This is a genomic window from Variovorax guangxiensis, assembly GCF_003952165.1.
GTDB lineage: Bacteria > Pseudomonadota > Gammaproteobacteria > Burkholderiales > Burkholderiaceae_C > Variovorax > Variovorax guangxiensis.
The window spans coordinates 773147-828684 of record NZ_RXFT01000001.1; the positions used below are offsets into that span (position 1 = coordinate 773147).

Annotated in this window: 54 protein-coding genes (2 of these 54 running past the window's edge); 32 read left to right on the forward strand and 22 right to left on the reverse strand. The window is 68.3% G+C overall.

The features are described 5' to 3' along the window. The 6 genes in view from EJP67_RS03790 to EJP67_RS03815 are tightly spaced (at most 53 nt apart) and all read left to right on the forward strand, a layout consistent with a single transcriptional unit that may run on beyond the window. Positions 1–353: the 3' portion of a GlcG/HbpS family heme-binding protein gene (locus EJP67_RS03790; protein WP_126019571.1), read on the forward strand. Its footprint begins 160 nt before the window's first position; 353 of the gene's 513 nt are visible here — the last part of the coding sequence; its start codon lies off the left edge, out of view; it ends in the stop codon at positions 351–353. After that, positions 353–1051, forward strand: coding sequence for an ankyrin repeat domain-containing protein (locus EJP67_RS03795; RefSeq protein WP_126019573.1), 699 nt, complete (start codon positions 353–355; stop codon positions 1049–1051). Before EJP67_RS03790 ends, EJP67_RS03795 begins: the two co-directional genes overlap by 1 nt. A gap of 53 nt (positions 1052–1104) precedes the next feature. Then, positions 1105–1749 carry an FMN-binding negative transcriptional regulator gene (locus EJP67_RS03800; protein ID WP_126019575.1) on the forward strand — a complete coding sequence of 215 codons (645 nt, stop codon included), beginning with the start codon at positions 1105–1107 and terminating at the stop codon, positions 1747–1749. A gap of 1 nt (position 1750) precedes the next feature. After that, positions 1751–1975, forward strand: a complete 225-nt coding sequence (locus EJP67_RS03805; RefSeq protein ID WP_126019577.1) for a hypothetical protein — start codon at positions 1751–1753, stop codon at positions 1973–1975. Next, a complete protein-coding gene (tadA, locus tag EJP67_RS03810; RefSeq protein WP_126019580.1) occupies positions 1965–3074 on the forward strand; it encodes a tRNA adenosine(34) deaminase TadA in 1110 nt (369 codons plus the stop codon). The genes EJP67_RS03805 and tadA overlap by 11 nt, the downstream gene beginning before the upstream one ends. Further along, positions 3071–4039, forward strand: coding sequence for an LD-carboxypeptidase (locus EJP67_RS03815; RefSeq protein WP_126019582.1), 969 nt, complete (start codon positions 3071–3073; stop codon positions 4037–4039). The genes tadA and EJP67_RS03815 overlap by 4 nt, the downstream gene beginning before the upstream one ends. 62 nt (positions 4040–4101) lie before the next feature. On the opposite strand, the gene EJP67_RS03820 is transcribed toward EJP67_RS03815, so the two are convergent. Continuing rightward, positions 4102–4437 (reverse strand): hypothetical protein, encoded by a 336-nt coding sequence (locus EJP67_RS03820; RefSeq protein ID WP_126019584.1) that lies wholly within the window; start codon positions 4435–4437, stop codon positions 4102–4104. 351 nt (positions 4438–4788) lie between these two features. On the opposite strand from EJP67_RS03820, the gene EJP67_RS03825 reads away from it, so the two are divergent. The 5 genes from EJP67_RS03825 to EJP67_RS03845 all read left to right on the forward strand — a co-directional run bounded on the left by EJP67_RS03825 (position 4789) and on the right by EJP67_RS03845 (position 10151). Further along, positions 4789–5736 (forward strand): adenylate/guanylate cyclase domain-containing protein, encoded by a 948-nt coding sequence (locus EJP67_RS03825; protein ID WP_126019586.1) that lies wholly within the window; start codon positions 4789–4791, stop codon positions 5734–5736. 128 nt (positions 5737–5864) lie between these two features. After that, positions 5865–6218, forward strand: coding sequence for a hypothetical protein (locus EJP67_RS03830; RefSeq protein ID WP_126019588.1), 354 nt, complete (start codon positions 5865–5867; stop codon positions 6216–6218). Positions 6219–6422: 204 nt separating this feature from the next. Beyond that, positions 6423–8258, forward strand: a complete 1836-nt coding sequence (locus EJP67_RS03835) for a DUF1800 domain-containing protein (RefSeq protein WP_126019590.1) — start codon at positions 6423–6425, stop codon at positions 8256–8258. A 28-nt stretch (positions 8259–8286) separates the two neighbouring features. Then, a complete protein-coding gene (locus tag EJP67_RS03840) occupies positions 8287–9747 on the forward strand; it encodes a DUF1501 domain-containing protein (protein ID WP_126019592.1) in 1461 nt (486 codons plus the stop codon). Positions 9748–9755: 8 nt separating this feature from the next. Next, the gene (locus EJP67_RS03845; protein WP_126020398.1) at positions 9756–10151 is read left to right on the forward strand and encodes a hypothetical protein; all 396 of its coding nucleotides are present in this window, start codon (positions 9756–9758) and stop codon (positions 10149–10151) included. On the opposite strand, the gene EJP67_RS03850 is transcribed toward EJP67_RS03845, so the two are convergent. From EJP67_RS03850 to EJP67_RS03870, 5 genes are read right to left on the reverse strand one after another with little or no spacing between them, the layout of a single operon-like run. Continuing rightward, positions 10148–10507, reverse strand: coding sequence for a response regulator (locus EJP67_RS03850; RefSeq protein ID WP_126019594.1), 360 nt, complete (start codon positions 10505–10507; stop codon positions 10148–10150). The genes EJP67_RS03845 and EJP67_RS03850 overlap by 4 nt on opposite strands. After that, positions 10504–11751, reverse strand: coding sequence for a hybrid sensor histidine kinase/response regulator (locus EJP67_RS03855; RefSeq protein WP_126019597.1), 1248 nt, complete (start codon positions 11749–11751; stop codon positions 10504–10506). Before EJP67_RS03855 ends, EJP67_RS03850 begins: the two co-directional genes overlap by 4 nt. Continuing rightward, positions 11741–12358 (reverse strand): chemotaxis protein CheB, encoded by a 618-nt coding sequence (locus EJP67_RS03860; protein ID WP_240650480.1) that lies wholly within the window; start codon positions 12356–12358, stop codon positions 11741–11743. Before EJP67_RS03860 ends, EJP67_RS03855 begins: the two co-directional genes overlap by 11 nt. Beyond that, complete coding sequence (locus tag EJP67_RS03865; protein WP_276312230.1) at positions 12355–13230, reverse strand: CheR family methyltransferase; 876 nt, start codon at positions 13228–13230, stop codon at positions 12355–12357. The genes EJP67_RS03860 and EJP67_RS03865 overlap by 4 nt, the downstream gene beginning before the upstream one ends. Then, positions 13227–16724, reverse strand: coding sequence for a response regulator (locus tag EJP67_RS03870; RefSeq protein ID WP_126019599.1), 3498 nt, complete (start codon positions 16722–16724; stop codon positions 13227–13229). The genes EJP67_RS03865 and EJP67_RS03870 overlap by 4 nt, the downstream gene beginning before the upstream one ends. Before the next feature lie 143 nt (positions 16725–16867). On the opposite strand from EJP67_RS03870, the gene EJP67_RS03875 reads away from it, so the two are divergent. The 3 genes from EJP67_RS03875 to EJP67_RS03885 all read left to right on the forward strand — a co-directional run bounded on the left by EJP67_RS03875 (position 16868) and on the right by EJP67_RS03885 (position 21306). Then, complete coding sequence (locus tag EJP67_RS03875; protein WP_126019601.1) at positions 16868–19171, forward strand: helicase C-terminal domain-containing protein; 2304 nt, start codon at positions 16868–16870, stop codon at positions 19169–19171. A 181-nt stretch (positions 19172–19352) separates the two neighbouring features. Further along, a complete protein-coding gene (locus EJP67_RS03880; RefSeq protein WP_126019603.1) occupies positions 19353–20612 on the forward strand; it encodes a family 16 glycosylhydrolase in 1260 nt (419 codons plus the stop codon). Between the two features lies 1 nt (position 20613). Further along, a complete protein-coding gene (locus EJP67_RS03885) occupies positions 20614–21306 on the forward strand; it encodes an alpha-ketoglutarate-dependent dioxygenase AlkB (protein ID WP_240650481.1) in 693 nt (230 codons plus the stop codon). On the opposite strand, the gene EJP67_RS03890 is transcribed toward EJP67_RS03885, so the two are convergent. The 3 genes from EJP67_RS03890 to EJP67_RS03900 are packed head-to-tail and all read right to left on the reverse strand — an operon-like array spanning position 21200 to position 22457. Next, positions 21200–21928, reverse strand: a complete 729-nt coding sequence (locus tag EJP67_RS03890) for a UdgX family uracil-DNA binding protein (RefSeq protein ID WP_206169442.1) — start codon at positions 21926–21928, stop codon at positions 21200–21202. The genes EJP67_RS03885 and EJP67_RS03890 overlap by 107 nt on opposite strands. Next, positions 21901–22251 carry a four-helix bundle copper-binding protein gene (locus EJP67_RS03895; RefSeq protein WP_240650482.1) on the reverse strand — a complete coding sequence of 117 codons (351 nt, stop codon included), beginning with the start codon at positions 22249–22251 and terminating at the stop codon, positions 21901–21903. The genes EJP67_RS03890 and EJP67_RS03895 overlap by 28 nt, the downstream gene beginning before the upstream one ends. Then, a complete protein-coding gene (locus tag EJP67_RS03900; RefSeq protein WP_126019606.1) occupies positions 22248–22457 on the reverse strand; it encodes a hypothetical protein in 210 nt (69 codons plus the stop codon). Before EJP67_RS03900 ends, EJP67_RS03895 begins: the two co-directional genes overlap by 4 nt. A 263-nt stretch (positions 22458–22720) precedes the next feature. Here EJP67_RS03900 and EJP67_RS03905 point away from each other — a divergent pair, with 263 nt between their 5' ends. From EJP67_RS03905 to bioD, 5 genes are all read left to right on the forward strand, one after another. Next, a complete protein-coding gene (locus EJP67_RS03905; protein ID WP_126019609.1) occupies positions 22721–23032 on the forward strand; it encodes a plasmid stabilization protein in 312 nt (103 codons plus the stop codon). 20 nt (positions 23033–23052) lie between these two features. Continuing rightward, positions 23053–23919, forward strand: a complete 867-nt coding sequence (locus EJP67_RS03910) for an NmrA family NAD(P)-binding protein (protein ID WP_126019611.1) — start codon at positions 23053–23055, stop codon at positions 23917–23919. Between the two features lie 310 nt (positions 23920–24229). Continuing rightward, on the forward strand, positions 24230–25615 hold the full coding sequence (locus EJP67_RS03915) for an adenosylmethionine--8-amino-7-oxononanoate transaminase (protein ID WP_126019615.1): 1386 nt from the start codon (positions 24230–24232) through the stop codon (positions 25613–25615). After that, positions 25599–26834 carry an 8-amino-7-oxononanoate synthase gene (bioF, locus tag EJP67_RS03920; RefSeq protein ID WP_126019618.1) on the forward strand — a complete coding sequence of 412 codons (1236 nt, stop codon included), beginning with the start codon at positions 25599–25601 and terminating at the stop codon, positions 26832–26834. The genes EJP67_RS03915 and bioF overlap by 17 nt, the downstream gene beginning before the upstream one ends. Next, positions 26831–27577 (forward strand): dethiobiotin synthase, encoded by a 747-nt coding sequence (gene bioD, locus EJP67_RS03925; protein ID WP_126019621.1) that lies wholly within the window; start codon positions 26831–26833, stop codon positions 27575–27577. The genes bioF and bioD overlap by 4 nt, the downstream gene beginning before the upstream one ends. Here the strand turns inward: bioD and EJP67_RS03930 are convergent. Beyond that, positions 27560–28612 (reverse strand): aldo/keto reductase, encoded by a 1053-nt coding sequence (locus tag EJP67_RS03930; protein ID WP_126019624.1) that lies wholly within the window; start codon positions 28610–28612, stop codon positions 27560–27562. The two genes, bioD and EJP67_RS03930, sit on opposite strands and share 18 nt — an antisense overlap. Positions 28613–28856: 244 nt before the next feature. Between EJP67_RS03930 and EJP67_RS03935 the strand changes: the two genes are divergently transcribed. From EJP67_RS03935 to EJP67_RS03965, 7 genes are all read left to right on the forward strand, one after another. After that, positions 28857–29849 carry an AraC family transcriptional regulator gene (locus EJP67_RS03935; RefSeq protein ID WP_126019626.1) on the forward strand — a complete coding sequence of 331 codons (993 nt, stop codon included), beginning with the start codon at positions 28857–28859 and terminating at the stop codon, positions 29847–29849. Positions 29850–29876: 27 nt separating this feature from the next. Then, entirely contained in the window at positions 29877–30806 is a 930-nt protein-coding gene (locus EJP67_RS03940) for a cation diffusion facilitator family transporter (protein WP_126019628.1), read from the forward strand. A 120-nt stretch (positions 30807–30926) separates the two neighbouring features. After that, entirely contained in the window at positions 30927–32159 is a 1233-nt protein-coding gene (locus tag EJP67_RS03945) for an SAM-dependent methyltransferase (protein WP_126019630.1), read from the forward strand. A 95-nt stretch (positions 32160–32254) separates the two neighbouring features. Continuing rightward, complete coding sequence (locus EJP67_RS03950; RefSeq protein ID WP_126019632.1) at positions 32255–33748, forward strand: MFS transporter; 1494 nt, start codon at positions 32255–32257, stop codon at positions 33746–33748. Positions 33749–33969: 221 nt separating this feature from the next. Beyond that, positions 33970–35010, forward strand: coding sequence for an L-glyceraldehyde 3-phosphate reductase (mgrA, locus tag EJP67_RS03955; RefSeq protein WP_126019635.1), 1041 nt, complete (start codon positions 33970–33972; stop codon positions 35008–35010). Between the two features lie 120 nt (positions 35011–35130). Then, positions 35131–35328 (forward strand): hypothetical protein, encoded by a 198-nt coding sequence (locus tag EJP67_RS03960; RefSeq protein WP_126019637.1) that lies wholly within the window; start codon positions 35131–35133, stop codon positions 35326–35328. 538 nt (positions 35329–35866) lie between these two features. After that, complete coding sequence (locus EJP67_RS03965) at positions 35867–36676, forward strand: tetratricopeptide repeat protein (protein ID WP_126019639.1); 810 nt, start codon at positions 35867–35869, stop codon at positions 36674–36676. Between the two features lie 19 nt (positions 36677–36695). Here the strand turns inward: EJP67_RS03965 and EJP67_RS03970 are convergent, their stop codons facing one another. Genes EJP67_RS03970 through EJP67_RS03980 form a run of 3 tightly spaced genes read right to left on the reverse strand, consistent with a single transcriptional unit; the run spans position 36696 to position 42431 of the window. Then, positions 36696–38642 carry an esterase/lipase family protein gene (locus tag EJP67_RS03970; protein ID WP_126019641.1) on the reverse strand — a complete coding sequence of 649 codons (1947 nt, stop codon included), beginning with the start codon at positions 38640–38642 and terminating at the stop codon, positions 36696–36698. Beyond that, a complete protein-coding gene (locus EJP67_RS03975) occupies positions 38639–39670 on the reverse strand; it encodes an Lnb N-terminal periplasmic domain-containing protein (RefSeq protein ID WP_126019643.1) in 1032 nt (343 codons plus the stop codon). The genes EJP67_RS03970 and EJP67_RS03975 overlap by 4 nt, the downstream gene beginning before the upstream one ends. Positions 39671–39722: 52 nt before the next feature. Then, entirely contained in the window at positions 39723–42431 is a 2709-nt protein-coding gene (locus EJP67_RS03980) for a bifunctional acetate--CoA ligase family protein/GNAT family N-acetyltransferase (RefSeq protein WP_126019645.1), read from the reverse strand. 102 nt (positions 42432–42533) lie between these two features. On the opposite strand from EJP67_RS03980, the gene EJP67_RS03985 reads away from it, so the two are divergent. After that, positions 42534–43028 (forward strand): arsenate-mycothiol transferase ArsC, encoded by a 495-nt coding sequence (locus tag EJP67_RS03985; RefSeq protein ID WP_126019647.1) that lies wholly within the window; start codon positions 42534–42536, stop codon positions 43026–43028. Positions 43029–43052: 24 nt separating this feature from the next. Here the strand turns inward: EJP67_RS03985 and EJP67_RS03990 are convergent, their stop codons facing one another. The 5 genes from EJP67_RS03990 to EJP67_RS04010 form a co-directional block, all read right to left on the reverse strand. Next, positions 43053–43259, reverse strand: a complete 207-nt coding sequence (locus EJP67_RS03990; RefSeq protein ID WP_126019649.1) for a dodecin — start codon at positions 43257–43259, stop codon at positions 43053–43055. Between the two features lie 95 nt (positions 43260–43354). Then, positions 43355–44533, reverse strand: coding sequence for a c-type cytochrome (locus tag EJP67_RS03995; protein WP_126019651.1), 1179 nt, complete (start codon positions 44531–44533; stop codon positions 43355–43357). Positions 44534–44542: 9 nt separating this feature from the next. Next, positions 44543–45358 (reverse strand): ABC transporter ATP-binding protein, encoded by an 816-nt coding sequence (locus tag EJP67_RS04000; RefSeq protein ID WP_126019653.1) that lies wholly within the window; start codon positions 45356–45358, stop codon positions 44543–44545. After that, the gene (locus EJP67_RS04005) at positions 45352–46422 is read right to left on the reverse strand and encodes an ABC transporter permease (RefSeq protein ID WP_165909542.1); all 1071 of its coding nucleotides are present in this window, start codon (positions 46420–46422) and stop codon (positions 45352–45354) included. The genes EJP67_RS04000 and EJP67_RS04005 overlap by 7 nt, the downstream gene beginning before the upstream one ends. 94 nt (positions 46423–46516) lie before the next feature. Beyond that, positions 46517–47446 (reverse strand): LysR family transcriptional regulator, encoded by a 930-nt coding sequence (locus EJP67_RS04010; RefSeq protein ID WP_126019655.1) that lies wholly within the window; start codon positions 47444–47446, stop codon positions 46517–46519. Between the two features lie 72 nt (positions 47447–47518). Between EJP67_RS04010 and EJP67_RS04015 the strand changes: the two genes are divergently transcribed. Both EJP67_RS04015 and EJP67_RS04020 read left to right on the forward strand, forming a co-directional pair. Next, entirely contained in the window at positions 47519–48166 is a 648-nt protein-coding gene (locus EJP67_RS04015; protein ID WP_126019657.1) for an HAD family hydrolase, read from the forward strand. Positions 48167–48177: 11 nt separating this feature from the next. Further along, complete coding sequence (locus EJP67_RS04020) at positions 48178–49311, forward strand: DSD1 family PLP-dependent enzyme (protein ID WP_420824252.1); 1134 nt, start codon at positions 48178–48180, stop codon at positions 49309–49311. 28 nt (positions 49312–49339) lie between these two features. Here the strand turns inward: EJP67_RS04020 and EJP67_RS04025 are convergent, their stop codons facing one another. Then, positions 49340–49693: a winged helix-turn-helix transcriptional regulator gene (locus EJP67_RS04025; protein ID WP_240650529.1), complete on the reverse strand. Its 354-nt coding sequence runs from the start codon at positions 49691–49693 to the stop codon at positions 49340–49342. Positions 49694–49791: 98 nt separating this feature from the next. Here EJP67_RS04025 and EJP67_RS04030 point away from each other — a divergent pair, with 98 nt between their 5' ends. Both EJP67_RS04030 and EJP67_RS04035 read left to right on the forward strand, forming a co-directional pair. Continuing rightward, positions 49792–50574: an SDR family NAD(P)-dependent oxidoreductase gene (locus EJP67_RS04030; protein ID WP_240650483.1), complete on the forward strand. Its 783-nt coding sequence runs from the start codon at positions 49792–49794 to the stop codon at positions 50572–50574. Beyond that, positions 50571–51239 (forward strand): DsbA family oxidoreductase, encoded by a 669-nt coding sequence (locus EJP67_RS04035; RefSeq protein ID WP_240650484.1) that lies wholly within the window; start codon positions 50571–50573, stop codon positions 51237–51239. Before EJP67_RS04030 ends, EJP67_RS04035 begins: the two co-directional genes overlap by 4 nt. 8 nt (positions 51240–51247) lie before the next feature. On the opposite strand, the gene EJP67_RS04040 is transcribed toward EJP67_RS04035, so the two are convergent. Beyond that, positions 51248–52582 (reverse strand): aminotransferase-like domain-containing protein, encoded by a 1335-nt coding sequence (locus tag EJP67_RS04040; RefSeq protein ID WP_126019663.1) that lies wholly within the window; start codon positions 52580–52582, stop codon positions 51248–51250. Positions 52583–52678: 96 nt separating this feature from the next. Between EJP67_RS04040 and EJP67_RS04045 the strand changes: the two genes are divergently transcribed. Next, positions 52679–53281, forward strand: a complete 603-nt coding sequence (locus tag EJP67_RS04045; RefSeq protein ID WP_126019665.1) for a DJ-1/PfpI family protein — start codon at positions 52679–52681, stop codon at positions 53279–53281. On the opposite strand, the gene EJP67_RS04050 is transcribed toward EJP67_RS04045, so the two are convergent. Next, positions 53259–54719, reverse strand: coding sequence for a mannose-1-phosphate guanylyltransferase/mannose-6-phosphate isomerase (locus tag EJP67_RS04050; protein WP_126019668.1), 1461 nt, complete (start codon positions 54717–54719; stop codon positions 53259–53261). The two genes, EJP67_RS04045 and EJP67_RS04050, sit on opposite strands and share 23 nt — an antisense overlap. A 60-nt stretch (positions 54720–54779) precedes the next feature. Then, positions 54780–55538, reverse strand: the 3' portion of a protein-coding gene (locus EJP67_RS04055; RefSeq protein ID WP_126019670.1) for a LuxR C-terminal-related transcriptional regulator. Its footprint extends 21 nt past the window's final position; only the last 759 of its 780 coding nucleotides appear in the window; the start codon falls outside the window, past its right edge — the gene reads right to left on this strand; the stop codon is at positions 54780–54782.

A 55538-nucleotide genomic window follows, 5' to 3' on the forward strand; every position in this document is an offset into this window, starting at 1 on the left:
GCGCCGCCAACGGCTACAACGTGGCCGCCACCGTGGTCGACCGCGCCGGCACCGTGCGTGCCGTGCAGCGCGCCGACAACGCCGGCCCGCACACGCTGGCGTCGAGCGAGCGCAAGGCCTGGACTTCGGCTTCGGCCAAGAGCCCCACGCAGTCCATGATGGAAGGCGCGCAGAAGAACCCGGGCGCCGCCAACCTGGTGTACCTGCCGGGCTTCCTGCTGCTGGGCGGCGGCGTGCCGGTCAAGTCGGGCAATGAAGTGATCGGCGCGGTCGGCGTGGGCGGCGCGCCCGGCGGCCATCTCGACGACCAGTGCGCCAACGCGGCGCTCGAGAAGGTCAAGGGTTCCCTCTGATGATGGCGCGCGGTATCTGGCCGGGCCTGCTGGCGGTCGCGCTCGGGCTGGGCGTGCCGCTCGGTGCGCTCGCCCAGGTGCCGCCGCTGGCGGCCGAGGTGCTGGCCTTCGACGGGCTGCACCAGGCCGCCTGGCATGGCGATGCGCAGAAGCTGAAGGCGCTGATCGCCTCGGGGGCGAATCTCAATGCACGCGACACGCGCGGGCGCACGCCGCTGCACGTTGCCACCTTCGCCCGCCAGCGCGAGGCGATCAAGCTGCTGGCCAAGGCCGGCGCCGACCTCGACCTGCTCGAAGACGACCGCTACGACGCCGTCACCATCGCCGCGGTGGCCGACGATGCCGCGACGCTCTCGGTGCTGCTCTCGCTCGGCGCCAAGGCCGGGCAGACCACGAGCCGGTACGACGGCACGGCGCTCATCGCGGCCGCGCATCTCGGGCACGATGAGGTGGTGCGCAGGCTTATTGCAGCCGGCGCGCCGCTGGACCACGTCAACAACCTGCACTGGACGGCGGTGATCGAATCCATCGTGCTCGGCGACGGCGGCCCGCGCCACCAGCGGACGCTGTCCGCGCTGGTCGACGCCGGCGCCGACATCAGGCTGACGGACCGCCAGGGCAACACGCCGCTGCAGCTGGCGAAGGCGCGCGGCTACACCGCGATGGCGAAGCTGCTGGAGACACCGCGCGCAAAGTAGGCGGCTCGGGGAGAATGGGGCCTCGCCACGAGGCGCCACGAGGAAACCGCCCCATGTACATGCCCCCGCAGTTCAATGCGAAGGACCCGGCCATCGCGCTGGAGCTGATGCGCTCGCATCCCTTCGCGAGCCTGATCTCGAACGACGACGACGGGCTGCCGTACGTCACGCACCTGCCGCTGGTCGCCGAGCAGCGCGCGGGCGACGAACTGGTGCTGTGGGGCCATTGCGCCAAGCCGAATCCGCACTGGCGCTACCTGCAGGCCAGGTCCCGGGCGGTGGCCACCTTTCTCGGGCCGCATTCGTACCTCTCTCCCTCCGTCTACCCCGACCTGGCCCGCGTGCCGACCTGGAACTACCTGGCGGTGCATTGCACCGTCGAGGCACGGCTGATCGAGGAGCCCGCCGACAAGGACGCGCTGCTCAAGAAGCTCATTCACGACCACGAGCCCGCCTACGCGCAGCAGTGGCGCGACCTGGGCGAGGAGTTCCAGCTCAAGATGCTGGCCGGCATCGTGGGCTTCGAGCTGCGCGTGACTGCCCTGCAATGCAAGATCAAGCTCAACCAGCACCGCCGCGAATCGCATGCCGCGATGCACGCGGTCTACAGCGCTGGCACGCCGGACGAGCGGGCGCTCGCCGTGTGGATGGGCCGCCTGGGCATGGCCGCCGAGGCTCCCGTGGCGGAGGGCGGCTGAGATGCGCGGACTGGGCCTGATCGGCCTCGTGCTCGTGCTGGCGATCGTCGGGCTGGTCGCGAAGAAGCAGATGAGCAGCATGGCCTCTTCCGCACAACCGTCCGTGCCTGGGGTTGCGGCACCCGCCGCGGGCGATGCGCGAATGAATCCGCAGCAGGTGCAGCAGCAGGTCAAGGAGGCGCTGGACGCCGCGGTCAAGACACGCCAGATGCCCGATGACAACTGAGGCGACTCCCTTGCCGGACGTGCACGACGACGCGCACTGGATGGCGCTCGCGCTCGCCGAGGCGCGGCTTGCCGCCGAAGCGGGCGAGGTGCCGGTGGGCGCGGTGCTGGTGAAGGACGGCCGCCTGGTCGCGACGGGGCGCAACACGCCGGTCGCGCAGAACGATCCGAGTGCGCATGCCGAGATCAACGCGCTGCGTGCGGGAGCCCTCGCGCTCGGCAACTACCGGCTCGACGGCTGCGAGCTGTTCGTCACGCTCGAACCGTGCGCGATGTGTTCGGGGGCGATGCTGCATTCGCGCCTCGCGCGCGTGGTGTACGGCGCGTCCGATCCGAAGACCGGTGCGGCCGGCTCGGTGCTCGATCTCTTCGCGGAGCCACGGCTTAACCATCGCACGGTGGTGCAGGGCGGTGTGCTGGCGCAGGAGTGCAGCGCGGTCTTGCAGGCTTTTTTCCAGCGGCGCCGGAACGCTGCGCGCGCGACTGCCGAGCCCTTGCGCGACGACGCACTGCGCACATCGCCCGAGCGGTTCGAGGCCTTGGTCGGCTATGACTTCGCGCCGCATTACGTGCAGGACCTGCCGAGCTTGCAGGGCTGGCGCATGCACTACGTCGATGAAGGTGCGGAGGATGCGGCCTGTTGCCTTTGCCTGCACGGTCCCGGCGAATGGGGCTACTTCTTCAGGCATCTCGTGGGCCTGCCGGGGCTGCGCACGCTGGTGCCCGACCTGATCGGCTTCGGCAGGAGCGACAAGCCCAAGCGCGAGGCGGCGCATAGCCTGCAATGGCATCGCCACGTGCTGCTCGAATGGATGGCGCGGGTGGGAGTCGAGTCGGTGGCGCTCGTGCATAGCGAGGCCGCTTCCGAACTCGCCGTGCTGCTGCAGGCGGCAGCGCCCGGTCGGTTCGCGGCGGCACTGGTCGCGCCGGATGGGCACGAGCACATCAAGGACGCATGGCGCGCGCCTTTTCCCGACCGGGGATACGAAGCAGCGCTGCGCGCACTGGGGCCTCTTGCCACTTCCTCGGGGCCGACGCCGGAGCAGGCCCGAACGGTCGTTCTGCAAGTGCGAAACGCAATGGGATACTCGAACGCGTGACCAAACACATCTATATCTACTCTCCCTCCAGCGCGGTCCGGGACAAAGCCGCTTTCCGGCGCGGCGTGAAGCGGCTCAGAGCGCTGGGTCATGAAGTCGAAGTCGACGACGCGGCGCTGTCGGTGCACCAGCGCTTCGCGGGCGACGATGCCACGCGGCTCGCCGCGATCTCGCGTGCCGCGGCCAGCGGCGCGGACGTGGCGCTCATAGCACGCGGCGGCTACGGGCTCACGCGCATCCTCGATGCGGTTCCGTACAAGGCGCTCACGAAGGCGATCGAGAAGGGCACGGAGTTCGTCGGCTGCAGCGACTTCACCGCGCTGCAGAACGCGCTGCTGGCCAAGACCGGCGCGGTGACCTGGTCGGGCCCCGCCGTCGGCGAGGACTTCGGTGCAGAGGCCGGTCCCGACGACATCATGGAAGCCTGCTTCGACGACCTGCTCACAGGGCAGGGCGAAGGCACGGGCTGGCGCATGCCGGCGCGCGATGTCGATCTGAAGTTCAAGCCCGTGCAGGACGCCACGTTGTGGGGCGGCAATCTGTGCGTGCTGACCAGCCTGCTCGGCACGCCGTACTTCCCGATGGTGGAGAAGGGCGTGCTCTTCATCGAAGACGTGAACGAGCACCCGTACCGCGTCGAACGCATGCTCGACCAGCTGAAGATGGCCGGCGTGCTGGCGCGCCAGCGTGCCATCGTGTTCGGGCAGTTCACCGGCATCCGGCCGGTGCCGGGCTACGACCGCGGATTCGGCCTCAACACCGTGATCGACCGGCTGCGCGCAACGCTCAAGGTGCCCGTGCTCGCGGGCCTGCCGTTCGGGCACGTGCAGACGAAGGTGTTATTGCCCGTGGGTGCGAAGGTGTCGATGGCTGCGGAAGGGCGTGATATTTTTCTCGTTTGGGGCCACAGGCATGCACATGGTCATGACGACCACCATGGACATGACCATCATCACGCCCATTGATCCGGACACAAAGAGAAATAGAACGTTAAAAATCAGAACGGCCCCGAGGGGCCGTTGCAGTTTCAGTTGTTTTTGGTGAAGCGTTGATGCGCGCGCGGCCCCATCGAGCCGGGCAATCCGCCCTTGAACATGCTGTTGATGGCTTTCATCTGGCGGCGCGCGGCGGTTTCTCCGTCGATGGCGCTCAGCGCGATCATCACGTCCTGCCGCAGGTACCAGAGAGCTTCGACGTCGGCGGCAAAGCGCACGCGCTGGCTGACGCGCTGCACGGAATGACCGCCATGGCCCTGGAGCGCCGACAGCATCGCGGTACGGATGCGCCCCAACTGGTTCTCCGTCGCTTGACGGGATCCGGAGCCGGGTACGTTCAGCAGACGGAGAAGACGGCGAAAGAGCATGGGACGGGAAGTGTGTTGCCGGAACCGAGAACGGCCGCTACCTTAAGCCTGAGTTAACCATTCCACAAGATCTGAAACGTTGTTTCTTGTTTGCAAACAACACGCTTTACTTATCGTTTTCACTAGTCATTGAATTTTGTTTTCCAAAGTACTACAAGCCGATGAATGACTCTGTCTGCATTCGCCCTGTCGGCAGCGGCGTATACCCGGGAAGACAACAAAAGGGGCACGCAAGCTGCATATTCCGTGTGTGAGCGGGCGCGCGTACGCAGCGCCGGCCGCATGGACATGGAAGTGCGAAGGGCCCCGGGCAATTACAACCATCGGTAGAAATCGAGAAGAGCAAAAAGTATGGGTGTCAATTCCACAGTCGTATTCGCGGACTTGACGGGGAGCACGAGGGTCTTCGAGGCCATGGGAAATGCGCGGGCCACGGAGACAGTGACCCGTCTGACGCAATGGATCGGCGGCGTGTGCCAGGCGCACGGCGGCCGCGTGGTGAAGTCGCTCGGCGACGGCGTGTTCGCCATCTTCACCAGCGGTGCCGCGGCCACGCATGCGGTCATCGAGCTGCAGCGCTATCACCAGAAGCGGCTGCTCGCGTGGCCCGCGCCCCTGCGCATGGCATTGCAGATCGGCGTGGCCAGCGGTGAGGTGGTGGAAGTCGAGGGCGATTGCTACGGCGATGCCGTCAACCTCGCCTCGCGTCTGAGCGACCTGGCCGGCCCAGGCCAGATCTGGGTGACTGCCGCGGTCATCTCCCAGTTGCGCGAAGGTTCGGTGCAGCACCGCGACCTCGGCCTCATCAACATCCGCGGGCGCAGCGAGATGTCGGTCGTCCACCGGATCGACTGGCAGGAGGACGTGACCTCGTTCCTCACCGTGCCCGCGGCGCTGGCCCCGCTGCGCATGCCCGATTCCTCGTTCGGCCAGATCGAACTCGCATGGCTCGACGTGCGCTCGATGTTCCGCACGGAGGAGCTGCCGATCCACCTCGGCCGCGTCGACGACGCCCAGTTCGTCGTCAACGACCCGCGCGTCTCGCGCCTGCATGCACGCATCGAGTTGCGCCAGGGCAGCTGCGTGCTGATCGACGTCAGCACCTACGGCACCTGGGTGCGTTTCCACGGCAACGACGGCCCCAGCACCGAGATCGCCTTGCGGCGCGAGGAGTGCGTGCTGCACGGCCGTGGAGAGATCGGCCTGGGCGCGCCGCTCAGCGATTTCAGTGCGCCGACCATCGCCTTCAACACGAGCAGCGGCGACGTGATGCTGTCGCGGCGCGAAATTGCGCGCTGATGCGGCCGCGCACCGCCCGCAGCGGTGACGTTTGGCTACCATGCCCGCATGCAATCGGGTGCACCGCGAGCACGCGTCGGGCGTTGCGTATCCACTCGGGCGCTGTCCGCCCCAGGCCTGGAGCCACTGTGAACTTCAAATCTCGATCTTCTGTTTTCAAGCTGGCGGCCATCGGTGCCGTCATCGCCGGCGCGCTGCTGGCGGCGGGAGCCGCGAACGCGCGCGGAAGCTGGTCGGTGCAGATCGGCACCCCCGGCTACGTGGCCGGCGGCTACCCGGCGCCGTACTACGCGCCGCCACCGGTCTACAGCTATCCGGCACCCATCTACTACGCGCCGCCGCCGCCGGTCTACTACCGGCCGCCGCCTCCTCCGGTGTACTACCGCCCGGCACCCATCTACACGCCGCCGCCCGGCCGCATCTACTACGGGCCCGGCTATCCCTACCGCCCGCCGAACGACTGGGACGACGAGCGCGACTGACACTGTCACCTGAATGTTTTCTGAAGCATTGGCATGCCCTCTGGCATGCCAATTTTGTTTCAAGGAGTGACTAAAAAGTCACATCAGCACACATTTTTGTGGTGACTTGGCCCGTCCTGGACACTTGCGTTGCTGTTTTTTGGAGGGCATGCCGCTTGCCTTTAACGCTCCAACAGGCGTCGATACGCCGCAGGAGCGAGGATCATGTTGGAACAGCTGGAGGCCGAGCACACAAGACCGGCCGACGAGGTGGTGTACGTCGCGGAGACGGCGGCCACCCATGAAAACGAGGCGGCGCCCGACGGCTCCCGCTCGCTGAAGGCGGCAGCCGCGTTTTCCATTTCGGCGGCGCTGGCCGCATGCGGCGGCGGCGGAGGAGGGGGTGGGAGCGGCGCCGGGGGCCTTGGCTTCCCGATCGGCGGCGGCACGCCCGGCGCCAACCCGGGCACCACGCCCGACACCGGTCCGTATCACTACCCCCAGGCGCAGAACGACGCCGAAGCCGCGCGCTTCCTGCTGCAGGCCCAGTTCTCGGCTTCCGACGACGAGATCGCCGCCGTGCGCGCCAAAGGCTACCTGCCGTGGCTCAGCGAGCAGCTCAGCGCGGCGCGACAGCCTTCGGCCTGGGAGTGGGTCAACAGCAAGGAGTACGCAGACGTCGAGACCGACGCCATGATCTGGCGCCAGCTCATGACGGCCGCCGACCCGGTGCGCAAGCGCATGGCACTGGCGCTCAGCGAGATCTTCGTGGTCTCGGGCACGGAGATCGGCTCGAGCTGGCCCACGGCCATGATGGCCCAGTACTGGGACATGCTCGCCAACGGCGTCACGGGCAACTTCCGCCAGCTGCTGGAAGACGTGACGCTCAACCCCGCAATGGGCTTCTATCTCAACACCCGCGGCAACAGGAAGGAAGACAACTCCGGCCGCCAGCCCGACGAGAACTACGCGCGCGAGGTCATGCAGCTCATGACCATCGGCCTCTACCAGCTCGAGGGCGACGGCACGGTGAGGACCGGCGCCGACGGCCAGCCCATCGAGACCTACGTGCAGAACGACGTGACCAATCTGGCGCGCGTCTTCACCGGCTACGACCTCGACATCCGCTCGTCCGAGCGCAACGCCTTCACTCCGCCCGGAGCCAGCTACACCATCGAGACCAACGCGTGGACCACGCGTCCCATGGCCTACAAGGCCTCCAACCACTCGATGCTGGAGGCGCGCTTCCTGGGCGCCACGGTGCCTGCGGGCACGGACGGTCCGGCGGCGCTGAAGATCGCGCTCGACACGCTCTTCAACCATCCGAACGTCGGGCCTTTCATCGGCCGGCAGCTGATCCAGCGGCTGGTCACGAGCAACCCGAGCCCCGCCTACGTGAAGCGCGTGGCCGACATCTTCGCCAACAACGGCGCGGGCGTGCGCGGCGACATGAAGAGCGTGTTCGCCGCAGTGCTGCTCGACGACGAGGCGCGCGGTCCCGCGGGCCTTTCCGATCCGAACTTCGGCCACCTGCGCGAGCCCATGCTGCGGTTCGTGCAATGGGGCCGTACCTTCGGCATCGGCTGCACATCGGACAACTGGAACATCGGCAATACCTCCGACCCCAGTTCGAGCCTGGGCCAGTGCCCGCTGCGCTCGCCCTCGGTGTTCAATTTCTTCCGGCCCGGCTACGTGCCGCCCTCGACCGCCATCGCCAGCAACAAGATGGTCGCGCCCGAGTTCCAGCTGGTCAACGAGACCAGCGTGGGCGGCTATCTCAACTTCCTGCAAGGCAGGCTGCAGAACGGCTTCGACAACAAGGACGTGATCGCCACCTATACGGCCGAGAAGGCGCTGGTGAACGACCCCGCCGCGCTGGTGCGCCGGCTCAACCTGCTGCTCACCGGCAACCAGCTCTCGGCCGCCACGGTCGCGCTGATCACCGACGCCCTGAGCAAGGCGCCGCTGGCGAACCCCTCCACCGACGCCCGAAGGCTCGACCTCATCTGCGCCGGCGTGCTGCTGGTGATGGGCTCGCCCGAATACCTCGTGCAGAAATGAAGAAGAAAGAAGCCGGAGCGAACCGAACATGCACCTGATCGATCCTGCCCGCCACACGCGCCGCGCCTTCCTGCGCCGCTCGGGCCAACTCGCGATGACCGGCACCGCGCTGCCGTTCGCGCTCAACCTCGCCGCCATGGGCGAGGCCGCCGCCCAGGCCGCGCCGGGCGACGACTACAAGGCGCTGGTCTGCGTCTTCCTCTTCGGCGGCAACGACTACGCCAACACGCTCGTCAACTACGACACGGACAGCTACGCCAAGTACAGCGCCATCCGTGGCGCCATCGCGCTGCCTTCCGACGCGGCGCTCGCGGCCACCGAACTCAAGCCCGCCGTCTCGCTCGCCAACGGCCGCAAGTACGCGCTGAACCCGGCAATGACCAGGCTCACCACGCTGTTCGACGAAGGCAAGATGGCCGTGCAGCTCAACGTAGGCCCGCTCGTCAAGCCGCTCACGCGCGCACAGTTCAACGGCACGAACCGCAGGGACTTCCCGATCCCGCCCAAGCTGTTCTCGCACAACGACCAGCAGTCGATCTGGCAGTCGTCGTCGCCCGAGGGCTCGACCATCGGCTGGGGCGGCAACCTCGGCGACCTGATGCTGAGCGGGCAGCGCAACGCATCGCTGTTCACCTGCATCTCGGTGGCGGGCAACGCGGTTTTCCTCTCGGGCGACGAGGCGCTGCAGTACCAGGTCGGCACGGGCGGTGCGGTGCGCATCAACAGCGTGAGCCCGGCCACCGGCAGCGTCTACGGCTCGTCGGCCGTCAAGGCGGCCATGCAGCAGCTGGCGCAGCAGGGGCGCAGCCACACGCTGGAGAACGAATACAACAAGGTCACGCTGCGCGCCGTCGAGGCCGAAGGCAAGATCACCGCCGCCATTCAGGCCAACGACCTGAACGGCAACTTCCCGACCGGCAACAATCTGGCAGACCAGTTCAAGATGGTGGCGCGCCTGATCCGTGGGCGCACCTCGCTGGGCGTGAAACGCCAGGTGTTCTTCGTCTCCATGGGTGGCTACGACCTGCACGACGACCTCGACACCAAACAGGGGCCGTTGATGCAGCGTCTGTCCGAGGCCATGACCGCCTTCCAGCGGCAGATGGAAACTCTCGGCGTCTCCGACAAGGTGACCGCCTTCACCGCCTCCGACTTCGGCCGCACGCTCTCGAGCAACGGCAACGGTTCCGACCACGGCTGGGGCAGCCATCACTTCGTGGTGGGCGGCGCGGTGAAAGGCAAGGCCTTCTACGGCACGCCGCCGCCGGTGAGCGTGGGCAACACATCGGCCGACGACGACCAGTGGCACGTCGGCCAGGGCCGGCTGCTGCCCACCACTTCGGTCGACCAGTACGCGGCGACGCTGGCCAAGTGGTTCGGCGTGCCTGATCAAGGCCTCAACGGCATCCTGCCGAACCTGAAGAATTTCAACAACATCACCGCGCCGAGCGGCATCAGCTACCCGCGCGACATGGGGTTCATGACATGAACACAGCAATGAGCAGCATGGCCAGCATGAGCGCCATCGGCGGCCTCAACGGCATGGAGGGCGGCGCCAGCGTCAACTTCAGCGCCGACCCGCCTGAGCAGGCACACGCCCCCGCGCGCAACAAGTGCGTGACCCATGTGCGGCCCTTCACCAGCGTCGATGCCGCCGTCGCGGCGGTGGAGTCGCTGGACCGCGATCTCAAGAAGTTCGAGCTCGCGGTGGCCGACAGCCTGCAGGACTACCTCGGCGTGCAGATGGCGCAGATCACCGACTGCGCATTGGCGCGCGGCTGGGAGCCGGTCAGCTTCATGCAGCGCGACGGCTTCCGCGTGTATCGCTACGAAGCCATGCGCAGCCCCCGCAAGAGCAAGAAAGGTGCAGCGGGGAAGACCGATCGCGCCTAGCCAGCCGATGCCAGGATTTGCCCCAGCTTCTCGATGTCGACCGGCTTCTGCAGGTGATGGTCGAAGAGCCCCTCGGCCGAGCGGCCGCCCGCGTCCTGCGCGGAGAAGCCCGAGATGGCGACCAGCAGCTTCGGCGTGCCTTCGCCGGTGCTCTCGCGCAGCCGCCGCGCCACCTCGGCGCCGGGCAGGTCGGGCAGGCTGAGGTCGATCAGCGCCGCGTCGAAGCTCCCGGCGGCGGCCGCGTCCAGCGCCTGGCGTGCCGTGTAGGTGCATTGCGCGGTGTGGTCGTGCAGGCTCAGCAGCTCCTGCAGCAGGTCGGCCGAGGCCTGGTTGTCGTCGACGATCAGCACGTTCACTGGGGGTTCTTCTTTCCGTCAGGTTGGGCGTCAGATTGATTGGGAAGTATGGCGGGCGCCTGCAGCGGCAGCTCGACCGTGAAACGCGACCCTTCGCCCGGCGCGCTTTCCACGCCGATGCGCCCGCCGTGCAGGTCCACGATCTTGCGGGTGATGAAGAGCCCGAGGCCCAGTCCGGCCGCGTGCTTGCGGCTGTCGTCGGTGCGCTCGAACTGCTCGAAGATGCGGGCCTGGTCCTCGGGCGCGATGCCGATGCCCTGGTCGCGCACGCTCACCTGGGCCGTGTTGCCCAGCTGCTGAACGACCATCTCGACCGGCTTGCCGCCGCCGTAGCGCAGCGCGTTGGTCAGCAGGTTGGTCAGCACCTGCTCGATGCGGAACTCGTCCCATGCGCCGCGCAGTTCGGCCGGCGCCGAGAGCGTGATGGCCGCGCCCGCGGCTTCGGCCTGCTGGCGCAGGTTTTCCACCACCGCGTGCGCGAGCGCCGCCAGATCGGTCGGCTGGGGCTTGATGGACAGCGCGTCGCGCCGCATGCGCGTGACGTCGAGCATGTCGTCGATCAGCCGCACCATGTTGCGGATCTGCCGCTGGTCGCGCTCGATCATCGCGGGCAGGCGCTCGGGCGAGAAGCTGGCGAGATTGCCCTTCGCCAGATGCAGCCGCCGCAGCTGCGCCTCGAGGTAGAGGGTGTTCAGCGGCGTGCGCAGCTCGTGCGACACCATCGACATGAAATCGTCGCGCATGCGCACCGCGCGCTCCAGGTCGTGCTGCGTCTGCTGCAACTGCTGCACCAGTTCTTCCTGCTTTTTGTGGGCGGCAGCGAGCGAATCCATTTCGTGGCGCAGCGCCTTGCGGTGCTGGTAGAGGTCGACGAACACGTTCACCTTGCTGACCACCGCGTGCGGGTCCAGCGGCTTGTGCAGGAAGTCGACCGCGCCGCTCTCGTAGCCCTGGAAGGCGTAGTTCAGCTCGCGACCCGCGGCGCTCACGAAGATGATGGGGATGTGCCGCGTGCGCTCGGTGCCGCGCATCAGCTCGGCCAGCTCGAAGCCGTTCATGCCGGGCATCTGCACGTCGACGATGGCGAGCGCGAATTCGTGCTCCAGCAGCAGCGCCAGCGCGGCGTCGGCCGAACCGGCGCGGTAGGCGATGCGGCCGGGCGCGCGGATCAGCGCCTCCAGCGCCAGCAGGTTTTCGGGCAGGTCGTCCACGAGCAGCAGCTTGCTTTCGATGTCAATGTTCATGGACGGCTTCCAGTTGGAGCAGCAGGTTGCGCAGTTCGCGCAGGGGCAGCACGTAGTCGGGGATATGGCGCGCGATGGCGGCCTGGGGCATGGTGGGAGTCTGGGCTTCCCCGGGTTCCTGCACGGCGGTGAGCCCGCCGGCCAGGTGGATGCGGTGCAGGCCTTGCGCGCCGTCGTCGTTCGCGCCGGTCAGGAGGAAGCCGGCGAGGGCGGGGCCGTAGGCATCGGCGGCCGAGCCCATCAGCAGGTCGATGGACGGGCGCGAGAACAGCACCGGCGGCTCGCAGCTCAGCGAGAAGGTGCGCTCGCGCTCGATCGACAGGTGATAGCCCGGCGGCGCGAAGTACAGGCTGCCGGCCGAAACCGGCATCTTGTCGTTGGCCTCGTGCACGGGAATCGGCAGGCGCTGCGCGAAGATCTCGGCCAGGCGGCTCTCGTGCTCCTCGGGCAGGTGCAGCACCACCGCCATCGGCAGGCGCCAGACGGCCGGCAGGTCTTCGAGCAGGACGCACAGCGCGTCGATGCCGCCGGCCGAGGCGCCAAGCACCACGGCGTCCACGCGCTTGCGGATGGGGAAGCGCAGCTGGCGTTTCATCTGGCCCGTCATGCGGCTTTCTTGCGGTAGATGCGCTCGGCGCGCGCATGCGCGTCGAAGCGGTCGGCGTAGCCCGAGAAGTCGATGCTCTCCTTCGAGCCCAGTCCCAGAAAGCCGCGGTGCGACAGCGACTCGTGGAACAGGCCCAGCGCCCGGTCCTGCAGCTCGCGGTTGAAATAGATCAGCACGTTGCGGCACGACACCAGCTGCGTCTCGGCGAACACGCTGTCGGTCGCCAGGCTGTGGTCGGCGAAGATCACGTCGGCGCACAGCGAGGGGTCGAAGCGCGCGGCCTCGTAGGCGGCGGTGTAGTAGTCGGAGAACTCGCTGCGCCCGCCCGCGCGCTGGTAGTTGGTGGTGTAGCCGCGGATGGCCTCCAGCGGGAAGATGCCCTGCCTGGCCTTCTCGAGCGAAGCCGGATTGATGTCGGTGGCGTAGATCTGCGTGCGCGCGAGCAGGCCTTCCTCGCGCAGCAGGATGGCCAGCGAGAACACTTCCTCGCCCGTGCTGCAGCCCGCCACCCATACCTTGACGGAAGGGTAGGTGTGCAGGATAGGCACCACGTGCTGGCGCAGGGCCAGGAAGTACGACGGGTCGCGGAACATCTCGCTGACCGGGATCGTCAGGAACTGCAGAAGCCGGCCGAAGAGGGCCGCATCGCGCAGCACCCGCTCCTGCAGCGCCGAGATGCTCGGCAGCCCGAGCTGGTCGAGCGCGTGCAGCACGCGGCGCTTCTGCGAGGCCACCGTGTAGTTGCGGAAGTCGTAGCTGTACTTGAGGTAGATCGCCTCCATCAGCAGCCGCAGCTCGATCTCGGTGTCGCTCAGCGGCGGCAGCGGCGCCGCGCCGTTGCCGCTCTTCGGATTGCGCGGGCTCGTGGTCACAGCCGCTCCATCTTCGGCAGCCAGACGCGCAGCAGCGAGAACAGGCGCTCCAGGTCCACCGGCTTGGCGAGGTAGTCGTTGGCGCCGGCGGCCAGGCATTGCTCGCGGTCGTCCTTGGTGGCCTTGGCGGTGATGGCGATCACCGGCATATGGGCGAAGCGCGGGTCGCCGCGCAGGCGCCGTGTGGCTTCCAGGCCATCCATCTCCGGCATCATCACGTCCATCAGCACCAGGTCGATCTCGCTGACCTGGTCGAGCTTTTCGAGCGCCTCGCGGCCGTTGCGGCCGATCTCGACGATGGCGCCGCGCTGCTCCAGCGCACTGGTCAGCGCGAAGATGTTGCGCACGTCGTCGTCCACCAGCAGGAGGGTGCGGCCCTCGAAGATGCGGTCGCGCCCGCGTGCCGTCTTCAGCATGCCCTGGCGCTCGCTCGAAAGCTCGGCCTCCACCTTGTGCAGGAAGAGCGTCACCTCGTCGAGCAGGCGTTCCGGCGAGCGGGCGCCCTTGATGATGATCGAGCGCGAGTAGCGCTGCAGCTCGGTCTCTTCGTCGCGCGTGAGGTTGCGCCCGGTGTAGACGATGACGGGCGGGAACGACACGATCTCCTCCGCCGCCATGGCCTTGAGCAGCTCGCTGCCCTGCATGTCGGGCAGCTTCAGGTCGGTGATCATGCAGTCGAACACGCGGGTGCGCAGCAGCTCCAGCGCCTCCTCGCCGGAGCCGACGGCGACGATCTCGATGTCGTCGTCGCCGATCAGCCTGATGACGCTCTCGCGCTGGAGTTCGTCGTCTTCCACCAGCAGCACGACCTTGACCTTCTGCGTGAGCTTCTCTTCCAGCCTCCCGAACACCTTCATCAGCTCGTCGCGGGTGGCCGGTTTCAGCGCATAGCCGACGGCGCCCATCTGCAGCGCCGCGCCCTGCGCGCTTTCGGCGGCCGAGACCACGTGGATCGGGATGTGCCGGGTGTGCGGCGAATCCTTCAGCCGCTGCAGCAGGTCGAGGCCGGTGCTATCGGGCAGGCGCATGTCCAGCAGGATCGCGTCGGGCAGGAACTGCGAGGCCAGCTCGAAACCGTCGGCCGCGCCATGCGCCACCAGGCAGCGGTAGCCCAGCTCGTGCGCCAGGTCGTAGAGGATGTGCGCGAACTGCGGCTCGTCCTCGATCACCAGCACGCGGCGCACCTGGTCGCGCGGCAGGCTGCGGTCGTCGGCGAACTGCGGCGCAGGCACCGGCGCGGGAGGGTTGGGCGCCAGCGTGGGCTGCGCGTGGGCGGCAGGCGAGTGCGCGGAGCGGGGCGTGTAGACGGCCGGCGGCTTCTGCTGCTGCTGGTAGTCCGGCGAAGCCTGCGGCGCCCTGGCCGGCAGTTCGAGCACGAAGGTGCTGCCCTGGCCCGGCGTGCTGTCGACGGTGAGCGTGCCGCCCAGCAGCTGCGTGAGGTCGCGCGAGATCGACAGGCCCAGCCCGGTCCCGCCGTAGCGCCGGCTGGTGGTGCCGTCGGCCTGGCGGAACGCTTCGAAGATCAGCTCGTGCTGCTGCGGATCGATGCCGATGCCCGAGTCGGACACCGCGAAGGCCGCGCCGCCGCCCGCCGCCGGCGAGATCACCAGCTTCACCTCGCCGCTGTCGGTGAACTTGATCGCGTTCGACAGCAGGTTCTTCAGGATCTGCTCCACCCGCTGCCGGTCGGTGAGCAGCGAGACCGGTGCATCGGGCCGCAGTTCGAGCCTGAATTTCAGGTTCTTCTGCATGGCCAGCGGGCCGAAGGTGCTCTCCAGGCTGTGGGCCAGCCGGGCCAGGGGCACGTCCTCGGTCACCACCTCGAGCTTGCCGGCCTCGACCTTCGCGATGTCGAGGATGTCGTTGATCAGCACCAGCAGGTCGTTGCCCGACGAATAGATGGACTCCGCGAACTTCACCTGCTCGCTGGTCAGGTTGCCCTGCGGGTTGTCGCCCAGCAGCTTGGCGAGGATGAGCGCGCTGTTGAGCGGCGTGCGCAGCTCGTGGGACATGTTGGCGAGGAATTCCGACTTGTAGCGGCTGGCGCGCTGCAGTTCGTCGGCGCGGTCTTCCAGGTCGCGCTGCACGCGGCGCAGCGCGGTGTTGCGCTGGTCGAGCGCCTCGGTGCGCTCCGAAAGCTGGCTGTTGGTCTGCTCCAGCTCGGCCTGCTGGTTCTCCAGCATGGCCTGCGAGGCGCGCAGCGCGCGCGACTGTTCTTCCAGTTCCTCGTTGGCGGTGCGCAGCTCTTCCTGCTGCACCTGCAACTCCTCGTTGAGCTGCTGGGTCTCGGCCAGCACCTCCTGCAACTGCTCGCGGTAGCGCGCCGCCGCCAGCGAGGTGCCGATGTCGTCGGACACCATCTCGACCAGCTGGCTGCCGCGCTCGTCCAGCGCGCCAGGCAGTCCGAGCTCGACCACGCCGTTGACCATGCCGCTGCTGGCCACCGGCACCAGCAGCACCGCCTTCGGCGCCATCTCGCCCAGGCCGGAGTTGACTCTCAGGTATTCGGCGTCGATCGGGTCGATCAGCATGCGCCGGTTCTCGGCGGCGGCTTGGCCGACCAGGCTTTCTGTGGGTGAGAAGACCTGCGGCATGGCCTCCGCGGCGCTCGAGAAACCGTAGCTCGCCGCCCGGCGCAGCGGGCCGTGGCGCTCGCGCACGTAGATGGCGCCCACCGAGGCGCCCAGGTGGCGCGAGAAGAAGGACAGGATCTTGCGGCCCATGTCCGGCGCGCTGAGCTCGCCCACCAGGTCGCCCACCAGTTCGGTCTGCGCGCCGCGCAGCCAGGCCTCGTGCGCCAGCCGGTCGTTATGGCCCGCCTGTTCCTGCAGCACCACGTCGTAGCTGTCGGACAGCCGCACCAGCTGCCTGCGTCCGAAGTAGGCCACCAGCCCCGTGAAGCCCAGCGTGAACAGCAGGAACAGGCCGACCACCCACCAGGCGGTGCGGTTTGCCTCGTTGTTGCGCTGGAAGCGCAGGGCCTGCTCGGTTTCCATGAACGCGGTGAACTCGGCGCGCATGCTGTCGGTCAGCCGCTTGCCCCGGCCCAGGCGCACCTGCATCTGGGTGTCCTGGCCGTTGCGGTGCGCCGAGATCAGGTCGGAGGCGTAGTCGTTCCAGCTGGCCTGGATGGCTGCGATGCGGTCGACGCGCTCCACCTGCTGGCGGTTGTCCGCCACGAGCTCGCGAAGCATCGCCGTATCGGCCTTCACGCGGGGCAGGGCGTTCTGGTAGGGCTCCAGGAAGCTCTCGTCGTTGGTGATCAGGAAGCCGCGCATGCCGGTTTCCATGTCGATGCTCTGGCGCTGAAGTTCGCTGGCGGCGCGGGTGACGCGGTCGGTGTGCTCGACCCAGCCGATGGTCGACAGCAGGAACAGGATCAGCCCGACGAACACCACGGCGCCGAATACACCGCCGATCACGGGGAGCTTGATGTTGCGGCTCAGCAGTCGCTCGAAATCGTCGGGGTCGATCGCGGTGGGGGTTTTCGTCATCGGTGCTATTTGTAAGCAAAACTTGTGAAGTCTGGCCGATAAAAGCGCATGACCCTGTCGGAAAACATCCCGACAGGGCACCAAGGCAGGGCGTGCAGGGTGGAGTGCCTCGTTATACTGTTATTTCATACAGTAAACGCCAGATGGGCTCCGAACCCTTCAAGCCGCAAGACGCGGCTCCCGCCGTTGCCAGGCACGTAGTGTCGGTCAAGGCCCTGTGCGCCTTCGGCGCGAAGGCGGGCGACCTCGACCTGCGCTTCGTGCCCGCGCCCAGCGCGCTCGAAGGCATGGCCGGGCATGCGCTGGTTCAGCACCGGCGCGGCGGCGAATACGAGTGCGAGGTCGCGCTCGAAGCCATCTGCGGTGCGGTTCACGTGCGCGGCCGTGCCGACGGCTACGAATTCCACCGGGCCAGGGTCGAGGAGATCAAGACCTTCCGGGGCGACTTCGACGCCATCCGCGGCAACCACCGCGCGCTGCACTGGGCGCAGGTCCGCACCTACGGCTGGATGCTGTGCGAGCGCGACGGCCACGACGCGATGGTGGTGGCGCTGGTCTACCTCGACCTCGCCACGGGCGACGAGACCGTGCTGGAGGAGCAGCACACCCGAGAGGCCCTGCGCGAGCATTTCGAGCTGCTGTGCGGCCGCTACGCCGCCTGGGCCGCGAGCGAGGCGGCTCACCGTGCCGCGCTCGACGGCGCGCTGGCCGGGCTGGAATTCCCGTACGGCAGCTTCCGCGCCGGGCAGCGCGAACTTGCGGAGGCCGTCTACCGCGCCGCTGCGGGCGGGCGCTGCCTCATGGCGCAGGCGCCCACCGGCATCGGCAAGACGCTGGCCACCATCTTCCCGTTGCTGAAGGCCCGTGCGGCCCGCAGGATCGACAAGCTGTTCTTTCTCACGGCCAAGACCTCGGGCAGGCCCGTGGCGCTCGATGCGCTGCGCGTGCTCGACAAGGGCCGGGGGCAGGGCAGGCTGCGCGTGCTCGAGCTCGCGGCGCGCGAGAAGGTCTGCGAGTACCCCGACCGTGCCTGCCACGGCGACGCATGCCCGCTCGCCCGGGGCTTCTACGACCGCCTGCCCGCCGCGCGCGAGCAGGCCGCACAGATGGCGTGGCTGGACCGCGAAGCGCTGCGCGACATCGGCCTCGCGCACGAGGTCTGCCCCTATTTCCTGGCCCAGGAGATGGCGCACTGGGCCGATGCCGTCGTCGGCGACTACAACTACTACTTCGACAGCAGCGCCTTTCTCTACGCCACCATGCGCGAAGACGACTGGCGTGCCGCGGTGCTGGTCGACGAAGCCCACAACCTGCTCGAACGCGCGCGCGGCATGTACACGGCCGAGCTCGACGGCGGCGCGCTCGAGGAGGCCCACCGCGCAGCCCCCGCCGTGCTGCGCGGCCCGCTCGCGCGGGTGTTCCGCGAGTGGGACACGGTGCAGCAGTCGCAGCAGGCCGGCTACGAAACCGCCGACGAGATCCCGGAGCGCTTCCTGCGTACCCTGCAGGCCGCCAACACCGCCATGGCCGAGCACTTCGCGGCCACGCCCGAGGCCTCGCAGGGGCCGCTGCAGCGCTTCTTCTTCGACGCGCTGCACTTCGCGCGGCTGGCCGAAGCCTTCGGCGACCACTCGGTGTTCGAGCGCACGCTGGGGGCCACGCAGCAGGCGCGCCGCCTGGCCATCCGCAACCTGGTGCCGGCGCCTTTCCTGCAGAGCCGCTTCGCGGAAGCGGCTTCGGTCACCTGCTTCTCGGGCACGCTGTCGCCCTTCGGGTTCTACCGCGACGCCCTCGGCATGCCCGAGGACGCCGCGCTGCTGGACGTGGCCTCGCCATTCCACAGCAGGCAGCTGCGCGTCGAGGTGGCGATGCACTTGTCGACGCGCTTTCGAGACCGCGCGGGCTCGCTGCGCAACGTGGCCGACATCATCGGCGCCCAGTTCGAGCGCCTGCCGGGCAACTACCTGGCCTTCTTCAGCAGCTTCGACTACCTGGAGAAGGCCTGCGCCGCCTTCTCGCTGCGGCACCCCGGCGTTCCGGTGTGGACCCAGACGCGCGGCATGCGAGAGGCCGAACGCCAGGGCTTCGTGGCGCGATTCGAAGAGGGTGGGCAGGGCGTCGGCTTCGCGGTGCTGGGCGGTGCTTTCGGTGAGGGCATCGACCTGCCGGGCAGCCGCCTGATCGGCGCCTTCGTGGCCAGCCTGGGCCTACCCCAATACAACGAGCTCAACGAGATCACGCGCGAGCGCATGCAGGCGCGCTTCGGCAAGGGCTACGAGTACACGTACCTCTACCCCGGCCTGCAGAAAGTGGTGCAGGCCGCTGGCCGCGTCATTCGTACCGAGGAAGACCAGGGCGTGCTGCACCTGCTGGACGACCGCTTCGCACGCGCCGAGATCCGTGAGCTGCTGCCGCGCTGGTGGGACGTGCGAATGGTGAAGGACTGATGCGATGGGGGCCGGCCGGCGGAAACCGCCTTCGGGCGGGCGCAATTGCAAACTATTGGGGCCTGGCGCGCTCTCAATTGAAAAACATCTCAGAGGAGAAACCAATTCAATTGCTGGACTGAATTGTAAACTTTTAGGCGAATCTAGAATTAAAAACCGAATTCAATGAGGAGGAAATTCCATGCAATCAGATCGCCTGATCGAACAATCAGCCATTCCTGAAAAATCGCGCAGGCAATTCCTGCAAAAGGGTGCGCAGGCAGCCACGGCGCTCCTGGGCACCTCGGTCATGGGCGCTTGCGGCGGTGGTGGTGATGGAGGCAGTGGAGCGGCCAGCACCTCCAATCTCGCAGCCCTGCTGCCTGCCTCGGCAAATCCTGCGGGTCCGATTTCGCCCGAGTCTTCCGCCGCACCGCCAGCGGCCGCAATGCCGGCCCTGGCAAAAAGCCCGGTCATCCATTCCTTTTCTCCGGGCCTGGAAAAGCGAGGCAAGGTAATTGTCATCAGTGGCGCCGAATTCGACTCGAGTGCTTCGGTTTGTTTTGGAGAGGTCGTTGCGACCAGGCTCAGCGTCGATTCTCCGAACCAGATTTCGGTTTTCGTGCCCGATTCGGCAAAGGACGCGGAAATCATCGTCCGTACCGCCGGCGGCGAAGCCAGATCGAGCCGCAAATTCGAAGTCGCGCTGGTGCCGGAGTCGGCCAGGGACTATCGGCTCGCGTGGCACGACGAGTTCGAAGGCAGCGCGCTCGACCCCGCCAAATGGGCCGCGGTCACCGGCGTGCGCGCCAATGCGGTCCAGACACCCGAAGCCGCCACGGTGGCGGACAGCGTCCTGAAGATCTCGACCTACACCGACCCTTCGGCCGGCACCCATCACACCGGTTTCCTGCGCACGGCCCGGCTCTACGAATTCCGCTTCGGCTACATCGAGGCACGCGTGCGCTTCGCATCGAAGCCGGGGCAGTGGAGCGCGTTCTGGCTGATGTCCAATGCGAACAAGGCGGCCACGCCGCCCGATCCCGCCGCCGGCGTGGAGGTGGACATCATCGAGCACCGGGAGTTCTCGGAGAATGACGCGGGGAAGATCAACAACCAGTTCTCGAGCGCAGTGCACTGGAACGGCTACGAGACAGGCAAGACCATCAGCCGCAACACCGGCCAGCAGCAGCTGCCGGCAGGCCAGTCGTTTTCCGAATGGCACACCGTGGGCCTGCTGTGGACCCCGGAGGGCTACGAGTTCTACCTCGACGGCGCGGCGACACCCTACGCCACCATCAAGGAGGGGGTGTCGCTGAGCAACCAATACATCAAGCTCACCTGCGAGATCAAGGACCACGGCTGGGCAGGCAATATTCCTTCCAGCGGCTACGGCCCCTTGGGCGCCGGCACGAACGCGACCATGGAAGTCGACTGGGTCCGCGTCTGGCAGGCGGCCTGAGATGACGCGCGCCGCCCGACGCCTCGAACACGCCGGACAGCCCGACCTGTTCGGCGAGGCGCCGGTGGCTGCCATCGAAGGGCTTCGCTACGAGAACGGATTCCTGTCGCGCGAGGAGGAGGCCGGCCTGCTGGCCATCGTGCAGGCCTTTCCGCTCAAGGAGATGCGCTACAAGGAATACACCGCCCGCCGCAGGGGCACGAGCTTCGGCGGCAGCTACGACTTCGACACCAACCGCCTGAAGCCCGGCGCACCGCTGCCTCCGGAGTTGCATCCACTTCGCGACAAGGCCGCGGCCTGGGCCGGCATCGCGCCCGAAGAGCTCACGCACATGCTGATCGCCGAATACCGCCCCGGCACGCCGTTGGGCTGGCATCGCGACGTGCCCGATTTCGAGGACATCGTCGGCATTTCGCTGAACAATGACGCCGTGATGCAGTTCAGGCCCTACGTGCCGGGCGCGGCGGCGTCGGGGCCGGCCACGCTCGAATTCCTGATCGAGCCGCGCTCCGTGTACCTGCTGCGCGGGCCGGCGCGATGGGCATGGCAGCACGCGATCGCGCCGACCGAGGCGCTGCGCTACTCCATCACCCTGCGTACGCGGGCTCATCGTGTCCGGACTTCTCCCGCGCCTTCTCCTTCTTCTCGTTCTTCCGCGGCGCGAACAGCGGGGCTGCCGCCGACAGGTCGCTGATCCACGCTTCCCACGCCGATTCGCGCTGCGCAGGGTCGCCACGCAGCAGCGCCGAGGGATGCAGCGTGACCAGCACGCGCCGGCCCGCCGGGTCTTCAAGCCACCGGCCGCGCAACCTGGTCACGGCCACCGGGCGCCCGAGCAGCGATCGGGCCGCCACGGCGCCCAGCGCCACGATGGCGTGGGGCCGCACCAGCTCCAGTTCGCTTTCCAGCCAGTGATGGCAGGCCTCGGCTTCGCGCTGCCCCGGCGTCTTGTGCATCCGCCGCTTGCCGCGCCACTCGTACTTGAAGTGCTTGACGGCGTTGGTCACGTACAGCTTCTCGCGCGACCAGCCGAGTTGCGCCACCGCCCGGTCGAAGAGCCTGCCGGCCGGGCCGACGAAGGGGCGGCCGGCAAGGTCTTCCTTGTCGCCGGGCTGCTCGCCGACCACCATCAGCACCGGCCGTACCGGGCCTTCGCCGAACACCGACTGCGTCGCGTACTGCCCGATGGGGCATTCGCGGCACGCGTCGGTCGCTCTGGAGAGCGTGCGCAGCCCGGCTTGCGCGTCGCGCACGGAAATCCGTCGGCCGCGCATGCCGCCCTGGCTGCTCAGGCGGCCGCCGCCATGCTCCGGCATTCGGTCTCGCACTGCCGGCAGGCTTCGGCGCAGCGCTGGCAGTGGTCCATGTCATGGCTGCCGCATTCGGCGGCACAGCGCTGGCAGATCTCGGCGCACATGCCGCATGTGACAACGATGTTCTCGCCGCCGCGCGCCATCACGGCAGCGGCGAAGGCGCAAGCCGCGGCGCAGTCGATGTCCAGCGCGATGCAACGCGCCATGCCGCTCCTGCCTTCAGCCAGGCAGGCGGCCGCGCAGCGATTGCACGCCAGCGCGCAGTCATTGCACGCCGCGATGCAGCGATCCATGGCGTCGCTCGTGTTCAGTGCCGCGGTGGTCATCGCGCACCTCCGCGGCGGGCCTGCAGCTGATTGCTGCCGCCCACGTGGCTCTCGCGGTCGCTGCGGCTCTCGGGCGTGCGCCGCGGCTCGTTCTTCGGGGTGGCCGGCTGGTTGCCGGCCTTGTTGTGCTGCGTGGGCAAGCTGTCGTGCTCGTCGGCGGTGACGGCGTCGGGATTCTGGTGCGGGGTCTGTTTGGGGGATGTCATGGGGACGGAACTCCTTCGAAAGAACGGGTTGAAAAACTGCTCGTCATGGTCTTTCTGCTGCGTCCCGCGAGGCATGCATGTGGGAATGGGCCGACCCCGCGCGTCGTCCCCGGAGGGCAAGCCGGCTTCCTGGTCAGGCCCGAGTGGGCAATCAGCAACGCCGGACAACGCCGACGCCCGGCATGACCGTCTTCTTACCCACGGCGCACATGCCGCGCCCAGCATGAAAGCTCCTCAACCAACTGCAGGAGCAGGAGCACCACATGCCAAGAGGCGACAAGTCGTCCTACACGGACAAGCAGAAGCGGCAGGCCGAGCACATAGAGAAGGGCTACGAGCATCGCGGCGTCGGCAAGGGCGAGGCGGAGCGCCGCGCGTGGGCCACGGTGAACGCCGAGACCGGCGGTGGCAAGAAGAGCGGTGGTGGCCGCGGCAAGGCCGAGAACCACGGGCCTTCGCGCAAGGGCGGAAAGCTCGGCGGTGCGGCCGCGGCGCACCGCACCGCGGCCGAGCGATCGGCCTCCGCGAAGAAGGCCGCCGCCACGCGCAAGCGCAACGCCGAGAAGCGCGGCTGAACGGAACGCGGAGGCTGACGATGCACATCATCCTGGGAGCGACCGGCCACGTCGGCTCGGCGCTGGCGCAAGCCCTGCTCGAACGCAGCGAGCCGGTCACGGTGGTCACGCGCGACGCGCACAAGGCCGAGGCGCTTCGTACCAAGGGCGCGCACGTGGCGCAGGTCGACGTGTTCGACACCCACGCACTGCACCAAGTGTTCAGGGGCGGAAAGCGCGTGTTCGTGCTGAATCCGCCCGCGCCGCCGTCTTCGGACACGGTGGCCGAGGAGCACAGGAGTGTGCGCGCCATCGTTTCGGCGCTCGAAGGCTGCAAGCTCGAGAAGATCGTCGCCGAATCGGCCTACGGCGCGCAGCCGGGCGAAGGCATCGGCGACCTCAGCGTGCTGTACGACCTGGAACAGGCGCTCGCCGCGGGCCCGGTGCCGTTCAGCGCGCTGCGCGCCGCGTACTACATGAGCAACTGGGACACCGCGCTGGAAACCGCGCGCAAGGAAGGCAAGGTCCACAGCATGTTCCCCGCCGACTTCACGCTGCCCATGGTGGCGCCGCACGACCTCGGCCAGTACGCCGCGAAGCTGATGCTGGGCCCGGCCGAATCGTCGGGGCCGCACCACGTCGAAGGGCCCGAGCGCTATTCGCCAGGCGACGTGGCGCGGGCTTTCTCCGAGGCGCTCGGAAAGCCGGTCGAAGTGGTGGAGACGCCGCGCGAACAGCTGGAGCAGGCCTTCGGGAAGCTGGGCTTCTCGGACGCCGCTGCGAAGTCTTATGCCGCGATGACGCGCGCCACGATGGACCAGCATTACGAACCGGCCAGCAAGCCGGTGCGCGGGACGATCTCGCTGCGCGATTACATCGGCAGGCTGGTGAACAAGAGTTCGGGCTGAGTCAGGCGGTCCGCGAGGACTGCTGAAACCGGCCACGATGAATGTCCGAAATTCGCGCGCTTCGCCGCCGAGTCCCGAGAACCGGACATTCGTGACCTGTTTCTGGCGTCAGCCGGACAACTTGCGCTTTCCGGCCATGCGGCCGAGAAGGCAAGAAGCCGGCTTGTTCCACGACGTTGCTCCGAACGCGGGCGCTACGCTGTGGAACGTCGCTGAACCGGCCTTCATTTCACACGCTTGAGAGCGGTTTGCCGCCCCCTGAACGCGTCGATACGATCCCGCGCCTTGCCCTCACGAAAGGACTGCGCGGGTGCCTCCGACAACTGCTTTTTCCTCATCTTCCAACGCCGACCTGCAACAGCGCAGCCGGCGACATGTGTGGCATCCGTGCACGCAGAGCATCCGGCTCGAAGCGGTGCCGCCGCTGCCCATCGCCCGCGGCGAGGGCGTGTGGCTCATCGACCAGGAAGGCCGGCGCTACATGGACGCCACCAGCTCGTGGTGGGTCAACCTGTTCGGGCACGCGCATCCGGCAATCAACGCCGCGCTGAAGCAGCAACTCGACACGCTTTCGCACGTGATGCTCGCCGGCTGCACCCATGCGCCCGCGGTGGAGTTGGCGCAGCGGCTCTCCGCGCTCACGGGTGGCACGCTCGGGCATTGCTTCTATGCGTCCGATGGCGCCTCGGCAGTGGAGATCGCGCTGAAGATGAGCTTTCATTTCTGGCGCAATGCTGGCCGCGGCGGCAAGCGGCGCTTCGTCGCGCTGAAGCACGGCTACCACGGCGAAACGCTGGGCGCGCTGCACGTGACCGACGTGCCTGTGTTCCGCGACGCCTATGCGCCATTGCTCGCGAACGCGCATCTGGTGGCCTCGCCCGACGCGCGCAATGCCGCTGCGGGCGAGAGCGCGGCCGATGTCGCCAGCCGCGCCGCCGCCGAACTCGAAGCGCTGCTGGCCGAACAGCACGACACCATCGCCGCCGTGATCGTCGAGCCACTGGTGCAATGCGCCACCGGCATGGCGATGCACGACCCCGAATACCTGCGCCGCGTGCGCGCGCTTTGCGACCGGCATGGCGTGCACCTCATCGCCGACGAGATCGCGGTGGGCTGCGGGCGCACCGGCAGCTTCTTCGCCTGCGAGCAGGCAGGCATCTGGCCCGACTTCCTCTGCCTCTCGAAGGGCATCAGCGGCGGCTACCTGCCGCTGGCGCTGGTGATGGCGCGCGACGCCATCCACGACGCCTTCATCGACGACGACGCGGCGCGCAGCTTCCTGCATTCGCATTCCTACACCGGCAATGCGCTGGCTTGCCGCGCGGCGCTGGCGACGCTGGACCTGTTCGAGGCCGAGGACGCCTTGCGGCGCAACCGGGGCAGGGCGCAGCGCCTGCTGCAGCGGTTGAGCGGCGGACTCGAAGGCCGCGCGGTCGACCATCTGCGGCAGCGCGGGATGATCACCGCCTTCGACGTGCGCGAGCCCGGTGCCCGCTTCGCGGAGCGCTTCCACCTCGCGGCGCGCGCGCAGGGGCTGCTGATGCGGCCCATCGGCAACACCGTGTACCTGATGCCGCCCTACGCCATCGGCGACGGCGAGATCGACCTGCTGGTCGACGGCACGCTCGCCACGCTGGATGCCGTGCTGGCCACGAACCCGAAAAAGGAAGGAGCCCGCAATGTCGCGCTTGCTTGACCGCCTGCAGGGCGAGATCGACGCGCTCGACGCCCAGTCGCTGCGCCGCCGCAGGCAGATCGCCGAAACCGCCTGCGCGCCGCTGCAGACGCTGACGCTGGCCGGCAGCAGCGCAGCGCGCACCATGCTCTGCTTCAGCAGCAACGACTACCTCGGGCTCGCGGCCCATCCCGCGCTGGCGAAGGCATGGGCCGAAGGCGCCGCGCTGTACGGCACGGGCAGCGGCGGCTCGCACCTGATCCTCGGGCACTCGCGCGCGCACGCCCAGCTCGAGGAAACACTCGCCGGCTGGATGTCGCCCTTCATCCCGGAGGCGCGCAGCCTGTTCTTCTGCACCGGCTACATGGCCAACCTCGCGGTGCTGTCGGCGCTCGGCGGGGCGGATGCCGTCATCTTCTCGGAGTCGCTCAACCATGCCTCGCTGATCGACGGGGCGCGGCTGGCCAAGGCGCGCGTGGAGCGCTACGCGCACTGCGACGTGGCGGCGCTCGACGCGCAGCTCGCCGCCTGCGACGCGCCGGTGAAGCTCATCGTGAGCGACGCGGTGTTCAGCATGGACGGCAACATCGCGCCGGTGGCCGCGCTGCTCGCGCTGGCCGAGAGGCACGATGCTTGGCTGGTGATCGACGACGCGCACGGCTTCGGCGTGCTCGGCGATACCGGGCGCGGCGTGCCCGAGGCACTGGGCCTGCATTCGCAGCGGCTGGTGCTGGTCGGCACGCTGGGCAAGGCGGCGGGCGTGTCGGGGGCCTTCGTGGCGGCGCATCGCACGGTCATCGACTACCTGGTGCAGCGCGCGCGGCCGTACATCTTCACCACGGCGGCGCCGCCGGCCGTCGCGCACGCGCTGCTTGCGAGCCTGGCGCTGATCGAGGGCGAGGAGGGCGCGCAGCGCCGTGCGCAACTGAAGGAGCGCATCGCCCAGCTTCGCCTGGGGCTGGAGGCTGTGCTGCCGGCGGACGGCAGTGCGTGGCTGCCCGATTCGCCCACCGCGATCCAGCCGCTGATCGTGGGCGACAACGCGCGCGCGATGCTGACCATGGCGCAACTCGATGCGCGCGGCCTGCGCGTCGGGGCGATCCGCCCGCCGACGGTGCCGGCCGGCACGGCGCGGCTGCGTATTGCGCTGTCGGCCAGCCACACGGAGGCCGATGTCGCGCGGCTGGTCGATGCACTGGGCGAGGCCCTTGCAAGCCAGCAGCTGAAGGAGGCGGCATGACACAGCAGCGCCGCTGGTTCGTCACCGGCACCGACACCGGCATCGGCAAGACGCTCGTCAGCAGCGCCATGCTGAGCCTGCTGGCCGGATCGGGCCTGCGCGCGGTCGGCATGAAGCCGGTGGCGGCTGGCCTCGAAAATGTCGACGGCGCCTGGCGCAACGAGGACGTGGAGCAGTTGCATGCCGCCGGCAACGTCGATGCACCGCTGGAGCTGCGCTGCCCCTATCTGCTGCGCGCACCGATGTCGCCGCATCTCGCGGCAAGGCAGGAGGGCGTGAGCATCACGCTGCAACCGCTTCTGTCGGCCTTCGAAGAGCTCTCGGCCCGCGCCGACGCGGTGGTGGTCGAGGGCGTGGGCGGCTTCTGCGTGCCCTTCGGCGACGACCTCGACAGCGCCGACCTGGCCGTGGCTCTGAATCTGCCTGTGATCCTGGTGGTGGGGCTGCGGCTGGGCTGCCTCAACCACGCGCTGCTGAGCGCCGAGGCGATCCGCGCGCGCGGGCTGGTGCTGGCGGGCTGGGTGGCGAGCATGGTCGATCCGTCGATGCTCGCGCCGCAGGCCAATCTGCAGACGCTGCGCGCGCGGCTCGGTGCGCCCTTGCTCGGCATCGTGCCGCACCTGGAGAAGCCCGACGCATCCAGCGCGGCCCGCCACATCGACCTGCGCGCGCTGAGGGCGACGGCGGCACATGCCGCGCGCCGAGCCGCATCGCCCGAGGAGACCTCAGCCGCGCAGGCCTGACTCCGCAAGCCGCTTGCCGCGCACGCCGCCCTGGCGCTCCAGCATCCAGCCGGGGTACTCGGCCGGCAGCGCGCTCACCTTGTCCAGCGTGGCAAGTTCGTCGGCCGTGAGCTTGATGGCGGTGGCGGCGATGTTGTCGTCCAGTTGCCCGACGCGCTTGGCGCCGATGATCACGCTGGTCACCACCTGCTGGTGCAGCAGCCACGCCAGCGCGATCTGCGCCACCGACACGCCGCGCGACTCGGCCAGCCCGCGCATCACGTCGATGCAGTCGTAGGCGCGTTCGACGTTCACCGGCGGAAAGTCGAAGCTGGTGCGGCGGCTGCCTTTCTCTGCCTCGGTGTTGCGGCCGTACTTGCCGCTGAGCAGGCCGCCCGCGAGCGGGCTCCACACCATCAGGCCGACGTTCTCGCTGCGCAGCAGCGGCACCAACTCGCGCTCCAGGTCGCGCCCGGCGATGGTGTAGTAGGCCTGCAGCGATTCGAAGCGTGCCAGCCGGTCGCGCTCGGCGATGCCCAGGGCCTTGGCGATCTGCCAGGCGGCCCAGTTCGACACGCCCACGTAGCGCACGTGGCCCTGGCGCACCAGGTTGTCGAGCGCGTGCACGGTCTCCTCGATGGGCGTGACCGGGTCGAAGCCGTGGATCTGGTAGAGGTCGATGTGGTCGAGCTGCAGGCGCCGCAGGCTGGCCTTCACGCCGTCCATGATGTGGAAGCGCGAGGCGCCGGCCGAGTTGACGCCCTTGCTGCCGGTCTCGCCCAGCACCTTGGTGGCCAGCACGAAGCTGTCGCGCGGCACCTTGAGGTTCTTCAGCGCCTGGCCGGTGATGACTTCCGACTGGCCTTCCGAATACACGTCGGCCGTGTCGATGAAGTTGATGCCGGCGTCCAGCGAGCGGCCGATCAGCCCTTCGGCCTCGGACTGCTGCAGGTTGCCGATCTGGCCCCAGATGCCGGAGGAGCCGCCGAAGGTCATGGTGCCCAGGCACAGCTCGGAAACGAAAAGGCCGGTGCGGCCGAATTTGCGGTATTGCATGGAGAGGTTCCTTTGCAGGCAGAAGGGGAATGCGGGAGGGGGGAACGGGATCCGCCGGAAAAAGTATCCTGCCGCCTTCTGCCCCGCAGCGAGCGCGTTCCTGCAAAGTATTTGCCTGATTCTCCAGACCTCCCGCGCGGGGCGTGCGAAGCGGCGGGAGGAGCGCTAAGCTTCCGCTCGCTCATTCCTCCAGGGGCCGTCCGGTCGTTCCCGCGGCTCCCCATCGCGACAAGGCTCCAGAAACATGTCCGACGAAACACCCGAAATCGCCGCCGCCATCGCCCAGCCGATGCCGCTCGACCCCGAACTCGAAGAAGCCCGCAAGCAGCTCGTGGCGCTCATCGAGCACATCACGCAGGGGCAGGAAGGCACCGTCGTCACCGCCGTACCCGGCCTGCAGGTGTTCTGCATCCGCAAGCCCGAAGGGCCCAAGCACGGCTTCGCGTCCCCCGCGCTGGGGCTGATCGCGCAGGGCTCCAAGCGCATCATCGTGGGCGACGACATCTACGTGTACGACCCGATGCACTACCTCGTGACCTCCGTCGACCTGCCCGTGTGCGGCCAGGTGTGCGTGAAGAGCGAGGACGAGCCCTACCTGGGCGTGCGGCTCGAACTGGCCATCGACGAGATCGGCGACCTCATCGGCGACGAGAAGCTGCCGGCCAAGGCCAATGCGCCGGCTTCGCGCGGCATGTATGTCAACCGCATCGCCATGCCGGTGCTGGAGCCGGTGCTGCGCCTGCTGCGGCTGCTCGACACGCCGGAGGACGTGCCCATCGTGGCGCCGCTGATCAAGCGCGAGATCATGTACCGCCTGCTGGTCAACGGCGAGGGCGCCCGGCTGCGGCAGATCGCCCTGCAGGACAGCCACACGCAGCGCATCACCAAGGCCATCAGCGCGCTGCGCATGAACTACGCCCAGTCGCTGCGGGTGGAAGACATGGCGCGCGCGGTGCACATGAGCGTGTCGTCGTTCCACCACCACTTCAAGGCGGTGACCGCGATGAGCCCGCTGCAGTACCAGAAGCAGCTGCGGCTGCAGGAGGCGCGCCGGCAGATGCTGATCGCGGGCGCCGACGTGGCGAGCGCCGCGCACAGCGTGGGCTACGAGAGCACGTCGCAGTTCGCGCGCGAGTACGGGCGCATGTTCGGCGCGCCGCCGTTGCGCGACAAGCGCCGCTGGCTGGGCGAGGCGGGCAACGACGCGATGGGCGCCGCTTCCATGGAGGCTGCGTGAACCTGCCGGCACGCGGAGCTGCGCCGCGTGGCTGAATCGAAGATCGCCATCTACGGCGCCATCGGCGCCAACGTGGCGATCGCGGCCACCAAGTTCATCGTCGCGGGCATCACCGGCAGCTCGGCGATGCTGTCGGAGGGCGTGCACTCGGCGGTCGACACCTTCAACGGCGTGCTGCTGCTGGTGGGCCTGCACCTGAGCAAGAGGCCCGCGACGCCCGAGCATCCGTTCGGGCACGGCAAGGAGCTCTACTTCTGGAGCCTGATCGTCGCGGTGCTGATCTTCGGCCTGGGTGGCGGCGTGTCGTTCTACGAGGGCATGCAGCACATCCGGCAGCCTGAGCCGATGCGCGATCCCACCTGGAACTACGTCGTGCTCGCCGCGGCGGCGCTCTTCGAGGGCACGAGCTTCCTCATCGCGCTCAGGCAGTTCCGCGCGCAGGCACGCGGATTGCCCTTCTGGCAGGCGCTGGACCGCAGCAAGGACCCGACCACCTACACCGTGCTCGCGGAAGATTCCGCCGCGCTGGTGGGCCTGGCGGTGGCCGCGCTCGGCATCTACCTGAGCCATGCGCTGAACATGCCGCAGCTCGACGGCGTGGCCTCGGTGATCATCGGCTTGCTGCTGGCGGGCGTGGCGGTGGTGCTGGTCGCGCAGGCGCGCGGGCTGCTGATCGGCGAGGGCATCCGCCCCGAGACCGCCCGCGCCATCCGCGCGATGGCCATGGAGCAGGAATGCGTGGAGGAGGTGGGGCACATCCTCTCGATGTACATCGGCCCCGACGAGGTGCTCGTGATCGTCGATGTCAACTTCAAGGACGACACGCCCACCGGCGAAGCGGCCGATGCCATCGCGGCCATCGAGAAGCAGGCGCGTGCGCGGTTCCCGATGATCAGGCGAATCTTCATCGAGGCGAGCGAGGCACCCGTTCCCGCCAGGACCAGCGGCGCCTTGTAGCACTTGCCGCGATTTCTTGCGTCGTCGCGGCCATGCAGGCTTCTCCGAACTTCGCTATCTTCTGGCGCGCTGCAGCGACGACCCGCCCGGGCGGGAGAACTCAACAACACGGAGAAATGCATGCTTTGGGAAAAGAAGCTGGCGCAGTGGAGCGCCGCGGTCCGCGAGCGCGCCAACCTGCCGGCGCGGCTCACCCTGTGGGATGGCCAGTCCTTCGACTTCGGCACCTTCAGCGGACCCGCCGTCACGCTGCACGTGAAGTCGCCGGCCGCGCTGTCGCTGATGCTGCAGCCCACCCTCGACAACCTGGGCGAGGCCTACGTCAAGAGCAAGATCGACATCGAGGGCAAGCTCAGCGACGTGATCGACATCGCCTACGGCCTCGCCCGGACCTCGGTCGACAAGCCCGGCGGCGCGCTGCAGAACATGGCGCGCTACTTCACGCACACCAAGTCCTCGGACAAGAAGTCCGTTCAATACCACTACGACGTCTCGAACGAGTTCTACAAGCTCTGGCTCGATCCGAACATGGTGTATTCGTGCGCCTACTTCGAGAACGGCGACGAAGACCTCGCCACCGCGCAGCTCAAGAAGATCGACCACATCCTCACCAAGATCGAGCTCAAGCCGGGCCAGACCCTGCTGGACATCGGCTGCGGCTGGGGCGCACTGGTGATTCGCGCGGCGCAGAAGTTCGGCGCGCGCTGCGTGGGCGTGACGCTGTCGCAGAACCAGTTCGACCTCGCGACCGAGCGCGTGAAGGCCGCGGGCCTGGAGGACCGCATCGAGATCCGCCTGCAGGACTACCGCGACGTGACCGGCCAGTTCGACCGCATCACCAGCGTGGGCATGTTCGAGCACGTGGGCCGCAAGAACCTGCCCGAATACTTCAGGCGCGTGCAGCAGCTGCTGGCCGACGACGGCGTGGTGATGAACCACGGCATCACCTCGTCCGACCCGGAAGGCGGCGGCGTGTCCTACGGCGGCGGCGACTTCATCGACCGCTACGTATTCCCCAACGGCGAACTGCCGCACATCAGCCTCGCGCTGCAGGCCATGCAGCAGGGCGGGCTCGAAGCCTTCGACGTGGAGAACCTGCGCCGCCACTACGCGCAGACGCTGCGCTGCTGGAGCGACGCCTACGAGGCGAACAGCGAGCAGGCGCACGCGCTGGTCGACGAGGAGAAGTTCCGCATCTGGCGCGTGTATCTCGCGGGCTGCGCCTATGCCTTCGAGAACGACGACGTGGCGATCTACCAGATCGTGGGGCGCAAGGCCGGCCGGCCGGCGAAGACGCTGCCCTGGTCGCGCCGCTACATCTACGACGGCACTTCGGCGCTGAACGCGGGTTGAACGCGGGTTGAACGCGGGTTGAGCGCGCACGGCCCGGATGCCCGAGAGCCCGAGCCAGCGACAGGGGCTCATGCCGTCTATAGCATGCACGGCTCATGACCTCCACGACCCACAGAACAACAAGCCGCCCACTGGTCATCGCCTCCATCATGGCCTCCATGGCGATGGTGGCCATAGAAGCCACCATCGTCTCCACCGTGATGCCGCAGATCGCCTCCGAGCTGGGCGGTCTGCATCTCTACAGCTGGGTGTTCGCCTCCTTCCTGCTGGCGCAGACCGCGATGACGGTGGTGTTCGGCAAGCTCTCCGACCTCTACGGCCGCAAGCCCATCATGTTCGTGGGCATCGCCGTCTTCGTCATCGGTTCGGTGCTGGCGGGCTTCTCGTGGTCGATGCCGGCCATGATCTGCTTCCGGCTCATACAGGGCATCGGCGCGGGCGCGATCCAGCCGGTGGCGCTCACGATCGTCGGCGACCTCTATCCGGTGCGCGAGCGCGGCAAGGTGCAGGGCTGGCTCGCGAGCGTGTGGGCGGTGTCGGCGGTGGTCGGGCCGATGATCGGCGCGCTCATCGTGCAGAAGCTCTCGTGGGCGTGGATCTTCTGGGTCAACGTGCCCATCGGGCTGGCGGCTGCCGCCGGTTTCTGGTTTTTCCTGCACGAGGCGCCCACGGTGCGGCGCTCGTCCATCGACATCGTGGGCGCGGTGCTCTTCACCGTCGGCATCGCGGCGCTGATGATCGCGCTCACCGAATTCGGCGTGGGCAATTCGGGCGTTGCGCTGGCATGGGCCGGGCTCTTCGCCTTCACGCTGGTGCTCTTCATCGCGCAGGAGCGCCGCGCGGCCGACCCGATGGTGTCGCTGCGCCTGTGGGGCGCGCGGATGATCGCCATCGTCAACGGCTCGGCCATGCTCGCGGGCATGGTGCTGATCGGCATCACCACCTTCCTGCCGATGTACGTGCAGGTGGTGCTGGAGCGCTCCTCGGTCACGGCCGGCCTCACGCTCACGATGGTGATGCTGGGCTGGCCCATCGGCGCGACGCTGACCTCGCGCACCTTCCACCGCATCGGCCTCTGGCGCATGGTGGTGACGGGCGCGGCGCTGATTCCCGTAGGTGCCTCGACGTTCGTGCTGCTGGGTGCCGGCAGTTCGCCTGTGCTTGCCGCGGTCGGCTCTTTCATCATCGGCCTCGGCATGGGCGTGATGAGCCTGAGCTCGCTCATTCTCATCCAGGAGGGCGTCGACCTTGCGCAGCGCGGCGTCGCCACCGCATCGAACGTGTTCTCGCGCAACCTCGGCAGCGCGCTGGGCGCGGCCTTCTTCGGCGCAGTCTTCAACTTCGGGCTCACGCACGGCGACGGCCGGCCGATGTTCTCCGACGAGCAGCTGCGCATGCTGCTGCAGGGCATGCACGGCTCCGTCGCGGGCGATTCGGCCATCCGCCTCGCGCTGGGCGGATCGCTGCACCTGACCTTCGTGATGATGCTGGTCGTGAGCCTGGGCGTGATCGCGCTGGCCTTGCTGCTGCCCCGGGAAGGGCTGGTGGAGAACCGGGCGGTGGCGGCCGGCGAGGCTGCTCCGAAGTAGGGCGCGGTCTGTGCTCAGGCAGCGATCGCTGCCTGAGCTCCCGATGGGAGAGCCCGAGTTCGCACTCCCCGGCCAACGAAGAATGCCGCGCATGCAGCGGCGGCGAGGAATAAGTGCGACAACCGCGTGGAAATTCTTGCCGCGCGATGCATGTGGGGTGCATCCTTGAAGGCTCTTCCTCCCCGTTTTCCTTGTTTCTCCACTATCAGGACAAAACCCCCATGACCTACCACGCCGACCCCAAGCGCTACGACGCCATTCCCTACCGCCGCGTCGGCCGCAGCGGGCTCGTGCTGCCGGCCATTTCGCTCGGGCTCTGGCACAACTTCGGGGACACCACCTCCATCGCCACCCAGCGCCAGCTGCTGCGCACCGCCTTCGACCTGGGCATCAACCACTTCGACCTCGCCAACAACTACGGCCCGCCCTACGGCAGCGCAGAGACCAACTTCGGCCGCCTGCTGCGCGAAGACTTCAAGCCCTACCGCGACGAGCTCATCATCTCCAGCAAGGCCGGCTGGGACATGTGGCCCGGTCCCTACGGCAAGGGCGGCGGCTCGCGCAAATACGTGCTCGCGAGCCTCGACCAGAGCCTGCAGCGCCTGGGCCTGGACTACGTCGACATCTTCTATTCGCACCGCTTCGACCCCGAGACGCCGCTCGAAGAAACGGCCTCCGCGCTGGCCCAGGCCGTGCAGCAGGGCAAGGCGCTGTATATCGGCATTTCTTCTTACTCCGCCGGCAAGACGCGCGAGATCGCCGCGCTGCTGCGCGAGTGGAAGGTGCCGCTGCTGATCCACCAGCCGGCCTACAACCTGTTCAACCGCTGGATCGAGAAGGACCTTCTGAATGCCACCGATGAGCTCGGCGCCGGCGTCATCGCCTTCACGCCACTGGCGCAGGGCCTCCTGACCGACAAGTACTTGAGCGGCATTCCGGCCGACTCCCGCATCAACCGGCCCGGCGGCGGCTCGCTGAAGCAGGAGCACCTGTCGGACGCCAACATTGAGCGTGCCCGCGAGCTCAACAAGATCGCGCGCCGCCGCGGCCAGTCGCTGGCCCAGCTTGCACTGACCTGGACGCTGCGCGATCCGCGCGTGAGCTCGGCGCTGATCGGTGCGAGCCGGCCGGAGCAGATCGTCGACAACGTGGCGGCGCTCTCGCACGCGCCGCTGAGCGCGGAGGAGCTGGCCGAGATCGACAAGTACGCGGTGGAAGGCGGCGTGAACCTCTGGGAGAAGCCTTCGACGGACTTCGCCTGAGTTGCCAAACCGGCCATTCGCTCATCACGGATCGCATCAGGTAACTTGGAATCCGTCTTTGGCAAAGGCGGGTGCGCTTTGCAGAATCGGCGCAAGCATTCGTTCGATTCATTGACAGCCATGCAACTGCGCACGCACTACGTTTCTCCGGCCGCCCAGGCGCGCCATGTCCTGGCCCTCACCGCGAAGGTCTGGCGCATTCCGCCGGCTTCGCCGCATGCGCTGGCTCGCCGCGCGCCTCATGGCTACGTGCCAGCGCGGGTGCTTCGGCGCCTGCATGCGGCCGCCATGTTGAGCCTGCTGCCGCATTCGTGGTGAGCGGCGCTGCCCGCCCGGCATGCGGCGAGCGGATATCGATATAGGAAATCGGCGCAAGCAACTCGCGCGATGCTCCGCAGAATCCCTCCCGAAGGACAGAGGAAGAAGGAGCAGAAGTCCCCTGGAGTTGAGTTCGAGGTGAGTCGGAGTCGGATTGGCTTTTTCGCAGATTCGATGGACGGCTTTTGTGCGGGCCTTCGGGCCCGTTTTTTTCTTCAGCATCGCGCGGTGGATGCGCCGAGCAGGAAACCGGTGACTTCGTCCGAGAACACATATAGCGCCGCCCGCGGATGAGCACGCTGTCCGGGCTCTCGGGGGCCGGCTGCACGCTTCGGCGAGCGAGCCGACGATGCCGGGGGGCCGACTGGATGCCGCGGGTGTCTTGCGCCGGCGGATGGCCCACAGCAGCAGCGAACCCCAGTCGCTCGCAGGCAAGCTTCCGAAGGTCAATGTACGGATCGGGCCAAAGCACTGCGGCTAAAGTGGCACGCTGTTGCCTGCCATCGCACATCCAATCTCCGCACGGACACCCGACACCATGCTGCCCAGATTCCTCCAGCGTCTCGCCGCACGCCTCACGGGCTCGGCGCCTCCACCCGAACCGCCGGCGAAGGGCGCCGCAGCGACATCGACATCGACATTGAAGAAGGGCGACGTGCTCGCCTACAGGAACGCAAACGCCTGGCGGGCCGTCTGGGTTCTCGAAGTCGATCCGTGGCCCGACGGAACATCGGTGGCCCACTGCCTGAGTTACCAGCAGCTGGACGAGAAGCCCACCCTGGAATCGCTGAAGCACGCCGAGGTGCTGATATGGCATTCGCCCATCGACGCCGACGGCGTGAGCCAGGGCAGCGAGCTCATCGGCAACCGGCAGCCCGCCGAGGACGATCTGGTCGGCTTCGCCGAGTACCTGAAGCTCACCGACTTCCCGAGGTATCTGGCGCTGATGGGCCAGGACGGCCAGGAGATCGTGCGCCAGGCCAACGCGCACTACCTGCGCGGGAACGAGCTCTGCGAGCAGGGTCGCAAGGAGGAGGGCATTGCAGAGTACGACGCGGCCGTGGAACTCTTTCCGCTCTTCTTCGAGGCCATCGACAACCGGGCCTTCACGCGCATGGAGCTCGGCAATTTCCAGGAGGCGCTCGACGACTTCGAGCAGTCGCTGCAGGTGAACCCCGACGGAGAGGCCGCCTTCTTCTCGAAGGGCGAATGCCTCATGCGGCTGGGCGAGCTGGCGGCGGCGGAGGCCATCTTCGCCGAGGGCAAGGAGCGCTTTCCGGGTAAGAAGGCGCTCTTCGGCGAGTTCCTTGGGCGCGTGCGGGCGCAGCAGCGCTCGGGAAACAAGTAGCTGGCAAGAAGGCAGTCGCCTAGCGCGCAGCCTCGGGCCGCAGCTGCTCCCTGAGGATGCGCCGTATCTCCAGGATCGCCAGCGGGTTCTCCTGCACGCTGTGCGCCGACGGAATCACCAGCTCGGAGGCCGCGCCGTCGAGGTGCGCGCTGGCGTAGGGCACGATGCCGTCGCTGGAGAGCGCCTGCGCCACGCCGGGCGTGTCGTTGCCGATGATCGAGTGGAAGCGCACGCGCGGGTTCATCGGCAGGCCTGACGACAGCCGCACGAAGGGATCGCGGTCGCTCAGGTTGTCGATGCTGTTGGGTATGCGCAGCGTGCCCTGGTCCTGCCGCGCGGGCGCGATGCGGATCAACTCGCGCGAGATGTCGCCCAGCTGCCCGAGCATCGCCACCGGCAGCGTGATGAGGTTGGCCACCCAGCGCGAGATGCGGTTGTTGGCGAAGTCGGTGCCGCGGTGCGGCGAGGCGATGAAGATCGCGTCGCTCACCTGCGGCAGCGGCTCGAAGCGCAGGTAGGGCGCGAGCTTTTCCTCCATGCGTTGCTGCTGCGCGCCCTGCATCGGATAGCTCGCGAGCAGCGCCTCCCAGAGCTTGTCTTCCGACGACGACACCATGAGACGCGACAGCACGCCGCCCATGCTGTGGCCGATCAGCGTGATGTCGTTCGAGGCCACGGCCTTGCCCGTCGGGTCGAAGTGCTCGAGCGTCTGCGTGACGGCTTCGCGGATCGCGAAGTTGTTGATCGGCAGCGGCGCATTGGTGGGGTAGTAGACCTGCCAGATCTGGTAGCGGCGGCGCAGCGTCTCGTCGCCCAGCACCTCGTTGGCCACGTTGATCCATGCCTCGGGGCTGCTGGCCAGCCCGTGCAGCATGATGACCGTGCGGCGGTTCGGGTCGTAGGGCTGCATCAGGTAGATGCGTGGCTGCGTGAGGCCTTCGCGGCCGCCGAAGAGGCTGCGCAGGGCCTGCAGCGCGAAGTCGGAGCGCGCGAGCCACAGGCCGTAGCCGGAGGTGAAGTTGGCGGCCAGCGGCACTTCCTGACCGGCGAGCCGCACGTTGGCGGTGCGGTACGGGTCGTAGGCGGCGATGCGCAGCGTGCGCGTGCCCAGAACCTCGCCGAGGCTGGCGCCGTCGAAGAGCAGCAGCGCGGTGACGGCGGGGAAGGGCATCTCGCGGTAGGGCGGACGCGGCTTCTGCTTCTCCACGGGATCGGCTTGCTGCCTTGGCGCTTCGTCGTCCGTGCGCTTGTTGCTCGCGGCTACCAGCTCCGCCCCGAAGCCGTCGCGCCGGTAGGTATTGCGCAGGCCCGAGAAGGTCAGCGAGGCGGCGGGAATCAGCTCGTCGGGCAGTGGCGTGTCGGAGGGCAGGCGCAGGCCCGAGACGTCGGTCTCGATGCGCCAGTCGCCCACCTTCGGCATCTCGGGCTGCGCGCCGCTGCGCGAGCCCGTGCGCTGGATGTCCCGGTACAGGCCGGTGATGGCCTGCTGCACCGCGTAGTTGTAGTAGTCGCGCACCTGCGTCTGCCGGTCCTCGAAGGCGCGGTCGCGCGGCTTGCGGGCGGTGAAGAACAGGTAGGCGTAGGCGTGGCGCGCGGTTTCGAACCAGGCCTCGATGGCAGTGGCATCGGCGGCGCCGCCGCCTTTCTCCGCCGCGAGCGCTACCTGCAGCCAGACTTCGGACAGCGCGGAAAGGCGCTGTTCATCGCTCAGCCCCGAGGAGTCGGCCAGTGCATTGCGGCATGCCTGGCCGTCCTTGCGGCAGATGTCGGCGTCGGAGCCGATCACCCGAAGCACTTCCTGCGCGGAGGTGCTGAGCCTGCCGGTGGTGAGCACGTCGCCCCTGCGCTGGGCGAGGTATTCGGCCGGGGAGATCGAGCCGACCGTCACGCCCGCGCAGCCGGCCAGCAGCACGGCGGCGCACGCGAGCGCGGGCAGGGAGGCGACAAGGCGGAATGCGCCTTTCATTGCGCCGCTCCCGCATTGGCCGTCGTGCCCGGCAGGCCTTGCCGGATCGCCTGCGAGAAGTTCGCGGCCGGAGTCTTGTCCGCGGCGAGGGCGCGGTCGGTGATGCGGCCCGCCGCGCGTAGCGCTTCCATGCTGTAGCCGGGCGCGAGGCCGCCCACGTCGAAGAGGTAGTCGGGTAGGTAGCCCGAGGCCAGCAGCCGCCAGTCCATCGGCAGGCCGGGCACGATGCGCCTGGCCAGCGCGTAAACGATGGTCGTGCAGTTCGCGGTGAGCGTGTTGTAGAAGCTGGGCTCGCGCGCCAGCGCGGCGCCTTCGCCGAGGTAGGCGAGGAAGAGCGAGCGCATCTCGGCCCGGGGCAGGCTCACGCGGTACATGTAGACGTCCTCGCCGCGCACGTTGGTGCGCACGCGCAGGATGTCGTGCTCGTCGGCCGCGATCAGGCTGTTCTCGAACTGCCTGAAGAAGCCGCCGACGGACGAGAAGGCCTCGCCGCGCTCCTTGCGTATCTCGATGGAGAAGGTGAGGAACCGGCCATCGTCGAAGCCGAAGGACACCAGCGTGTGCGCGATGGCGGGGCCGCTCCAGTAGGAGAGCGACACATCGACCGTGCGCAGCCGGTCGAGGTCGTACTCGCGCGTTTCCCAGCGCTGGGTGTAGTCGGTGTCGCTGCGCCACTCGAAGTTGCGCACGTTGTCCAGCGTGACCACGCTGCCGTCGATGTGCGAGCGCAGCTGGCGCGACACATCGTCGGCCCACACGCGGTTCTGCGACGGCAGGATGGTGCTCCACCAGACCAGCAGCAGCGCGAAGCCGGTCGCATAGGAGAGCAGGGCGCGCGCCGCCCGCCTGCGCCATGCCAGCGCGATGGCCGCGAGGCCGAAGGCGGCCCAGAGTACGCCCGCGCCGATCTTCACGGCGGCCGGCCCGGGAAACTGGTACCAGAGCGCGAGGCAGGCCCAGAGGCAGGTCGAAAGCACGATGAGCGACAGCAGAATGCGGCCGACGTGACGCAGGAGCGTTCGGATCATGAAAGGCAAAACCAGGAATGCGACCCGCCGAGCTTACGACGGGCGTCCATGGCTACAGCATGTAGGTCACGAGCTTGAAGTCCGGGTCTTCCGGGAAGGGCTTCACCGTGAAGCCCAGCCGGCGCACCAGCTTCAGCATGTCGGGGTTGTTGGCCAGCACCAGCCCGTCCATCTCGGCGAGGCCCTTGTCTCGGGCCACGTCGATGATGCTTTCCATCAGCCGCGAGCCGATGCCCTTGCCGCTGAACTCGTCGGCCACCACCAGCGAGAACTCGCAGCTGGTCTGGTCGGGGTTGGTCACGTAGCGCGACACGCCCACGATGCGCTCGCTCTCCAGCACGGTGCCGTCGGGCGACACGCTGCGCTCCATGATCACTGCCACCAGCGCCATCTCGCGGTCGTAGTCGATCAGCGTGAAGCGAGAGAGCATGGTCGGCGGCAGCTCGTGGAAGCGCGAGACGAAGCGGAACCAGCGGCTCTCGGGCGACAGGCCCTGCACCAGCGCCTGCAGCATCTGCGCGTCGTTGGGATGCACCGGCCGCACGATGTAGGTGCCGCCGCCCGTGCCCGCCAGCGGCCATTCGCGCCGGTAGCGCGCGGGGTACGGCATGATGGCCAGGTGCTGGTAGCCGTTGACCGCGTTGCCCACGTGGGCCGCCACCGCCTGCGAGCTGCTGCCCACCACGATGCGCGCGTCGACCGAGATGGCGCCGTTCTCGTCCACGATGATGGGGTTGATGTCCATCTCGCGCAGCTCGGGCAGCTCGCACACCATTTCCGACACGCGCAGCAGCAGGTCTTCGAGCGCTTCCATGTCCACCGCATGGGCGCCGCGCCATTCGCCCAGCGTCTCGGCCACGCGCGAGCGCTCGATGAGGCGGCGCGCAAGAAACTGGTTGAGCGGCGGCAGCTCCATCGCGCGGTCGTTCAGCAGCTCGATCATGGTGCCGCCCGCGCCGAACACGATGACGGGGCCGAAGGGCTCGTCGGTGACCATGCCCACGTAGATCTCGCGCCCGCGCCGGGCGCGCACCATCTTCTGTACCGTCACGCCGTTGATGCGCGCCTCGGGCGCGAGGCGGGCCACGCGCTCCATCATCTCGACGTAGGTGTCGCGCGCGCCGGTGCCGTTGAGCACGTTGAGCGCCACGCCTTCCACGTCGGACTTGTGCGGGATGTCGGGCGAATCGATCTTCAGCGCCACCGGAAAGCCCAGTTGCGTCGCGATCATCATCGCCTCGCTGGGGCTGCGCGCGAGCAGCGTGCGCGTGATCGGGATGTGGAAGGACGACAGCAGCGACTTCGACTCCATCTCCGTGAGCACATGGCGCCGCTCGGCCAGCACGCTCTCGATGAGCAGCCGCGCGCCCTCGATGTCGGGCTTGGCCAGCGCCGACAGCGGCGGCGGCGTCTGCTGCAGCAGCTGCTGGTTCTGGTAGAAGGCCGCGATGTTGCCGAAGGCGCCCACGGCAGCCTCGGGCGTGCGAAAGCTCGGGATGGTCGCCTCGGCCAGCACCGAGCGCGCCTTGCCCACGGAGGAATCGCCCATCCAGCAGGCCAGCAGCGGCTTGTTCATCGGCCTTGGAATGTCGGCAAGCGCCTTCGCCGTGGCTGCCGCGTCGATGCCGGCCTTGGGCGAGAAGATGGCGAGCACGCCGTCGACCTGGCTGTCGGACGAGGCCGCATCGATGGCTGCGCGGTAGTGCGCGGGCAGCGCCTCTTCCGAGAGGTCGATCAAGTCGGCCAGCGAGGCGAGCGGGGGCAGGGTCGGCTGCAGCACCCTCTGCGAGGCGGCGGAGAGCTTGCCGAGGTCGAGCCCGATCTCGTTGATCCAGTCGGCCGCCAGCACGCCCGGCCCGCCTCCGTTGGTGACCACCGCCAGCCGCTTGCCGACGGGGCGGTAGCGCGAGGCCAGGCACTTGGCGGCCGAGAACAGCTCGACGAAGGAGCGCACGCGCACCGCGCCCGCACGGCGCAGCGCGGCATCGAACACGTCGTCGCTGCCAACGATGGCCGCGCTGTGCGTCTGCGCGGCCTCGTTGCCCGCCGGCTTGCGCCCGGCCTTGAGCACCACCACCGGCTTGGCATGCGAGGCCGAGCGCAGCGCGCTCATGAAGCGTCGCGCGTCGGCAATGCCTTCGAGGTAGATGATGATGCTGTGCGTGGCCTGGTCGTTGGCGAGGAAGTCGAGCACCTGCGGAATGTCGACCGAGGTGTGCGGGCCCAGCGACACCACGCTGGAAAAGCCCACGCCGTTCTGCCGCGCCCAGTCGAGCATCGAGGCCGTCAGCGCACCCGATTGCGCCACCAGCGCGAGCGGCCCGCTGCCGGCCAGCGGACCGGCCACGCTGGCGTTGAGATGCAGCAGCGGCCGCTGGAAGCCCAGCGAGTTCGGCCCCAGCAGGTGCACGCCCTCGCGGCGCGCGATCTTGCGCCACTGCGACGCCTGCTCGGCGCCGATGCCGCTCGAGAGAACCACCGCCGCCTTGCAGCCGATGCGCCCCGCGATCTCGAGCGCGGCCGCCACGTCGCCAGGTGCCAGGGCGATGAGCGCGAGGTCGGCATGGGTCTGCGCCAGTTCTTCGAGCGTGCCCTTGGTGCGCACGTCCAGGAAGCGCAGCGTTCCGTCGAAGCGCTGCGCGCGGAAGGCCTCGCGCAGCGTGTGGCCTGCCGGCGTCTGTCCGCCGGGGCCGTCGGCATTGCCGACGAAGGCGACGATGGAGGCGGGCGCGAAAAGCGGTGTCAGGAAATGCTTGTCCATGCCCCCGAGTCTGCACCGTTCGGACGCTGCTGTGCAGCATGGCGGCACTGCTCGGCGAATGGTCAGGACGGGTTAAGAACGCAGGGCTATAGTCAGGGTTCCATGCAAAAACGTATCGGCGTGATCTTCGTCTCGCGACGAAATTCATTGCGCAGCATCCTGGCAGAAGCGTGCCTCATGCACCTGGACCCGAAGCGGTTCTCGGTATCTTCCTGCGGCCAGCCCGGGCAGGTCGCCCGCGAATTCCATCCCGCCGCCATCGCCGCGCTCAAGAGCGCGAGCATTCCCTTGCCGAAACGGCAACCGCGCGGCTGGGACGAGCTCGCGCGCGCCAATGCCCACGCCGCGGACTTCGTCATCACGCTCGACGAATCCACCGAGCCGCGCCAGCCCTCATGGCCCGGCCAGCCCGATGCGGCGCTGTGGGCCTACCCCGACGTGCTCGACGGCCGCGACCCCGACAGGGTCGTGCACGACGCGGTGCAGATGCTGTTCTCGCTGCGCCGCCGGCTTGAACTGCTGGTGAGCCTGCCGATGCAGGGGGTGGACCGGTCGGCCGTGCGGTCCGACGTGCGCGACCTGGGGTACATGCGCTAGCCGCTCCCGCCGGCCGGAGCGGGCTCACTCCAGCGTGAACCCGATCTTCAACGTCACCTGCCAGTGCGCCACCTTTCCGTCGACCACATGACCGCGCGTCTCGGTGACGTTGAACCACTGGATGTTGCGCACCGTCTCGTGCGCCTTCGCGATGGCGGTCCGCACCGCATCTTCGATGCCGGTGGGCGAGGAACCGGTGAGTTCTAGCGTTTTGTAGACGTGGCTGGACATGGGCTGTCTCCTTCGGGGTTGAGGGGATGGACTGATCGATCGATTGATAGCAAGGGGCCCGGAAGAACATCGTAGTCCCGTTGCGGACACAGGTGTCAGTGGACGTACCCGCCCTTGACGAAGCGCACGGGCTCGGCGTCCATGCGCGCGATGAGGGCGCCGAGGCCGTCGGGCGGCAGCGGGCGTTCGCCGGGTTTCGCGTAAGGCTGCTGCTCGCTGCGGCAAAGAAGATCGTCGTCGCTCCACGCGCTCTTGCCGGGTTCGCCGCGTGCGCGCAGCCAGCCGTCGCGGTCCACGATGAACTGCGTGCCCGCCAGTTGCGTTGTCGCGGCGACGAGCGAGAAGGCCGCCCACGCGGCGGGCGAGGTGGCGATGCAGTCGGCGGACTGCGGCGCCACCTCCGTGGACTGAGGCGCGAGCAGCATGGTCACGAGGCGCGGATCGTCGGGTAGCGGCGATGCCTGGCGGCCAAGCTCCGACGCGATGATGCGCAAGCGCTGGCCGCGCCAGCTCGAAAGGCTGCGCGGTGGCTTGTCGCCGCATTGCACCGTCACATCCGGCGGCGCTATGGGCTGGGCCCAGAGACCGGCCGCGCGCAGGCTCTCGCCGGCGCCCTGGGCTTTCATGAAATCGATCAGCGCCCATGCGTCCGCGTCGCTCAGCGCGGTGCCGAAGCCGGGCATGGTCTGCGCACCACGGCGGTCGCGCATGCCGTTCATCACATGCCACAGCAGGTCGCCATCGGCGCGCCGCCACAGCAGCGGACCGCCCAGGTCTGGAGGCCACACAGCCTGCGCCGAGGCCAGCGGCCCGTGGCCCCGGCCATTGGTTCCGTGGCAGGCGGCGCACTGTGCCGCGTACAGCGTGCGGCCGCGCTCGATGCTGCCGGCGGTGAAGCCGGTGGGCGATGCGTGGAAGCTGGTTGGGTACGCAGGTACAAGCACCACGCTGGCCTCCGGCCATGGCGCCAATGCCGCCAGCAGCGCGGCTCCGGTGGCAAGCCATATGCGGCGCCGGCGCCAGAGCAGCGCGACCAGCAGGACAAGCAGCGCCACGGCAAGCACCACCAGCGTGAGGCCGAGTTGCCGGGCCTGTCCGAGGTCGATCAGCAGGTTTTCGCCGGATAGCCGTTGCGCCCACGGCCATGCCGGCTGCCCGTGCGATTGCCCGGACAGCCCCAGTGCATCGAGCAGGCAAAGAAGCCAGAGCTGCGCGCCCTGCAGCAGGCCGATCAGCAGATTGAGCCAGCCGGCCTCGGGAGGCGGACCGCTCATCTTCTCGACTCACCACGTCGCATCGAGCCCCAGGTGCCTGAGCGCCTCGTGTCGCAACTCGGCCAGCTTCGGATCGCCGCGATGGCGCGGGTAGGGCAGCTCGACCACCAGCTCCGCCGCGATGCGCGCGGGCCGGTCGCTCAGCACGATCACGCGGTTGGCGAGGAACAGCGCCTCTTCCACGTCGTGCGTCACCAGCAGCGCAGAGAAGCCGGCCCGCTGCCAGAGATTGACCAGCTCGCTCTGCATCGCGATGCGCGTGAGCGAATCGAGCTTGCCCAGCGGTTCGTCGAGCACCAGCAGCTGCGGATCGTTGACGAGCGCTCGCGCCAGCGCCACGCGCTGCGCCATGCCGCCGGAAAGATGGTGCGGAAAGGCTTTCGCGAATTCGGTCAGGCCCACGAGCTTGAGCGCCTCGTCGACGCGGGCGCGCTGCTCCTTCAGCACGCCGCGTGCCTGCAGGCCCAGCGCCACGTTGTCCCACACGCTGCGCCAGGGGTAGAGCGTCGGGTCCTGGAAGACGACGATGCGCGACGGATCGGGCCGCGAGATCGGCTCGCCGTTCTGCGTGATGGCGCCGGTGGTCGCGGGCTCGAGGCCGGCCACCAGCCGCAGAAGCGTCGACTTGCCGCAGCCGCTGGGCCCCAGCAGCGCGACGAACTCGCCGGGGCGTACCTGCAGGTCGATGCCGTCGAGCACCTGCAGCACGCCGCCGGACACTTCGAACCAGTGGCTGACGCCGCGTATGCCGATATGGGCCCCGGCGCCCGTGGTTGGTGCAGGGGCGGGCGGAAGCACCGCGTTCGGGGTCGTCTCGGTCACCATTTCACGGTTCCCTTCTGCCACGACAGCACGCGGTCGCGAACCTTGAACAGCAGCGTGATGAGGCCCGAGCACAGCGCCGCCATCACGAGCAGCGCCGCGTACATGTTGGCGTAGGCGGCCCAGCCCTGGGCCCATTGCAGATACCAGCCAAGCCCGGCCTTCACGCCCATCATCTCGGCGGTGATGAGCACGGAGAACGACGCTCCCAGACCCATGAAGAGGCCCACGAACACCTGCGGCAGCGCCGCCGGGATCGCCACGCGCAGCACCAGGAAACGTTCAGAAGCACCCAGCGTGCGCGCCACGTCGTAGTAGCTCTTGTGCACCGAGGCCACGCCCGACCAGGTGAGCACCGCCACCGGGAAGAAGGTGGCCAGGCCCACGAGGAAAACCGCCGCCGAATAGCTCGAAGGCGCGAAGAAGAAGGCCAGCGGCAGCAGCGCCGACGCGGGCACCGGCCCGAGGAAGCGCAGCAGCGGATGCACCCAGTACCCCGCGATGCGCGACCAGCCCACGGCCACGCCGGTGCCGAAGCCCACCAGCGCGCCCAGCACGAAACCGTTGGCCAGCAACCGCAGCGAATGCAAGGTCGACAGGCCCAGGCGCTGCCAGTCCTCGTGCACCACGTCGATCAGGCTCTGCGGCGGCGCGAAGAAGGGCGAGGGCAGCACGCCGAGCTTGGCGGTGGACACCTCCCACAGCGCGAGGCCCGCGGCCAGCGCGACGAGCCATTGCCCGGCAGGCCGCAGCGTGCGGACCAGCCGCCCGGTGCGGCCGCCCAGCAGCGCGATCGCCAGCAGCAGCACGGCGACCACCAGCGTCGCGATGCCGAACTCCTGCGTGAAGGCCCAGTCGCTGAAGCCGGCTTCCTTGTTCGGCCAAAGCAGCGTGAGCAGGCCCAGCGCGACCCATGCGGCAGAGGCGAGCAGGCCCGTGCTCCAGATGCCTGCGGGGGCGGCCGGACGCCGCGGCTGTGCCCGCGATTGCTCTTTGGCGGGCCGTGCGGCGCCTCCTTGCAGCACGCTGCGGCGCGAGGGCGGCAAATGATCGAGAGCAAGGGTCATCGCAGGCTTCTTATCCGGAAATACGAAGCTGCGAGTGTTGGCGGACCATGGCGGCGCGGCCAACGAAGGAATGCGGCTATGGATATGCGCGCAGCTACTTTCCCTTGGCGGCGCTGCTGCCGAAGCTCTCGGCGAGGAACTCGACGACGGCCTGCACCCGCGCCGTGCGCCCCTTGCGCGTCGGCACCAGCAGCGTGACCGGCGCGCTGTCGAACTGCCAGTCGTCCAGCACGCGCACCAGCGTGCCGCGCGCCACGGCATCGGCCGCGTCCCATTCGGAGCGCAGCACCAGGCCCAGCCCCTGTTCGGCCCACTGGCGCGCCACGCCGCCGTCGTTGGTGACGTACGCGGGGGAAATGCGCAGGGTCTCGCGCCTGCCCTTGGCGGCCGCCGCCCGGCCCGCGGGGCGCAGGTGCCACAGCGTCACGTCCTCGTCGTTCTCGCGGATGCAGATGCAGTCATGTGCAGGAATGTCGCGCGGCACGCGGGGCACGCCGCGCTGGCGCAGGTAGGCGGGGCTGGCGCACAGCCAGCGCTCGTTGGCGCTCAGCGTGCGCGCTACCCACGACGAATCGCGCACCGTGCCGATGTGGATCACCGCGTCGGCGTCGTGCCGGTCGGGCCACGGGGTCTCGCGCAGGTCGAGCTGCACGCCCAGCCCCGGGTGCAGCCTGGCGAAGCGCGCGAGCATGGGCGCGATGTATTGGCGGCCGTAGCCGAAGGGCGCGGCGATGCGCAGCGTGCCGGTGAGGCGCCGGTCGTCGCGCTGCATCGATTCGCGCAGCCCCTCGATCTGCCCGAGCAGCGCGGCCGCCTCGCGCGCGAAGCGCTCGCCCTCGGGCGTGAGGCTCAGCTTGCGCGCGGTGCGGGTCGCCAGCGACAGTCCCAGCGCAGCCTCCAGCTTGCGCAGCCGCATCGAAAGGGCCGGCGGCGTAACGTCCAGCGCCCGCGCCGCCGCGCTCAGAGACGGCTCGCGCAGCAGGGCGGCAGCGAGCTGCAGGTCCTCGATCTGGATCGTCGTCATTAACTTGTGCTTAACGATTGATGACTCCGCATTGAAGCACAGGCATGGCCTCGAAACGTACAGTCGCAGTCCATGCAATCCTCCAATGCCTATCCGCGCGCAGTGCTCTTTGACCTGCTCACCGCGCTGCTCGACTCCTGGACCGTCTGGAACGCCGCCGCCGGCTCCGAGGAGAAAGGCCGCACCTGGCGCGCCGAGTACCTGCGGCTCACCTACGGCTGCGGCGCCTACGTGCCCTACGAACAGCTCGTGAAGGAGGCTGCCCGCAATACCGGCATGCCCGGCTCCGCCACCGACGCGCTCGAAGCGCAATGGGACACGCTGCCCGTGTGGAGCGGCGCGCGCGAGTTGCTGCTGGCGCTCAAGCCGCACTGCCGCCTCGCCGTGGTCACCAACTGCTCCAGGCGCCTGGGCCACCGCGCGGCGGCGCGGCTGGGCATCGATTGGGACGCGGTCGTCACCTCGGAGGAGGCCGGGTTCTACAAGCCCGATCCGCGCCCGTACCGCGTGGCGCTCGAACGGCTTGGGGTGGAGGCGCATGACGCGGCCTTCGTCGCCGGCTCGGGCTACGACATGTTCGGCACTTCGGTAGTGGGCCTGCGCACTTACTGGCACAACCGGGTCGGCCTTGCACTGCCGCAAGGAGCGCCGTCGCCCGAGCTTCAGGCGCCGACGCTCGCACCGGCGCTGCCCTGGCTGCAATCCTTCGAAAAGAAATGACGAGTTCCAGAATGAACACCCTCGCCACCATCGACACGCCCGCGGCTCTCATCGAACGCACGCGCATGCGGCGCAACATCGAACGCATGCAGCAGCACATGAACGAACTTGGCGTGCGCTTCCGACCGCATGTGAAGACCAGCAAGTGCATCGAGGTCGCCAAAGCCCAGCGCGAGGCGGGAGCGCAGGGCATCACCGTCTCCACGCTGAAGGAGGCCGAACAGTTCTTCGCCGCAGGCTTCACCGACATCCTTTATGCCGTCGGCATGGCGCCGCACCGGCTGCCGCATGCGCTGGAACTGCGCCGGCGCGGCTGCGCGCTGGGCATCCTCACCGACAGCGTGGCCTCGGCCAGGGCGATTGCCGAGTTCGGCCGCGCGAACGGCGAGGCCTTCGATGTGCTGGTCGAAGTCGATACCGACGGCCACCGCAGCGGCATCAAGCCGGAGGAAGACGCGCTGCTCGAAGTCGGCCGCGTGCTGCACGAAGGTGGCATGCGCCTCGGCGGTGTGCTGACCCACGCGGGCTCCAGCTACGAGTTGGATACGCCCGAGGCCCTGAAGGTGATGGCCGAGCAGGAACGCTCAGGCTGCGTGCGCGCCGCGCAGCGGCTGCGCGATGCGGGCCTGCCGTGCCCGGTGGTCAGCGTGGGTTCCACGCCCACCGCCCTGGCTGCGGATGCGCTGGACGGCGTGACCGAAGTGCGGGCCGGCGTGTACGTCTTCTTCGACCTGGTGATGCGCAACATCGGCGTGTGCACCGAGGACGACATCGCCCTGAGCGTGCTCACCACCGTGATCGGCCACCAGGCCGACAAGGGCTGGGCCATCGTCGACGCAGGCTGGATGGCGATGAGCCGCGACCGGGGGACGCAGAAGCAGAAGCGGGACTTCGGGTACGGGCAGGTGTGCGATGCGCAGGGACGGGTGCTCGATGGCCATGTGCTCATTGGTGCGAATCAGGAGCACGGCATTCTTTCGCGGGAGGGCGAGGCGGATGCGGACATTGCGGTGCGCTTTCCCGTGGGCACGCGGCTGCGCATCCTGCCGAACCATGCCTGTGCGACGGGGGCGCAGTTTCCGGAATATCAGGCGTTGTCGGAAGACGGATCGCTGACGACCTGGAGCCGTTTTCACGGCTGGTGAGGCGTGGCGCCGCGGGCTTTTCCGGCATCTAACGCCGGCGATACACGGTGGAGTTCGACGCCGCAGGCATTGCCCGCTCGTCGTGCGAGGCCCGGTGCAATTCGATCTGGCCCAGATGGTCCAGCACCCATGTGGCCAGGTTCATGAGAGGCGACGCGAGCGAGTGACCCAGTTCGGTCAGCGCGTATTCGACCTGGGGAGGCACGGTGGGATGAACCGTTCGCGTCACCATGCCGTCGCGCTCCAGGGCCTTGAGCGTTCGCGTCAGCATCTGCTGCGATATCCCGCCGATCAGCCGCTTGAGTTCATTGAACCGACGCGGCTTCTGTTCGAGCATCGTGATCGCGAGGATGGTCCACTTGTCGCCCATTCGGCCGAGCATCTGGTTCACCTTCCGGCAGTGCTCGTTCGTACCGGGCTCGTCGGGTGGGGCAGGCATATGCATGTGACTAGGCCTCAAACATCTGCGTTCTTGTCATTGTGACGGTCAATCTCAATCATCTGGTCATCGAAACATACCACCTGAAGGAATACCAGATGACTGCAAAGAAAACCCTCGCAATCTTCGGCGCAGGCTCCGGCCTCGGCACCTCCCTGGCCAAGCGTTTCGGTCGCGAAGGTTATCGGATCGCCCTCGTCGCGCGGCGCGCCGAGCCGCTGGAGGCATTCGTCGCCGAACTCGCCCGGGCAGATATCGAGGCCGCAGCGTTTCCGGCCGACCTCACGAAGATCGACGGAATTCCCGCGCTGGTCCGATCCATCGAGGAGCGGTTCTCGAGCGTGGACGTCGCCGTCTACGCTCCCGCGCCTTCCGACGCCAACTTCGTACCCGCGGTCGAACTCGATGCGGCGAAGCTGCAGGCCATGGCCTCGATCTTCATGCTCTCGCCCATCGAGGTATCGCACGCCGTACTGCCGGGCATGCTGGCCCGGGGAGACGGCGCGATGATCGTCGTCGGAGGCCTGGCCGGTGTGGTTGCCATTCCCGGCATGAGCGGCGTCGGCCCCGTGATGGCTGCCGCGCGCAACTACGTCCTCACCCTCAATGCGGAATTGGTCCCGAAGGGCGTCTACGCGGGTACGGTGAGCATCGGCGCGGTCATCGATCGTTCGACGGGGCTGCGTGCGATGACCGGCTCGGGAGCGAAGCTCGATCCAAGGTTGCCGGTGCTCGATCCCGACGACATCGCAGAGGAGATCTGGAGCCTCGCCACGAAACGCGACCGCCCCGAATCGATCCTGCCGCCACTTCAGCCGGCATGAACGAGGAAGGCCAGACGTACATGCTGCGAATAGACCTCTATACCGAGATCACCTGCCCCTGGTGCATCGTCGGCCAGTACCGGCTCGACAAGGTACTTGCACAGGGCTTTGCCGGCCTTGCGGCGGACATCCGCCACCATCCGGTGCTGCTGATGCCCGATGCGCCTGCGTCAGGAACCTACATTCCCGATCTGCTGCGCTCGCGCCACGGCATCACCGATCCGGCAATTGCGTTTTCACGTGTCGAGTCCGAAGCGCGATCCTCGGGACTCGAACTCGACCTGCGTCGCCAGCCCTGGGCCTTTCCCACGCAGGCAGCCCATGCGTTGATCCTTGCCGCCGGGGAGCGAGGCTTGCCCCAGCATCGGTTGGCAGTCGCCATCACGCAGGCGTACTTTCTGGGCGCAAAGAACATCGGCAATGCCGATGTGCTTGCGGCCATCGCCGTGGATCACGGATTCGATCGGATGGAGGCAAGGGCGATCGCTGTCGACCGTGCCTGGCACGGGCGAGTCGAAGAGGCGGCGAGGAGAGCTGCCGTGGCGGGTGTCCGGTCGGTTCCCCATTTCGCCTTCGGTCCGGGCATCGTGTTGCGGGGTGGACGAAGCGAACAAGAGATCGCCTCATGCATCCGGGAGGCACTGGGCGGCGTCGCCGTTTCCTGAGCGCTCGTTCAGTACGACTGCTCCTCGACCACCCGCCGCACAGTCCGCAATGCACTGCGCAAACCGTCCAATCCAACCGACCCCAACGCCAGCCGCAGTGCATGCGGCACATGCTTCGACGTAGCGAATGGCTCGGCCGTGGAGACCGAAACGCCTTCACGCATCAGCGCCGCGGCAACGAGGTCGGCCCGCGTCTCCTCCGGCAACGGTAGCCACGCGAAGTACGACGACGGATGCCGAATGCATCCCATCCCGGCAAGCACTTCGCCGACGATGGCTTGCCGCGCAGACGCGTCCTGCCGCTTCTGCGATTCGAGCCGCTCGACCGTGCCGTCTTCCAGCCATGAGCACGCGATGGCGGTGGTCACGCCCGGTGTACACCACGTCGTGGCCCGGATCGCACGTTCGAGCTTCGGCACCCACGCATCGGGCGCGGCGACGAAACCCACGCGCAGCCCGGTCGCGACGTTCTTGGAAAGACCAGAGACATACACCGTCGTCTCGGGCGCCAGCGCAGCCAGTGGCGCAGGCGGATCGTCGGCCAGGAAGGCATAGGCCGCGTCCTCGATGATGAGCAGCCCGTGCCGCCGCGCGATGGCAACGAGGCGCTTGCGGCGGCTCGTGCCCATCACCCAGCCCAGCGGGTTGTGCATGGTCGGCATGGCGTAGACGGCCCGCACACGCCGCCGCGCGCACAGGCGCTCCAGCACGTCGAGGTCGGGCCCCTGGCCGGCAGCGGGCAGGGGCGCCAGTTCCAGTTTGTGCGCCTCGGCCAATACCTTGAAGCCGGGGTAGGTGAGGGCGTCCACCGCGACCACGTCGCCGGGTTGCAGCAGGGCCATTGCGGTCACGGCCAGTCCATGCTGCGCGCCGTCGACGATCAGCACGTTAGATGGCTCCACTGTCAGCCCTCGCGAGGCGAGGTGTCGGGCGAAGCAGGCGCGCTCATGCATCCGTCCGCCGTGGGGTGCGTAGCGCAACATGGCGTCGAGTTCGCCGCCGGCCGCGAGCTGGCGCAGTGCGCCGCGCAGCAGCTCGGCCTGTCCGGGCAAGGCAGGGTAGTTGAAGTTCAGGTCGACCAGGTCCGCCGGCAGGGCGCGCTGCTCGGCGCCGGGGCCCACGCGCAGCGATGCTTCGCGCACGAAGGTGCCTCGGCCGACCTCGCCGCTGACCAGGCCCATGGCCTCCAGCTCGGCGTAGACGCGCGACGCGGTGACCAGCGCCAGCCCGTGGCGCTCGGCCAGCTTGCGGTGCGTGGGCAGGCGGGTGCCGGGCGGCAGGCGGCCGTCGCGGATTTCGGCGGCAAGTTCGTCGACCAGTTGCTTGTAGCGCGCTTCGGCCATCGTGAGCTCGATGTATCCATGACAATTCTTTGATTGTATTGATCGCCTCTCCTACGATGGCTTCATTCGCCCACGATCACACCAATACAGGACGCCATGCACATCGCCATCCTCACCTTCGACGGCTTCAACGAACTCGACTCGCTCATCGCGCTGGGCGTGCTCAACCGCATCAAGAAGCCGGACTGGCGCGTGAGCATCTGCTGCCCGACGCAGGAGGTCACGTCGATGAACGGCGTGACCATCCGCGCGCAGTCGCTGCTGGAAGATGCGCGCTCCGCCGACGCGGTGGTCGTCGGCAGCGGTGTGAAGACGCGCGAGGTGGTCGCCAGCCCGGAGCTGATGGGGCGCCTGTCGCTCGATCCGCAGCGGCAACTGATCGCGGCGCAATGCTCGGGCACGCTCGTCCTGGCCAAGCTCGGCCTTGTCGAAGGCGTTCCGGCCTGCACCGACCTGACGACCAAGCCCTGGGTGCAGGAAGCCGGCGTGGAAGTGCTGAACCAGCCCTTCTTCGCGCGCGGCAACGTCGCCACCGCGGGCGGCTGCTTCGCTTCGCCTTACCTGGCCGGCTGGGTCATCGCGCGCACCGAGGGCATCGAGGCCGCCGAGGCGGCGCTGCACTACGTGGCGCCAGTGGGCGAGAAGGAGGCCTACGTGGCCAACGCTCTGAGGAACATCACGCCGTATCTGCCGCGATGAGGTCCGTTGTTGCTGTGGTCGCCTGCGCCGCGCAGCGCCCGTAGGTGTCGTCGAAACGCACGATGTCGTCTTCGCCCAGGTAGCCGCCGGTCTGCACCTCGATCACTTCGAGCACCGTCTTGCCGGGGTTCTCCAGCCGGTGGACCGCGCCGGAGGGCAGGTAGATCGACTCGTTCTCGTGCACCAGGCTGACCTTGCCGTCGCAGGTGGCGCGCGCCGTGCCCTTCACCACCACCCAGTGCTCGGAGCGGTGGTGGTGCATCTGCAGCGAGAGCCTGGCGCCGGGCTTGACCGTGAGGCGCTTGACCTGGAAGCGCTCGCCCAGGTCGATGCTGTCGTAGGCGCCCCATGGCCGCACCACGCGGCGGTGCTCGGTGGCTTCGGCGCAGCCTTCCAGCGAGAGCTTGCGCACCACCTCCGCCACCTGCTCGGCGCAGCCCGCGCCGGCCACGAGCACGGCGTCGGGCGTGTCCACGATGATCAGGTCCTGCGTGCCCAGCGCCACCACCGGCCGGTGCGGCGCGTGCACGAAGGTGTTGCGCGAGTTCAGCGCGCTGGCCTTGCCGCTGAGGCGGTTGCCGGCATCGTCGGCCGGGTGCAGGCTGGCGACCGCGTTCCAGCTGCCCACGTCGCTCCACAGCCCCTCGAACTTCACGACCGCGATCTGGCGATGCTTCTCGAGCACCGCGTAGTCGATGCTGTCGGCGCGGCATTGCTCGAAGGCCGCGCGGTCCAGCCGCACGAAGCTGCCGTCGCGGGTCGCGTTGGCCGCGGCGCTCTCGCAGGCCTGCAGGATGTCGCCTGCGTGCTCGCGCAGCGCGGCGGTCAGCGTGCGCGCCTGCACGAGGAAGATGCCCGCGTTCCAGCTGTAGCCGCCGTTCAGGATCAGCATTTCGGCCACCGCTGCCGTCGGTTTCTCGACGAAGCGCGCCACCGCCTGGCTGTGCCCGCCGGCCAGCGGCTCGCCGGCCTCGATGTAGCCGTAGGCCGTGCTCGGGAAACTGGGCACCACGCCGAAGGTGACGATCCGGCCCGCCAGCGCCGCATCGACGCCGGCATGCACGGTGCGGGCGAAGAGGGCGGCGTCGGGGATATGGTGGTCCGAAGGCGCGAACAGCAGCAGGTCGTCAGGCTCGGCCATCAGCGCGGCCGATGCCATCGCTGCAGCGGTGTTGCGCGCCACCGGCTCCAGGATCTGCCGGCCCGTGACACCGGCGTTCTCCACCGTTTCCCTCACCAGGAAGCGGTGGTCTTCCGAGGTCACGCAGGTGATGTCGGCGTTCAGCAGAGCCAGCCGCTCCAGCGTGAGCTGCAGCAGGCTCTTGCCGCCGACCAGCGGCGCGAACTGCTTGGGCAGGGCCTTGCGCGACAGCGGCCACAGCCGCGTGCCGCTGCCGCCGCACAGGACCACGGGATGGATGGAGGGAGCGGTTTTCATGATCGGTCGCCAGCGTTGGAGTTGCGTGCAGGTTGATGAAGAAGAGAGGAAAGGGCCGCTTCAGATCAGCCCGGAATACGCGGCATAGCTCACGGCCTGTGCGCGCGAATGGACGTGCAATTTCTTGTAGATGTTCTTGATGTGGGCGTTGACGGTCTGCCCCGAGATGCCCAGCCTGTTTCCGATCTCCTCCGTGACGTGCCCGCGCGCGACGAAGCGCAAAACCTCGCACTCGCGCGCCGTCAGCGTCGTCTCGCGCGGCAGGGGTTGCGCAGCCGGTGGCAGCGCGCCCATCGGCCGGTGGCTCAGCCGCGAGAGCAACCGGCGTGCCAGCCGCGGCGTGATGGCCGCGCCGCCGTTGACCACCTGCAGCACCGCCTGCGCGAAGCTCTGCAGCCAGGCGTCCTTCAAGAGGTAGCCGGTGGCGCCCAGTTCCAGCGCGTGCAGCACGTGCGCCTCGTCCTCCAGCACGGTGATGACGATGATCTCGGCCGAGCGGCGGTGCTCGCGCGCTTCCTGGATCAGGTCGAAGCCGGAGCCGTCACCCAGACGCAGGTCGACCATCAGCACGTCGAACTCGTGCGTGGCCACCAGCCGCCGGCCGTCGCGCAGGCTGCCGGCCTGGCCTTCGAGCTGTATGCGCAGGTCCGACAGCAGCTCCTGCGCGATCACGCGGCGCATGAACTCGTCGTCGTCCACGAGCAGCACGCGCACCGGCGCGTCTTCCTGCCCGGTCAGGAAACCGGGCCACAGCGGCGTGGCCGGCGCGCAGACCCCTGGCGGATAGCCCGATTGGCCGGCGCCCAGCTCGACGGATGG

Coding starts and splice junctions, on each gene's coding strand:
- EJP67_RS03855 (WP_126019597.1), bottom strand. CDS start 11,751: ATGAACATTGACATCGAAAGCAAGCTGCTGCTCGTGGACGACCTGCCC.
- EJP67_RS03885 (WP_240650481.1), top strand. CDS start 20,614: ATGACGCGCGCCGCCCGACGCCTCGAACACGCCGGACAGCCCGACCTG.
- EJP67_RS03840 (WP_126019592.1), top strand. CDS start 8,287: ATGCACCTGATCGATCCTGCCCGCCACACGCGCCGCGCCTTCCTGCGC.
- EJP67_RS03980 (WP_126019645.1), bottom strand. CDS start 42,431: ATGGACAAGCATTTCCTGACACCGCTTTTCGCGCCCGCCTCCATCGTC.
- EJP67_RS03965 (WP_126019639.1), top strand. CDS start 35,867: ATGCTGCCCAGATTCCTCCAGCGTCTCGCCGCACGCCTCACGGGCTCG.
- EJP67_RS04035 (WP_240650484.1), top strand. CDS start 50,571: ATGAACGAGGAAGGCCAGACGTACATGCTGCGAATAGACCTCTATACC.
- EJP67_RS03905 (WP_126019609.1), top strand. CDS start 22,721: ATGCCAAGAGGCGACAAGTCGTCCTACACGGACAAGCAGAAGCGGCAG.
- EJP67_RS03795 (WP_126019573.1), top strand. CDS start 353: ATGATGGCGCGCGGTATCTGGCCGGGCCTGCTGGCGGTCGCGCTCGGG.
- EJP67_RS04050 (WP_126019668.1), bottom strand. CDS start 54,719: ATGAAAACCGCTCCCTCCATCCATCCCGTGGTCCTGTGCGGCGGCAGC.
- EJP67_RS04005 (WP_165909542.1), bottom strand. CDS start 46,422: ATGACCCTTGCTCTCGATCATTTGCCGCCCTCGCGCCGCAGCGTGCTG.
- EJP67_RS03880 (WP_126019603.1), top strand. CDS start 19,353: ATGCAATCAGATCGCCTGATCGAACAATCAGCCATTCCTGAAAAATCG.
- EJP67_RS03820 (WP_126019584.1), bottom strand. CDS start 4,437: ATGCTCTTTCGCCGTCTTCTCCGTCTGCTGAACGTACCCGGCTCCGGA.
- EJP67_RS04000 (WP_126019653.1), bottom strand. CDS start 45,358: ATGGTGACCGAGACGACCCCGAACGCGGTGCTTCCGCCCGCCCCTGCA.
- EJP67_RS04040 (WP_126019663.1), bottom strand. CDS start 52,582: ATGGCCGAAGCGCGCTACAAGCAACTGGTCGACGAACTTGCCGCCGAA.
- EJP67_RS03930 (WP_126019624.1), bottom strand. CDS start 28,612: ATGCAATACCGCAAATTCGGCCGCACCGGCCTTTTCGTTTCCGAGCTG.
- EJP67_RS03945 (WP_126019630.1), top strand. CDS start 30,927: ATGCTTTGGGAAAAGAAGCTGGCGCAGTGGAGCGCCGCGGTCCGCGAG.
- EJP67_RS03935 (WP_126019626.1), top strand. CDS start 28,857: ATGTCCGACGAAACACCCGAAATCGCCGCCGCCATCGCCCAGCCGATG.
- EJP67_RS03910 (WP_126019611.1), top strand. CDS start 23,053: ATGCACATCATCCTGGGAGCGACCGGCCACGTCGGCTCGGCGCTGGCG.
- EJP67_RS04045 (WP_126019665.1), top strand. CDS start 52,679: ATGCACATCGCCATCCTCACCTTCGACGGCTTCAACGAACTCGACTCG.
- EJP67_RS03875 (WP_126019601.1), top strand. CDS start 16,868: ATGGGCTCCGAACCCTTCAAGCCGCAAGACGCGGCTCCCGCCGTTGCC.
- EJP67_RS03895 (WP_240650482.1), bottom strand. CDS start 22,251: ATGACCACCGCGGCACTGAACACGAGCGACGCCATGGATCGCTGCATC.
- mgrA (WP_126019635.1), top strand. CDS start 33,970: ATGACCTACCACGCCGACCCCAAGCGCTACGACGCCATTCCCTACCGC.
- EJP67_RS03990 (WP_126019649.1), bottom strand. CDS start 43,259: ATGTCCAGCCACGTCTACAAAACGCTAGAACTCACCGGTTCCTCGCCC.
- EJP67_RS03900 (WP_126019606.1), bottom strand. CDS start 22,457: ATGACATCCCCCAAACAGACCCCGCACCAGAATCCCGACGCCGTCACC.
- EJP67_RS03950 (WP_126019632.1), top strand. CDS start 32,255: ATGACCTCCACGACCCACAGAACAACAAGCCGCCCACTGGTCATCGCC.
- EJP67_RS03985 (WP_126019647.1), top strand. CDS start 42,534: ATGCAAAAACGTATCGGCGTGATCTTCGTCTCGCGACGAAATTCATTG.
- EJP67_RS03960 (WP_126019637.1), top strand. CDS start 35,131: ATGCAACTGCGCACGCACTACGTTTCTCCGGCCGCCCAGGCGCGCCAT.
- EJP67_RS03860 (WP_240650480.1), bottom strand. CDS start 12,358: ATGACGGGCCAGATGAAACGCCAGCTGCGCTTCCCCATCCGCAAGCGC.
- EJP67_RS03835 (WP_126019590.1), top strand. CDS start 6,423: ATGTTGGAACAGCTGGAGGCCGAGCACACAAGACCGGCCGACGAGGTG.
- EJP67_RS03975 (WP_126019643.1), bottom strand. CDS start 39,670: ATGATCCGAACGCTCCTGCGTCACGTCGGCCGCATTCTGCTGTCGCTC.
- EJP67_RS04020 (WP_420824252.1), top strand. CDS start 48,178: ATGAACACCCTCGCCACCATCGACACGCCCGCGGCTCTCATCGAACGC.
- EJP67_RS03890 (WP_206169442.1), bottom strand. CDS start 21,928: ATGCCGGAGCATGGCGGCGGCCGCCTGAGCAGCCAGGGCGGCATGCGC.
- EJP67_RS04015 (WP_126019657.1), top strand. CDS start 47,519: ATGCAATCCTCCAATGCCTATCCGCGCGCAGTGCTCTTTGACCTGCTC.
- EJP67_RS03995 (WP_126019651.1), bottom strand. CDS start 44,533: ATGAGCGGTCCGCCTCCCGAGGCCGGCTGGCTCAATCTGCTGATCGGC.
- EJP67_RS03805 (WP_126019577.1), top strand. CDS start 1,751: ATGCGCGGACTGGGCCTGATCGGCCTCGTGCTCGTGCTGGCGATCGTC.
- bioD (WP_126019621.1), top strand. CDS start 26,831: ATGACACAGCAGCGCCGCTGGTTCGTCACCGGCACCGACACCGGCATC.
- EJP67_RS03800 (WP_126019575.1), top strand. CDS start 1,105: ATGTACATGCCCCCGCAGTTCAATGCGAAGGACCCGGCCATCGCGCTG.
- EJP67_RS03970 (WP_126019641.1), bottom strand. CDS start 38,642: ATGAAAGGCGCATTCCGCCTTGTCGCCTCCCTGCCCGCGCTCGCGTGC.
- tadA (WP_126019580.1), top strand. CDS start 1,965: ATGACAACTGAGGCGACTCCCTTGCCGGACGTGCACGACGACGCGCAC.
- EJP67_RS04025 (WP_240650529.1), bottom strand. CDS start 49,693: ATGCTCGGCCGAATGGGCGACAAGTGGACCATCCTCGCGATCACGATG.
- EJP67_RS03870 (WP_126019599.1), bottom strand. CDS start 16,724: ATGACGAAAACCCCCACCGCGATCGACCCCGACGATTTCGAGCGACTG.
- EJP67_RS04010 (WP_126019655.1), bottom strand. CDS start 47,446: ATGACGACGATCCAGATCGAGGACCTGCAGCTCGCTGCCGCCCTGCTG.
- bioF (WP_126019618.1), top strand. CDS start 25,599: ATGTCGCGCTTGCTTGACCGCCTGCAGGGCGAGATCGACGCGCTCGAC.
- EJP67_RS03845 (WP_126020398.1), top strand. CDS start 9,756: ATGAGCAGCATGGCCAGCATGAGCGCCATCGGCGGCCTCAACGGCATG.
- EJP67_RS03825 (WP_126019586.1), top strand. CDS start 4,789: ATGGGTGTCAATTCCACAGTCGTATTCGCGGACTTGACGGGGAGCACG.